Annotated in this window: 55 protein-coding genes (2 of these 55 cut by a window edge); 12 read left to right on the top strand and 43 right to left on the bottom strand. The window is 56.7% G+C overall.

The features are described from left to right. The 6 genes from VQ067_RS30715 to VQ067_RS30740 form a co-directional block, all read right to left on the bottom strand. Window positions 1-265, bottom strand: partial view of an HpcH/HpaI aldolase/citrate lyase family protein gene (locus tag VQ067_RS30715; RefSeq protein ID WP_019437804.1) — the 5' portion only. Its footprint begins 683 nt before the window's first position; the window shows 265 of its 948 coding nt (coding positions 1-265); its start codon is at window positions 263-265; the stop codon falls past the left edge of the window. Beyond that, window positions 265-1359, bottom strand: coding sequence for a cysteine protease StiP family protein (locus VQ067_RS30720; protein ID WP_010792509.1), 1095 nt, complete (start codon window positions 1357-1359; stop codon window positions 265-267). The genes VQ067_RS30715 and VQ067_RS30720 overlap by 1 nt, the downstream gene beginning before the upstream one ends. Further along, a complete protein-coding gene (locus VQ067_RS30725; protein WP_010792510.1) occupies window positions 1352-2110 on the bottom strand; it encodes an HAD family hydrolase in 759 nt (252 codons plus the stop codon). The genes VQ067_RS30720 and VQ067_RS30725 overlap by 8 nt, the downstream gene beginning before the upstream one ends. Continuing rightward, window positions 2100-3227, bottom strand: a complete 1128-nt coding sequence (locus VQ067_RS30730) for a phosphoribosyltransferase domain-containing protein (protein ID WP_010792511.1) — start codon at window positions 3225-3227, stop codon at window positions 2100-2102. The genes VQ067_RS30725 and VQ067_RS30730 overlap by 11 nt, the downstream gene beginning before the upstream one ends. Before the next feature lie 69 nt (window positions 3228-3296). After that, a complete protein-coding gene (locus VQ067_RS30735; RefSeq protein WP_340080964.1) occupies window positions 3297-4436 on the bottom strand; it encodes a trypsin-like peptidase domain-containing protein in 1140 nt (379 codons plus the stop codon). 75 nt (window positions 4437-4511) lie between these two features. Continuing rightward, window positions 4512-5510 carry an ATP-grasp domain-containing protein gene (locus tag VQ067_RS30740; protein WP_025991908.1) on the bottom strand — a complete coding sequence of 333 codons (999 nt, stop codon included), beginning with the start codon at window positions 5508-5510 and terminating at the stop codon, window positions 4512-4514. Window positions 5511-5741: 231 nt separating this feature from the next. Here VQ067_RS30740 and VQ067_RS30745 point away from each other — a divergent pair, with 231 nt between their 5' ends. Next, on the top strand, window positions 5742-6125 hold the full coding sequence (locus tag VQ067_RS30745; protein ID WP_019437811.1) for a DUF4231 domain-containing protein: 384 nt from the start codon (window positions 5742-5744) through the stop codon (window positions 6123-6125). On the opposite strand, the gene VQ067_RS30750 is transcribed toward VQ067_RS30745, so the two are convergent. The 5 genes from VQ067_RS30750 to VQ067_RS30770 all read right to left on the bottom strand — a co-directional run bounded on the left by VQ067_RS30750 (window position 6122) and on the right by VQ067_RS30770 (window position 10821). After that, window positions 6122-6694, bottom strand: a complete 573-nt coding sequence (locus tag VQ067_RS30750; protein ID WP_019437812.1) for a hypothetical protein — start codon at window positions 6692-6694, stop codon at window positions 6122-6124. The two genes, VQ067_RS30745 and VQ067_RS30750, sit on opposite strands and share 4 nt — an antisense overlap. A 103-nt stretch (window positions 6695-6797) precedes the next feature. After that, window positions 6798-7112: a hypothetical protein gene (locus VQ067_RS30755; RefSeq protein WP_019437813.1), complete on the bottom strand. Its 315-nt coding sequence runs from the start codon at window positions 7110-7112 to the stop codon at window positions 6798-6800. Between the two features lie 72 nt (window positions 7113-7184). Then, window positions 7185-7580 carry a hypothetical protein gene (locus VQ067_RS30760; protein WP_170831725.1) on the bottom strand — a complete coding sequence of 132 codons (396 nt, stop codon included), beginning with the start codon at window positions 7578-7580 and terminating at the stop codon, window positions 7185-7187. A gap of 105 nt (window positions 7581-7685) precedes the next feature. Then, a complete protein-coding gene (locus VQ067_RS30765) occupies window positions 7686-8252 on the bottom strand; it encodes a M15 family metallopeptidase (RefSeq protein ID WP_019486686.1) in 567 nt (188 codons plus the stop codon). 148 nt (window positions 8253-8400) lie between these two features. After that, a complete protein-coding gene (locus VQ067_RS30770; RefSeq protein ID WP_230690418.1) occupies window positions 8401-10821 on the bottom strand; it encodes a hypothetical protein in 2421 nt (806 codons plus the stop codon). 200 nt (window positions 10822-11021) lie between these two features. On the opposite strand from VQ067_RS30770, the gene VQ067_RS30775 reads away from it, so the two are divergent. Next, window positions 11022-11648 (top strand): cyclic nucleotide-binding domain-containing protein, encoded by a 627-nt coding sequence (locus VQ067_RS30775; RefSeq protein ID WP_019437818.1) that lies wholly within the window; start codon window positions 11022-11024, stop codon window positions 11646-11648. 44 nt (window positions 11649-11692) lie between these two features. Here the strand turns inward: VQ067_RS30775 and VQ067_RS30780 are convergent, their stop codons facing one another. The 6 genes from VQ067_RS30780 to VQ067_RS30800 all read right to left on the bottom strand — a co-directional run bounded on the left by VQ067_RS30780 (window position 11693) and on the right by VQ067_RS30800 (window position 16114). Beyond that, entirely contained in the window at window positions 11693-11899 is a 207-nt protein-coding gene (locus VQ067_RS30780) for a hypothetical protein (protein WP_023111123.1), read from the bottom strand. A 119-nt stretch (window positions 11900-12018) separates the two neighbouring features. Continuing rightward, complete coding sequence (locus VQ067_RS30785) at window positions 12019-13131, bottom strand: endonuclease/exonuclease/phosphatase family protein (protein ID WP_019437820.1); 1113 nt, start codon at window positions 13129-13131, stop codon at window positions 12019-12021. A 24-nt stretch (window positions 13132-13155) separates the two neighbouring features. Beyond that, window positions 13156-13779, bottom strand: coding sequence for a DUF922 domain-containing protein (locus VQ067_RS33555; protein WP_019437821.1), 624 nt, complete (start codon window positions 13777-13779; stop codon window positions 13156-13158). Beyond that, complete coding sequence (locus VQ067_RS30790; protein WP_025991906.1) at window positions 13766-15418, bottom strand: sel1 repeat family protein; 1653 nt, start codon at window positions 15416-15418, stop codon at window positions 13766-13768. Before VQ067_RS30790 ends, VQ067_RS33555 begins: the two co-directional genes overlap by 14 nt. Window positions 15419-15525: 107 nt before the next feature. Then, a complete protein-coding gene (locus tag VQ067_RS30795; protein ID WP_019486682.1) occupies window positions 15526-15756 on the bottom strand; it encodes a hypothetical protein in 231 nt (76 codons plus the stop codon). A gap of 31 nt (window positions 15757-15787) precedes the next feature. Beyond that, the gene (locus tag VQ067_RS30800; protein ID WP_019486681.1) at window positions 15788-16114 is read right to left on the bottom strand and encodes a hypothetical protein; all 327 of its coding nucleotides are present in this window, start codon (window positions 16112-16114) and stop codon (window positions 15788-15790) included. A gap of 184 nt (window positions 16115-16298) precedes the next feature. Here VQ067_RS30800 and VQ067_RS30805 point away from each other — a divergent pair, with 184 nt between their 5' ends. Genes VQ067_RS30805 through VQ067_RS30815 form a run of 3 tightly spaced genes read left to right on the top strand, consistent with a single transcriptional unit; the run spans window position 16299 to window position 18967 of the window. Beyond that, on the top strand, window positions 16299-17270 hold the full coding sequence (locus tag VQ067_RS30805; RefSeq protein WP_058199397.1) for a DNA replication terminus site-binding protein: 972 nt from the start codon (window positions 16299-16301) through the stop codon (window positions 17268-17270). 14 nt (window positions 17271-17284) lie between these two features. Then, entirely contained in the window at window positions 17285-17830 is a 546-nt protein-coding gene (locus VQ067_RS30810) for a tetratricopeptide repeat protein (protein ID WP_170831727.1), read from the top strand. Window positions 17831-17833: 3 nt separating this feature from the next. Then, window positions 17834-18967 carry a hypothetical protein gene (locus VQ067_RS30815; RefSeq protein WP_010794319.1) on the top strand — a complete coding sequence of 378 codons (1134 nt, stop codon included), beginning with the start codon at window positions 17834-17836 and terminating at the stop codon, window positions 18965-18967. Between the two features lie 450 nt (window positions 18968-19417). On the opposite strand, the gene VQ067_RS30820 is transcribed toward VQ067_RS30815, so the two are convergent. Continuing rightward, entirely contained in the window at window positions 19418-19786 is a 369-nt protein-coding gene (locus VQ067_RS30820) for a PilZ domain-containing protein (protein ID WP_010794320.1), read from the bottom strand. Between the two features lie 124 nt (window positions 19787-19910). Between VQ067_RS30820 and VQ067_RS30825 the strand changes: the two genes are divergently transcribed. The 6 genes from VQ067_RS30825 (at window position 19911) to VQ067_RS30850 (ending at window position 23136) form a co-directional block, all read left to right on the top strand. Then, on the top strand, window positions 19911-20945 hold the full coding sequence (locus tag VQ067_RS30825) for a hypothetical protein (protein WP_020190417.1): 1035 nt from the start codon (window positions 19911-19913) through the stop codon (window positions 20943-20945). Next, a complete protein-coding gene (locus VQ067_RS30830) occupies window positions 20942-21205 on the top strand; it encodes a hypothetical protein (protein ID WP_010792533.1) in 264 nt (87 codons plus the stop codon). Before VQ067_RS30825 ends, VQ067_RS30830 begins: the two co-directional genes overlap by 4 nt. A gap of 75 nt (window positions 21206-21280) precedes the next feature. Next, window positions 21281-21724: a hypothetical protein gene (locus VQ067_RS30835; RefSeq protein ID WP_010792534.1), complete on the top strand. Its 444-nt coding sequence runs from the start codon at window positions 21281-21283 to the stop codon at window positions 21722-21724. Continuing rightward, window positions 21694-22404, top strand: a complete 711-nt coding sequence (locus tag VQ067_RS30840; protein ID WP_010792535.1) for a Crp/Fnr family transcriptional regulator — start codon at window positions 21694-21696, stop codon at window positions 22402-22404. Before VQ067_RS30835 ends, VQ067_RS30840 begins: the two co-directional genes overlap by 31 nt. Next, window positions 22394-22615 (top strand): hypothetical protein, encoded by a 222-nt coding sequence (locus tag VQ067_RS30845; RefSeq protein ID WP_019437830.1) that lies wholly within the window; start codon window positions 22394-22396, stop codon window positions 22613-22615. The genes VQ067_RS30840 and VQ067_RS30845 overlap by 11 nt, the downstream gene beginning before the upstream one ends. Further along, complete coding sequence (locus VQ067_RS30850; RefSeq protein ID WP_340080965.1) at window positions 22612-23136, top strand: hypothetical protein; 525 nt, start codon at window positions 22612-22614, stop codon at window positions 23134-23136. The genes VQ067_RS30845 and VQ067_RS30850 overlap by 4 nt, the downstream gene beginning before the upstream one ends. A gap of 9 nt (window positions 23137-23145) precedes the next feature. Here VQ067_RS30850 and VQ067_RS30855 read toward each other — a convergent pair whose 3' ends face one another. After that, window positions 23146-26490, bottom strand: a complete 3345-nt coding sequence (locus VQ067_RS30855; protein WP_071537076.1) for a UvrD-helicase domain-containing protein — start codon at window positions 26488-26490, stop codon at window positions 23146-23148. A 682-nt stretch (window positions 26491-27172) separates the two neighbouring features. Next, window positions 27173-29863 carry a PD-(D/E)XK nuclease family protein gene (locus VQ067_RS30860; RefSeq protein WP_021018421.1) on the bottom strand — a complete coding sequence of 897 codons (2691 nt, stop codon included), beginning with the start codon at window positions 29861-29863 and terminating at the stop codon, window positions 27173-27175. A gap of 165 nt (window positions 29864-30028) precedes the next feature. Between VQ067_RS30860 and VQ067_RS30865 the strand changes: the two genes are divergently transcribed. After that, entirely contained in the window at window positions 30029-30769 is a 741-nt protein-coding gene (locus VQ067_RS30865) for an EAL domain-containing protein (protein WP_225317821.1), read from the top strand. A gap of 343 nt (window positions 30770-31112) precedes the next feature. On the opposite strand, the gene VQ067_RS30870 is transcribed toward VQ067_RS30865, so the two are convergent. From VQ067_RS30870 to VQ067_RS30980, 23 genes are all read right to left on the bottom strand, one after another. Beyond that, the gene (locus VQ067_RS30870) at window positions 31113-31694 is read right to left on the bottom strand and encodes a hypothetical protein (protein ID WP_340080966.1); all 582 of its coding nucleotides are present in this window, start codon (window positions 31692-31694) and stop codon (window positions 31113-31115) included. A 623-nt stretch (window positions 31695-32317) separates the two neighbouring features. Beyond that, window positions 32318-33334 (bottom strand): ATPase, T2SS/T4P/T4SS family, encoded by a 1017-nt coding sequence (locus VQ067_RS30875; protein WP_010792542.1) that lies wholly within the window; start codon window positions 33332-33334, stop codon window positions 32318-32320. An 8-nt stretch (window positions 33335-33342) separates the two neighbouring features. Next, entirely contained in the window at window positions 33343-34503 is a 1161-nt protein-coding gene (locus VQ067_RS30880) for a transcriptional regulator (RefSeq protein WP_021018425.1), read from the bottom strand. Continuing rightward, a complete protein-coding gene (locus VQ067_RS30885; RefSeq protein ID WP_010792544.1) occupies window positions 34481-34798 on the bottom strand; it encodes a hypothetical protein in 318 nt (105 codons plus the stop codon). Before VQ067_RS30885 ends, VQ067_RS30880 begins: the two co-directional genes overlap by 23 nt. Window positions 34799-34800: 2 nt before the next feature. Then, window positions 34801-35913, bottom strand: coding sequence for a hypothetical protein (locus VQ067_RS30890; RefSeq protein ID WP_043315467.1), 1113 nt, complete (start codon window positions 35911-35913; stop codon window positions 34801-34803). Window positions 35914-36047: 134 nt separating this feature from the next. Then, entirely contained in the window at window positions 36048-36809 is a 762-nt protein-coding gene (locus VQ067_RS30895; protein ID WP_010792546.1) for a hypothetical protein, read from the bottom strand. Further along, on the bottom strand, window positions 36806-37441 hold the full coding sequence (locus VQ067_RS30900; protein WP_010792547.1) for a 2OG-Fe(II) oxygenase: 636 nt from the start codon (window positions 37439-37441) through the stop codon (window positions 36806-36808). Before VQ067_RS30900 ends, VQ067_RS30895 begins: the two co-directional genes overlap by 4 nt. 13 nt (window positions 37442-37454) lie before the next feature. Further along, window positions 37455-38636, bottom strand: a complete 1182-nt coding sequence (locus VQ067_RS30905) for an SPASM domain-containing protein (protein ID WP_010792548.1) — start codon at window positions 38634-38636, stop codon at window positions 37455-37457. Further along, entirely contained in the window at window positions 38633-40276 is a 1644-nt protein-coding gene (locus tag VQ067_RS30910) for a radical SAM protein (protein WP_010792549.1), read from the bottom strand. The genes VQ067_RS30905 and VQ067_RS30910 overlap by 4 nt, the downstream gene beginning before the upstream one ends. Next, window positions 40269-43736: a PEP-utilizing enzyme gene (locus tag VQ067_RS30915; protein ID WP_043315470.1), complete on the bottom strand. Its 3468-nt coding sequence runs from the start codon at window positions 43734-43736 to the stop codon at window positions 40269-40271. Before VQ067_RS30915 ends, VQ067_RS30910 begins: the two co-directional genes overlap by 8 nt. Beyond that, the gene (locus VQ067_RS30920; RefSeq protein ID WP_010792551.1) at window positions 43727-45562 is read right to left on the bottom strand and encodes a radical SAM protein; all 1836 of its coding nucleotides are present in this window, start codon (window positions 45560-45562) and stop codon (window positions 43727-43729) included. Before VQ067_RS30920 ends, VQ067_RS30915 begins: the two co-directional genes overlap by 10 nt. Before the next feature lie 46 nt (window positions 45563-45608). Next, complete coding sequence (locus tag VQ067_RS30925) at window positions 45609-47333, bottom strand: radical SAM protein (RefSeq protein ID WP_340080967.1); 1725 nt, start codon at window positions 47331-47333, stop codon at window positions 45609-45611. Beyond that, window positions 47326-48390 carry a radical SAM/SPASM domain-containing protein gene (locus VQ067_RS30930; RefSeq protein ID WP_010792553.1) on the bottom strand — a complete coding sequence of 355 codons (1065 nt, stop codon included), beginning with the start codon at window positions 48388-48390 and terminating at the stop codon, window positions 47326-47328. The genes VQ067_RS30925 and VQ067_RS30930 overlap by 8 nt, the downstream gene beginning before the upstream one ends. A 41-nt stretch (window positions 48391-48431) precedes the next feature. Continuing rightward, on the bottom strand, window positions 48432-49676 hold the full coding sequence (locus tag VQ067_RS30935; RefSeq protein ID WP_010792554.1) for a hypothetical protein: 1245 nt from the start codon (window positions 49674-49676) through the stop codon (window positions 48432-48434). 11 nt (window positions 49677-49687) lie between these two features. After that, entirely contained in the window at window positions 49688-50062 is a 375-nt protein-coding gene (locus VQ067_RS30940) for a hypothetical protein (RefSeq protein WP_010792555.1), read from the bottom strand. Window positions 50063-50099: 37 nt separating this feature from the next. After that, window positions 50100-51218, bottom strand: a complete 1119-nt coding sequence (locus tag VQ067_RS30945; protein ID WP_010792556.1) for a radical SAM protein — start codon at window positions 51216-51218, stop codon at window positions 50100-50102. Then, window positions 51215-52357, bottom strand: a complete 1143-nt coding sequence (locus VQ067_RS30950) for a radical SAM/SPASM domain-containing protein (RefSeq protein WP_010792557.1) — start codon at window positions 52355-52357, stop codon at window positions 51215-51217. The genes VQ067_RS30945 and VQ067_RS30950 overlap by 4 nt, the downstream gene beginning before the upstream one ends. Then, complete coding sequence (locus VQ067_RS30955; RefSeq protein WP_034000311.1) at window positions 52357-53439, bottom strand: radical SAM protein; 1083 nt, start codon at window positions 53437-53439, stop codon at window positions 52357-52359. Before VQ067_RS30955 ends, VQ067_RS30950 begins: the two co-directional genes overlap by 1 nt. A 113-nt stretch (window positions 53440-53552) precedes the next feature. Beyond that, the gene (locus VQ067_RS30960; protein WP_019484910.1) at window positions 53553-54572 is read right to left on the bottom strand and encodes a type II secretion system protein; all 1020 of its coding nucleotides are present in this window, start codon (window positions 54570-54572) and stop codon (window positions 53553-53555) included. Further along, window positions 54553-55068 (bottom strand): type II secretion system protein, encoded by a 516-nt coding sequence (locus VQ067_RS30965; RefSeq protein WP_010792560.1) that lies wholly within the window; start codon window positions 55066-55068, stop codon window positions 54553-54555. The genes VQ067_RS30960 and VQ067_RS30965 overlap by 20 nt, the downstream gene beginning before the upstream one ends. An 8-nt stretch (window positions 55069-55076) precedes the next feature. Next, the gene (locus VQ067_RS30970) at window positions 55077-56240 is read right to left on the bottom strand and encodes a type II secretion system F family protein (RefSeq protein ID WP_010792561.1); all 1164 of its coding nucleotides are present in this window, start codon (window positions 56238-56240) and stop codon (window positions 55077-55079) included. A 10-nt stretch (window positions 56241-56250) separates the two neighbouring features. Continuing rightward, window positions 56251-56712, bottom strand: a complete 462-nt coding sequence (locus VQ067_RS30975; protein WP_019439016.1) for a type II secretion system protein — start codon at window positions 56710-56712, stop codon at window positions 56251-56253. 89 nt (window positions 56713-56801) lie between these two features. Continuing rightward, a protein-coding gene (locus VQ067_RS30980) for a type II secretion system protein (protein WP_019439017.1) crosses the window boundary here: on the bottom strand, window positions 56802-56817 show its 3' portion. 446 nt of this gene lie beyond the right edge of the window; only the last 16 of its 462 coding nucleotides appear in the window; its start codon lies beyond the right edge, outside the window; the stop codon is at window positions 56802-56804.

Below are 56817 nucleotides of genomic sequence, written 5' to 3' on the forward strand. Positions count from 1 at the left end.
CTGCTGCCATCTCTGCATCGCGAGGACGGACGAATAGCAACGGCCCCTGTTCCGGGCGGCCGCCACGGGCGTCGATGCCCATGAGGAGCGCCTGCAGATTTGCGAGCGCACTTTCGACGTCGATCGCCGCAACTGCGTCTTCCAGGCATACCACCAGTGAGCGAAGCTCAGGAATCTTCATCCCGAACACCACATCCAGGATGTCATCGCGGGTTGCCGGCATGTACAGAGTCGCCCCGAGAGCGAATGGAGAAATCGCCTTCATCAGTTCGTACTCCGGATGATGGTTACCGCACGGTACGGCCCCAGTGCCTCGCCGGCCTCCTCCACCGTTACCCCAGCGCGCTCAGTGAGATGCAGCAGGAGTTGCACGTCGCCGTCGTTACGATCCCGGACCAGCACGTGATCGGGCACTCGGCGCAGGACTGCTCGGGTTGCCTCGGCAATACCCGGTTTTACGCGGTTCAGGTTGCTGATGCCGAAGCGGGTAGCGAGGGAGGTGACCACGTTTTCAGCTGCGGCCTGGAGCTTCAGGCGCTGCTCGTGCGTCCAGGGCGATGCAGTTTGAACACTGTTCAGCGCTTGGCGCTCAGCCTCGATCTTGTCGATGAACTCACGTGTAACGTCGTGTTCATGCAGGTGGTCGTAAACCACGCAACCATGAAGCCCTCCTTGAGTCGGCCAGATGGATCGAGATACCAAGCCTGAAACGGTTGCGCCCAGGATTCCGGACGGGATTACCCAGTCCTCTGCGGAGGCAGCGAGCCATGCGCGGCCGCAGGGGTCGGCAAGTACAACGAGACGTGGTTCTTCCGGGAAACGCTTGTCGGCTCCCAGCGTCCGCTTGAGCTCGCCAGAAATTGCTCCCTTGCCGGTCCAGCCATCCACGAAGACGATGTTCTCCGCACCGTGCAACTGGATGATCGCTTGGAGGGCCACCGTATCGATCCCGCGATCACGGATAATGCTTACGCCATAATGGTGGGCGTCACGGCCCATCTCGACCAGTGCCCGACGGAGCAGGACGCCAAGTGGAAGACCGGCGCGCACGAAGGAAACCAGGGCGATGCTGGAGCCGGTGTAGGCGGCATTCAACGCCAAAGCCAGAGATTGAACATCTTCAGCCATGCGCGCCCCGTTCTGCACAAGCGCACGGGCGTACAGGGACTTGTGCACGTCGGTAGGCGCGTGTTCTTGGCTGATCATCTCCGAATAGTGCTTCTGATTGCTTTGAATCAGGCGCTCCTTCTCCTCGACATCGGTGACATTCATTTCCACCGACTGCAGAAGGAAATGGACGTCTTCCGGCGCGTAGCTACCGCTGCCGACGGTGTTCAGGGTTGCGAGGAGATTACTCATTGATCATCTCCTCCACGGCCTTGGCCAATTGGCTGCGAGCGGGTGTAGCCCACATGTGGCAAAGGTCCATGAATCCCAGGTCAGTGATGCTGTCGCCGAAGCCGAGGACCGGGCGTTCGCCGTTGATTTTGGCGTCACGGCGCAGCCATTCTTGAACGGCCAGGCGCTTAGCCAGCCCCTTGGGCAGGAAAGCGAGGTTGTTGCCGTTGGCATGGATGTGCATGCCTTCCAGCATGCCTCGAGCCTGAACCTCGTTCAGGACCTTGGAGAGGACAGCGTCATCGGATTCATTGTGTTTGGTCACCACGTAGTGGCGCAGGCCCTCTTCTTCCACAACCCAACCGCGGAGCGAATAACCCATGTCCTTCCCGATCTGCAGGGTTGCTTCGCTCAACGCCGGCAGTCGATCCTGGAAGGTCCAAAGGGACTCGGCCATCTGTCCATGCCAGTCCTGATCCAGTGTGCCATCAGGCCGGAGCATTACACCCCCATGCGAGCAGATAGCCCCCTCGGTGAAGGGGAGCTTAACGCGGCTGTAAGCCTCTACGCTGCGCGCGGTGACAGGCACTACATCGGCCGAAGCCAGCAGCCAGTTGACGAAGGAGTGCTGGACCGGATTCATGTACCCATTGGGTTGGCCGTGTACATCCAGCGTCGCGGTAGTGCGCGGCGTACCTTCGACCATCTTGCGAGCGGTCTGGAACAAGGTGTCGTCGAGGTCGACGAATACCAGGGGACGATTACTGCTCATCGAAAATCACCTCCGCACTCAGGGCCGTAACCAGCTCTGCAGGGACTGCCTGCGCGGGGGTTTCGGTGCAGATCAGAACTCGGTCAAACTGCCCCGGCTTCACGTTGTAGAGGAAGTTCGGGATGCCAAGACCGTAGTTGTCAGAGAACGACAGGGCATGCTGAATGGAGTGGCCCAAGGCGATTGGAGAGCGACTGGTGGAACTGAAGTGAACATCAGCGCCTGCACGCTCCAGCCGCTCGGCCAGCAGGAAGGGACGCCAGACGAACTCACTGGTACCCAACACGATGATCTTTTCGCCGGGTTGGACCTGGATCTCGGGAGCAAGCGTGTCTTCCACATGACGGACGCCCAGGCGGCCCCAGTCTTTATCTGCCGAAAGTGGCCACTCCCCGATGGATACGGCCCCTACGTCTGGCATTTCGGGCAGCGGCGCTGCCTGGTCTTCATGGAACTGATAGGAGCCCTGCATCAGCGACACCGCTGTCGCCTGCTCGCCGATGGCATGGCGCACAGCGCCAGCAGACCAGTCCGTGAGGACGCACGTGACGACACGCTCGATCTTGCTCAGGCCTGCATCTACCAGGGCGCGATGCAAGTTGACGAAGGTCTTCCCGGTGGAAGCCTCATCGTCCACCAGTACCAGCGATCGAGCCTGGAGCATCATTTCCCGGATTTCTGGGTCGACGGGCATGTGGATCAGGTGGGCGCTGGCGTGACTGTGTTCTTCCTCGAAACGAGCGAAGAGCTCGGTGCCGAGGGGATGGCGAGTGCTGATGAGGTACATGCTGTCAGGGCGAGTTGCGCTGAAGGCGCGGTGCACCCCGGCACCGAGGCCTACGGCAGTTTCGGCCATGCCAATGACCAGCACTGGTCCAGGGAGATCAGGCGGGATTTCAGCAGCCAGGCTCTCGAAGCTGGCAGCCATGACCGATGGGCGCACTGGTATATGGCGGCCCAGCACTTTGGAAACGAATAGGAATGCCCGCTTGGGATTCCGGCGCTCTGCAAAACCGAACAGGTTAGCGGGAGGGAGGACGGCGTCGTCGACTTTGACCTCAAGAAGCCCCCGCTTGAGTTGGGCGCGTAGGGACGTTGGTACTACGTTGTTTTCCATGATTGCTTCCTTGATTGGCGCGAGGGGTGACCCTAACGCCTTGTCCCTTGCTTTCAACCCGAATAGGGCTTACGGATTCCGCGCCTCGATTTTCCAAAGCGATTGTTGGGCTTCACGGGCCATCTGGGATGTCGTGAAGGTCATTCCTGTCGGGGCACGATTGGGCTCTACACCACAGGCGTCGAGAAACGCCAGGGCAAGTCCAGCCTTGACTGCGAAGTTCATGTTCTGCGCATCAGGAACAGTGGAGGTCACCATCCCCACAACCGATCCAGAACCATCGAACAGAGGGCTTCCGCTTGATCCCGGCTGAATCGGAGCAGTGAACTGGAGCAGGCTGGCGTCATTGTGTAGGCCAAAGAGTGCAGATACGCCCCCCTGAGTAACGTGTATTCCTCCACCGGCCAGCCCAGCGAGTGGGTACCCGAGGGCAACTACTGTTTCCCCCAGGTCACAGCCAATCCCATCGCGGAAAGCCACTGGTTTGAAGGCAGGTGCGCCTTGCACCCGGAGGAGCGCCAGATCATTCCGCTGGTCAACAACTATGGCCTCGGCACGATGCCGCCCCTCGAACGAAGCGATGTGGATCTCTTGCATGCCCTCGATCACATGCGCACACGTGAGGATATGTGTGGACGTCACAGCAAAGCCGGTACCGGTCGCGCCGGCTGCCGATCGGTTCTGATCTGAGGAACCGGAGCGGCGATGAGGATGGGCATCGTCGATATTCATCCCGATCCGACGTCCAAGCGCTGAGAGGCCGTATGCCGACCCTTCCGCGAGAGCTCGGAATTTCCACTGTTGGTTGCGGCAGTAGAACTCGCCGACGATGATGGCTGATTCGCCATTGTCGGACAGGTCCAAGCTGACTTCGATTTGAGAGTCAACTTGCAGGCGAAGGGACCGGAGTTCGCTGACTGGTCCCATTGCCGAGAAGGTGTAAACCACCAGGAGCAGACGGTCGGCGCCGGTCGGCAGTTGGGCGAGATTCAAGCTGCAGCTGACTTTCTCCTGCGCGCCACTCCACTGCATCCAGGGCTGGGAGACCTGGAACAGTGCTGCCTCCCCCTGGGGGTGGCGTTTATCGTCTAGTGGAAGCAGAGCAACAGCTGCGTATTCCCCGAATGCCGAGGAATTTCCGCACTCCAGCGTCCAGGAGCATTGCGCAGCTCCCAAAGCGGTGTTTGCGCCAGGCGCCAGCACCATCATCCCTGCTTCGCTCCTTCAGTCCCGTACCTTATAAAAAGCGGCAAAATAGTATCAAACTTGAGGCTTGATTACATATCAGGTCGCCACTGGCACCGCAACGGTAATGGCTTTCACCCTGATATTCGGTATCCACTGGCTCACCGGCTCGGGCAGTCCGAGCCTTCTGCTGGCGAAGATACCCGGCAGGTTGATTCCCGTATGCCGGGTGTAACCGATGCCGCCCGAGTACCGCGGATTTATCTCGAGGAGATGCGGGACACCATCAGCATCATCCCGCGTCTGGACGTTGACCAGTCCATCGCACTGGAAGTGAGTAGCGGCTTTCAGAGCGAGTTCGACCGCTACCGAGTCGTTCTCGAAGGTTTGGTGAAGGCCCTGCTTCCGGCGCCCAACGTATGCCACCGGGCGGCCGGACTCGCAAACCATGTCGATCGAGCACTCGCTCCCCGCCATGTACGGCATCACCAGCATGGCGGGACGATCCCCGCCGGCGCGATAGGCTTGCAGGTAAGTTTCGAACTGGACTTCCCGAGAGTCGGGGTTGGCGAAGCAACGGAACGGGTCCGCTTCAGACTTGAATCGCCAGAATCCTTGGCCGTAAATGCCCACAGCTGGCTTCACACAAACGTCTCCGTGAGCGCGAAGGGTTTCGTAGGCGTCGATGAGTTCCTGGGCGTTAGTTGCCGTAATCGCGGGGACACAGGCAAGTCCGGCGAGCTCTGCTTCAGCAGTGAATTTGCTCTTGTCGTCCACCAGCTCGAACGTGCTCATGTTCGAACCACCGGTAACCAGCACCAGCCCTGCAGCTTCGAATCGGCGACGCTGGGCCTCGAAAACACTCCCCACTCGGCCGGCCAGGATAACTTTGATCTTATGGGTCAAGGCAGTCTCGATTACCCAGTCGATTCGTTCTTGGTTGTCCTTCGGCTCAAGGAAGCTCACGTCGGCGAGACCGGTGATTTCAGGCCTTTCTTGGCGATGGGAGGCAAAAATCTTTACCTCCGGTGGTAGGGCCTCACGCGCTCCTAGAAGAATGTCGCGCTGGCTGGATTGTCCCTCAAGAAACCAGATCAAGATGTGTGTCCTCATGTAGGCCGCGCCCGGGCAGAACGAGCGGACAGTTGTGGTTGGTGGAAGGGACGATAACGGGGGCTCGGTGCGTATCAACCGGGCGGGGCATTCTACTGGAGGGTATCGGCAAGAGCTGGCCAAAAGACAAGTCACTTTGCCACTAGATATCGCAAACGCTGGCTACACTCTGGGCAAGTCCACCGTAAAGGTCGCTCTGAAATGGATGCAGAACGGATGACTCAGGTCGTGGCGGTCCTCGAGAAACAGGAATCTCGGTACCGGTGTTCAGCTATACGATGGAAGATCGGATACAGACTGCTGCTGATCCTTTCAGCAGTCCTCTCCGCATCCGCTGCCATCATTGCAAAGCTGTCATTCATCCCTGAAGGGCTAGGATCTGACTTGTCAGCCATTCTTGCGGGTGGAGCAGCCATAATGACGACGGTCATGGCTGCCCTGGATTTTGAGACCAATTTCCGCCTGAACAGGCGCTCTCGGCATCAGATGCAGATATTGGTAATCGAAGCGATGAAGGAAGGGGCTGATCCTGAAGCCCTCCTCTCTTCCGCCCAGAAAGTCATTGATGAGCGTACCAAGGAGCTGGACAAGCTGGACTAGCTACTCACCTGGCCCACGGTAAATGCCCAGCGGCGCTTGAAATCCTCCAGCTTCCGCAGATTTTCCTCTTCACTCCACTGCGTCGACCAGACGATCTCCTTACCCAATTCTTCGCGCTCCGGCCGAGGGTAGATCATGTGCCCGTCACTCTGCCGCTCATAGCGCCAGCCATCTGGAATGTAGCTGTAGTGATCCCGATAGTCCGCAGGTTTCGTCCTGTTGTGCTCCTTGTTCTCATTCGACTCGTGCACAGGTATCAGGAAAACGGTAGTGACCAGCTGGATATCCAGGGTGCTTTGCTGATCAACGCTGAAGTGATCTGCAAGGTTCAGAGCGCCAAGCTCTTGCGGATTGAGAGAGGTGAGGTACCCGTAGTAGTCGTTGTGACACGGCCCCTTAGTGAGGATCTTGCCTCCGTGAACGTACAGGAGTTGCGTCTCAGACTCTTGGAGCCAGATAACCTCCCGCTGAAATTCAACCCTCTGACGCTCGCCGCCAATGTTGACGTGGTCAACGAAGGTCTCGGTTGTTCTCTTGGCAATTGGTGAACAAGTGCGGATCGGGCTCATAGACACCTCTTCGAAAGGTTTTGCGCCAGCTTACCGGGAGGTCTGGATTGTTCCAGTCGAAGAGGGCGTAAGAGTTTCGGGTGATGGCCCGACTTTGCTCTAGCTATTTGAGCCGGTCGAAGAAATTTCCACCTCTGCGGGTGTAACCGCCGAGGTTAGTGAAACGATGCGCTGCAGAACCGGCCTGCCGTCGGCAAACCTGCTGATTTCCGTCATAGCCGACGGTTAGAACCTCGTCGCCGGCGGCGCTGGACAGGACTACCGTGGCAGCAAGAGGTTCACGCTCAATTTCGTTTCCTTCAATATGCTGGGCCAACGCGCGGAACCAATCCGCCAATTTCTTTCGCTCTGCCTGGTTCTGCTGCACCTTGTTGTTGTGCAGCCTGGGCATGGAAGGGAAAGGAATGATGTCGGTCATGGTGTCTCCTTCTCGCCCACCAGGTGTGCAGGCGCGCGGCCGTATAAATTCGCGGTTTCGGTTCTCTATTGACTAGCAGGTGGCCTGGGTTGGGTAGTGCTCCTCACAGTCCACACCGAAAAGCTCGAAGGCGTGCTCAAGCTCCCCATCGACAAGTGCTGGAATTGTCGCGTCACCGCGGAAGATGGCCGCGGCTAAACGGTGGTTCCCGTCGGTCACCATCCAATTCGGCCCCCAATAACCCAGAGACGGACAGCCGACATCGATCAGGATCGGGTCTTTGGCGGGGTTCTCCACGAGAAACGCGATGCGCGCTGCATGATCATCAGAGTCAGGAGTGCCTACAAGTCGGCGCTCGATCAAGGCTTGTCGAACGTCCTTTTGACGAACAGTTACACCCCATGGAGCATCGGACTTGAACGGATTGCAGTGACGTTTCACTGCGACAACGGGAAGATTCGAAGGCATTTCTTGGCCCATATGAGGGATGAGAGGCAGGCCTCGTTTACCGCTTCCGGCGAGGCCCGCTGGTTCATAGGCCAAGATTCTAACGACTGGTGCCTCAACTGAAAGTCAGATCAGCCCATCCTTTTTCCATTGGGCGAGCAAGCCTCTGGACACCTCGAAATGCATCCCATCTTCTGTAGGGAATGCAGCTCCCCAATACCAGCCGGCCGCGTTGAAGTAGTTGGCCAGGATCAGGAGCCCACGCTGAACCTTGTTGTCTCCCTGCTTCTCCGTATCCCCATCGATGAACATGTCCAGGGCTGTTCCCCACGAGTGGTTCGAGATCCCCGGACCAATTTTTCCCTTGATCCTGGTGTAGCGAGAACAAAGCATGCCGTTGTTCCTGAGCAAGGGATATAGGTCTGGCACCTCCCGCTCCACCCGCTCGAAGATGGACTTCAATGAGTCCAAGGCCGGCAGAAGTCCTGTTGCTCTAAACGGCCCTACCTTCCGTGAAGCAACCCTCTTCTGGAATTCTGGGTCATTCGGGCTCATGCATTTCCCCTTGGGGTCATACTTCCCATCGAGGACGGGATGCCCGAAGTATTTGAGCATGTCCGAGTTTTTCGCGGAGACCAGCCCGATGTTGTAGGTGCCAGGCTTGGGGAGATCGATAAGGTCGGAGTATTTCATAGGCGTTCATCCTCTGTGGTCTGGTTGTGCAAGCCGCTGGTGCGAATAGCCTGAAAACTGCGCGCAGCGGACTGCCGAGACCACCTGACGGAAGCTCGCCAGCTGCTCAAGGGGAACTTACCCCTTTGAGTTGAAACATAGCTTTCGCCTAGCGTTTGTCGACTATGACGTTGCTCAACGCAGGCGACACCCCAACTGCGGATTCTGGGGCGCTGGAGTCGACAGAGGGGACCAGCCAGTAGCAACGAGTCCGTGCCCTGGTGATACCTGTGTGCACCAAACGTTGAATCTCTTGATCCAGTAGCGCGTCGTAGTGGTTCGTTCCGCTTTCGGCCCACCTTCCCGCCAGGTTGAATAGTTGATTGCGAAAGTCGGATCGAGGTCGAGTGGTGAAGTTACCCGCGAGGATGACCGTTTCTGCCACCGCAGGCCGAGCACGTTGGAAAGGTCGGATCTTGATCTTGCCCTTATATCTCGCTCCATCGATCTGGCCCACCAGGTAGGCCACTGCGGCTTCTGCCATCTGGTACGACGCAATTGAGTCCACCAAGACCAACACATCCCCTCCTCCTTCTACGGCCTCCTGCAGTAGCCGGATCAGGACATGAGAGTCGAAGCTATGAATTTCCACAGGTGACTGTTTGGTTGGGGCGATGAGGGCAGTTGACTGCCTTCCGACGTCCACCTGATTCCGCACCACGCTGAACGCTGCATCGATGAGGTGCTGGTGCCCTCTGAAGCCATCCTGGAGGATTACGCGCGTAGGGTTTGAAACCCTGAATTCAGTGTCGAAATGGCGAAGCCCTTGGCTTGAACTCCCCTGGGTTGCGAATGAAGCCTGGACGGGATCGCCGGCGAGAGTGAATGTTGAGGGCAGAAGATCGGAATCTCTGTGCGAGATCGCTCGACGTTTGAACTCCGAAAGGATGCCCCGTAGGAAGTCTGCAGTGGGGGCGCTCGTATCCTGTGCATCGTCAAGCAGGAGATGTCGGAATCGGTTCAACGCGGCCGCAGGAAGCCGCTTCAAGTTCGCCCCGTGCCGCTCAGAGAAAAGGTCCAGGAGTCGATTGATTGTCATTAGGGGCGGGTCGTTCGCGAGCAGGTCGCCTTCAAAACCCAACCAGAAGTGCCCAAGACCTTCGAAGAACAGCGCATCCGGGTCGTTCTGAAGGAAGTTGAGTTTACCTACGGCCTGGGGGACACCCATCCCGAGGTTCTCCACCAGCGTTGCTACTTGGTAGAACGCTTCCACCAGTGGAACATGTGCTGGTTCGCCGCGGAGTCTGTATCCGAAGTCGGGAGCAGTAGTGGGCAAGGCTTTTAGCGTCGCAACCATCTGCTTGGCGTCCTGATAGCTGTCCAGATGGATCACGGGCTTGTCGAGGTAGGCCTGGAGTAGCGTTTTCTTGATCTCACACTCCTTGTATACCTCGAGCTTGATTCCCGGCCCACGGGTCAGATAACGATCCTCGGTGCGATCGAAACCAAGCAGAACAAAAGCATCTAGCCGCGGGACGAAGCCATGAAGACTGAATTCGCAACCGCGTACCACCACCTTGTGACGACCGGGCTTTATCCCGTCCAAGGGCCAAGCACCAGCTTCCTTCCATAACGTCTCGACTTTCTCGCAAAGGTCTTGATCGTGCTGGCTCAACTTCCACCCTATCGCTGCACGCTTAACCACGTCGGGGTGATCAACTTCCAACGGCTCCAAGAGCATGGACTGGCGAAACAACCCCACAACCAGTTCGGCGTATCGGGGATTACTGCGATAGAGCTTGCTATGCGTGGTCCGAAGGAGAGAGGTCTGGGCCGATGACAGCCTGGTGTCGAATGGCCTGATTTCGAAGACATCGGAATTTACCCTCACTTCGAATGGCCGTACGTTCTCCCAACCTACAAGGGAGTTCACAAGTTCCAGGGCTGCAGCTGCTGGAGTAGTGATGCATCCCTGAATATCTGCTTCCGAGCATTCGATGCTCCATCGCCGAAACAGCCAATGGAGTCGTTTAGCGAATTCCTCTTTCAACTCTTTGCAATCCACAACAACCCTGATCGAGGAAAGTGGCTGCATCAGGTACTTGTGCAGATAGAGCGCCCGCATCGCCAAGGTGAACGATTTCCCGGTACCGCCCTGGCCGGACACCAACAGAGCACGAGAACTGGTAGCGATGGCTTTCCACTGCCCGGGTGTCGGCTGCAGATCAGCCGGCAGGAGGGATGCAGCATCTCGCTGCATTGTCTCCAAAAGGCCTGCGGAAACGACCAGCCTGTCGTCATCTATGAGTACCTGGTCAATTCGCGGAGCAGTAATGGAACGCTCTCTTAGGTCGCGAATCTCAAGCGGTCCGGTGGTAGTGCTCACCGCGTGGGATTGGCTTTGGGATTTGGCTTTCTGTTCACTGCCATACGCTTCACCTGCTCGATAGCCCTCAACCCAAGAGGAGTCGTGCCGAGCGTTGAGGAGGTCCATGCCAAGAGCCAGAACCCCACCCAGTGTCTTTTTCCATCCGGGCAATGCGTCGACCGGTGTGAGATCGTCTGTGTTGTGTGAATACTGGGACGGCAAGGGATCATCCTCGAAGCTGTAGTGCTAATCGCCCAAGGGGCGGGTCGAGAAAATGGTGCCGTTCCAACTTGATGGACTCCACTCAAACCGACCTGGTGAAATCCTGAATGTGAGGCCGGAATTACAGAGGACCGACTTGACTAACGCTTCCCATTGAAGGGCTCTATCGTGTGTGTCTGATTGAGCCAACGGAGACGGACATGTTGTCCACCCCCTCGTCCCTGAACAGCCATGCTCGACTCTTTGTGTCGAAGTCGCAGTCTCGAAGCTTCAAGGCTAAGTCCTATATCCTCCAACCCGGCCACCCCGAAGCGGGTTCTCACCTTTTGGTCAAAGGCAGTGCGCAATTGGTGATCGAGAACGATGGTCGCGAGATGATCTTGGGACTACTCAAACCAGGCGACTACTTTGGTGACCTGCCTTTCCCGATTGCGGTTGATGGCCATCTAGTGAGCGTACAGGCCCGCTCACAATGCCAAGTCGCCTTCATGTCCGGTGCCGATTTCCAGCAGATGGTCCTCACTACACCTGAGATGCTGATGGACGTTTGTGGTCAGCTGAATGAGAGGCTGAGCGCGGCAACTCGAAAAGTGGGGGATCTTGCTTTCCTCGATATAACCGGCCGCATCGTCAGCGTGATCCAAGACCTGGTGCATGCGAGCTTTGCAGTAAAGGCCAGCGAGGGGACTGTGATTCCAATCACCCGACAGGATCTCGGTCGGTTGGCGAGCTGCTCTCGTGAAACGGCGGGGCGAGTGCTGAAGCTGCTCGAGGAACAGGGCCTGATCATCTGCTCAGGCCGCAATATCACTGTACTGAAGGCATAAGGCCATACCTGTGGATGAGGGCAGGATTACCTTCGATGCGCTGCTCAGGTGATACGGCCCGATTGGATGGCGGAGAAGAGATCATTGCGATATTGGTCCGTCTCGATCACTTCATCTTGGCCAGTCCGACGCAACTCCCACTGGCCCCGCTCCTGAACCCAATTAAGGGTAAACCGGTGCTGATTGTTGAAGCGAACCTGAATGCTTCCATCAGGTTGCTCGTGGTCACTCCAAGGGGCAAGCATGGGCATGTTTTGGCTCCTGTTCCGGAAAAGGGCAGCTTCCGCTGCCCAAGTCATTTTGATGTTCCTGGCTACCATCCCCTGGATTCGCTTGTGGCACCATGCCCATTCGCGAACTTCAGGGCTCATCAATGGCAGTTCCCAGCCAACCGGTATCCTGCGGCTTCTGCTTCCTGGGCACCACTGAACTCGACTCGGTTTTTAGGCGACACTTTGTCGTAGCTTGGGCAGCCAGGCAGGTGGAAGATGTGGGAATTTGCATTCCCTCGGACAGCGCCGGCACCAGCGCTGACGTTGGAGGCGATAGTTGCAGATCCCTTCTGAGATTGGGCTGCTGCGAATATCTGCTTCGTTGCATCCCCCGCTACTCGGTTCCTAGCAGCATCCGGCCGCACCATCACAACTCCCTGGGGAAGCTTCGCGTTGCCGAGTGTGACGAAGACAGGAGCGTGATCGCTCACGTGCTTTCGGCTTTTCTCATTGCTCCAACCGATCATCCGGGGATAGTCCATGATCCCTGCAGCTGTCAGCTTCAGGTGGAGCTTCCTGGAAACCCAGATATTGTCGTACAAGTTGGCGTAGAGCCCATCGCGTGCGGAAAGCGTCGTTGCCCCCTTTGTGATTAGGGGGGCTGCATGCTGCGATAGCCCGGAGAATGCTGCATCGTTGGGAGGCGTATTGAAATCACCTACCAGCATCACAGGTGTGTCTGGATAGATGCTTTCCAGCCAGGTCCAGTAGCTCTCGAGCTCCCGAATCTCCGGCTCACGGTCTTGTGGGCCTTTCCCGTAGAGCACATGGATGCTGGCGACGGCAAAAATGGCCCCGTCTCTTTTCGACTTGAATCGGGCAGAAAATGGCTCCCGAATGAATCGATCTTTGCGATCCATGTAGACCACCGCGCCGTCTTCATAGGCCACCGCACTGTCTCGCATCAGGAAACCGTACAGCTCTTTGTATGATCGAGAGCCAACCGCATGGCTGGCCAGCGACGACCACTGCTCCCCAGTTCGTCTCTCGAGTTCGGCCTCCAATCTCGAAAGCCCCTCCTCGTTCATGACCTCTTGGACGGCGACCAGGTCTGCCTTTCCTGCTACCTCGGCGAGAGCCGGGAAGCTCTTTTCTCCACCTTGTCCCAACCTCATGGTGTTCCAGGACATGAGGGTCAGATCAGCTGCCGAGGTCAGCGAGCTGGCCAGAACCGCGGCGGCCACAAGCGCGCCTATGAAAAATCCTTTCAACCGTTTACTCCTTCTGTAGGGACGTCAACGTACACGGAGGTCAAGGAGTGCCCCCTGAGTCGCGCCATGGTTTGTTTGCTGATCGAGTTGGGAGTCGTACTCCCCGAGTTTCTTGATGAGCGCCTGTCCGGCCTGGCTCACGACAACGCTTAACCTTTCGCACGGCAGTTCCGTGCGTACTCCGCTCAACCGTGAAAGGAGTGTCTGGGCCGTACGCTTTCCATTTGCGGCATGAAGTAACTCGTGAGCGCGAAGCGCGATGTAGAACCTGTTCCACTCTCGAATTACGCCCGGCGAACGCGGAACATCGTCCCGTAATGCGGGTAGGGAGATCGTGATATTGACGGTGACACGGGGGTTGGAGATCGCGCACCCACCGCTGGCGAGCGGGACGTAGTCATAGCTCGAATCCAAGTTCCAAACCGTAGCCCCAGCGTAGAAAGTGTCACCATTTCTGGTTGGGGCGTTCTCACTGATGGACGCCTGGATTTCCTGGACACTCCTCCCCGTCACCCAGTAGTGCTCGACTTTGAAATTGACCACGGGGTCGCCGGTGGGGTCAGCCAGTACGGTTGCAGGGGCTAGGCCTACCGCCATTACCAATAGCATGGCTGAGGGGCCCCTGCGGAAACTATCAAACTCCGCCATAGGTGAGGGTGACACCCACCTTCTTGGCTTGGTTCTCGATGTCCCGGAGTTCCTGTTTTAGCTTGTGGCGGTTTCCCAGCTTCTGCCCTTGCATGAAGGTCGCCAGGTTGAACGCGAAATTGAGTGCTTCCTTGTGACCGATCTGCCATGCCTGACGGAGGTATTCGAGAGAGGGCTGTAGCCTTTCTGCCTTCAGTTCCCGTTCGGCCAGATACACATTTGCGTCCGGATCGCCAAGCTGTGCAGCTTGAGCAAGCAAGGCCCAGGGGTCGATCCCTTGGATGTTCATCTGCTGGACGAACACGGCAAGGTCCGACATTGCCAGCGGATAACCGGCTTCGGCGGCCGCGCCAAAGCAACGCAAGGCCGTAGCTTGTTCCCCGGAGGACACCGCACCGTGCGCAAGAGCATATGCGCTCAAGGGATGCGCGGTATCGATACGTCGATACAGCTGAAGAGCTTTTTCTCGGCTCTCCTCATGCCCCGTTGCTTCGTATCCTCGTGCCAACGCAATCCCTGCATCCAATGCACCCTGATCGAAGGCGTGCTCAAGAGCAGATATGGCAGATTTACGCTTTTCAGTTTCTTTCGGGAGCGCCTGGCCGAATGAGAGCTTCACCCCTGCCGCCCAGATGAGAAGTTCTTCTCCTCCAGAAGGCATGGCTTTTCGCTTTTCGTTCCAGAGGTGGCCGAGAATTGCCAGACGATTGGATTCGTCATCATGCGCCAGCAGATGACCAGTTGTTGGCTCAACCGCCATATTGCCGAGGAGCCCTATGGGGATGATCCGGTTAAAGGCCACGCCGTTGATTCGCTGGCCGAGTGCCCATGAACTGGCAATGCCGCCCTCAAGGCGAAGTAGCGACAGAGCTGCCTTGACCAGGGCAACCTCGTTGTCAGCGCGCCGCACCTCGGAATCAGTCAGGTGACAGAGAACTGCTCCCCACCCTCCTTCCAGGCCCACGTTTCGGCTTGAAATGCCAAAGCGGTTGATCGCTTTGCTCCCCCTCTTCAGACCCTCCCCGAGCGGGACGAGATGGAGGCCTGAGCTGCTCAAGATAATGTTCTGTCCATGAAGGTCAGTCTCATTGAACACGCAGGCAGCGACGGGCACTGCTTTCTTCTGAAGATGCACTGCGATTTGGAGATAGTTCTGCTCATCGGGAGAATCGACTTCTGCGGCGGGGTGTACCCAGATCGCCAGATCAATCTCCGGTCGATCCGCAGCGAGGATTTCCTCATTGAGCATTACGCCGCAGTGCGGAAGCCGCAGGGCCTGAGCCACGGGATACATACTGGTAATGGCTTGCTCAGCCTGGGTTAGGAAAATTTCGACCTCTCCGGGGCGCCCGAGCATCTCGCCGGCAAGGCTCGCCCAGACCGAATGGTCCAGTCGAATCATGGGATCACGTCCAATGAGAAGAACACGCAAAGGCGTTTTCTCATCCGCAAGACCGGTCTTCAGAATAACTTCCGCCACCAGAGCGGCAGGAGCGACGAGAGAGGCGGTATCTCCGACAGTAAGCTTCACCGTGGAAACCACGTTTTCAGCCTTAGTGCGGGCGGTTATCTCTCGTATCCATGCTTGGGTGAGGTCGCCCAGGTTCTTACTGGACTGCAACGCTTTTTGAAGAACCACCGAGGAGAGCTCCATTCATCGAATGGAGAGCATGGTAACGACTTCGGTGAAGGTTCCAACTGAAAGGACGGTGCGGAGATCCCCCGGGGGACAGCGATGGCTAATCCTTACTCGGCCAGGGCTCCAACGTCGAAGTTGTTCGCCGCGTAAGTCATGTTGCAAGACCAGACCTTCTTGCCCTCGTGATAGAAATAAGCCGTATCGCCTTTGATGACCATTCTGGCCTCTGGCCAGATGATGGAATGCCCGTTCGAAGCTGCGGCCAATAGGCTCGACTCGCGACACCGCGCCAAGTACACCCCGTCTTTCAAGGTCTTGAACGTATTCCTCTTTGCCATTCCTTGTCTCCGTGGCGTGCCGATTGATCAACTATCCCTCGTTATGAAACGGGCCAGCAGCCCCAGGACTCCTGTCTTTCGGCTCGACAGCTACGTTGATCGCAAACACTTCCACATGATGCGGGCCAAAGTGGCGGTGGATGATTGTTTCCCTTTGGACCCCTTTCCAAGGCAGTGTCAGCCGGTTCTCGGTATCACCCCGTTTAGGATATCCCCGCGCCAGCTCGATACAGTCGTAGGAGCGCCCTACCAGCCGCTTTTCCCAGTATGGGGTGACCAGTCTGTATTCCTTGGGCTTGCGGCCAGCCTTGATTTCATCGAAATACTCCCCTTTCAGGTGGAGGATCAGCTTTCGCATGGACGTATTCCTAGCTCTAGTGCCTGCGGGATGATGGTTTTCTTCATTCCCCTCAAAATAACGCTTGGTCCTCAATTTCCCACCTGGTTCCCGCAAGCTTTGATACTACAGAGATAGCCACGATGCCTTCACTTCCCTTTCTCGGCCGTTAAAGTGTCGATATCAAACTAAACGGTGTATGCGAATGAGCTTCCCCCGGACCATCGAAGAAGAATGCAGGGAGCTGATACCAACCCTGGACAAGTCACTCAAGGAACTGGCCTTCTTGCTGGAGAAATCGAAAGCACATATCCGGATCGACGCCCTTTTCCAGGTGCCTCTCAGGAAGTCTCCTACGGTTGACAAGAATGCTGGGATCGAAATCGCCACGCCAGATGGCGAGACGGGCATTTCCCTTGCCATTGAAACCCTGACAACCATTTGGCTGGGTGAGGGGCAAAGTGCCAAGGAAACTCTTCGCTCTCCTGGTGCCATAGGTCTGCCCGCATTGGCTTTGGATCGAATCCGCGAAACCAATAGGCTTCGAATGCATCTGTTCGACCTGATCGAGAAGGCCAAGCCTGCTGAGCGGAAGCGGATCTGGAAAGCGAAAGATCACTACGGCATATCCAGCCTGCAGGCTATGCGGGTAACCCCGATTCTGCATGACCCCCAGCTGATTCGCTTCTACTGGGATACGGGCTCGATAACGAAGCGATGGTTGGTGCGAGACCTGATCAAGGTATGTGAAGACGAGCTTCATGCCACCTTTGGCCACCGGCCATCTCGCGACGAGGTAGTTCAAGGCTCGGTGGAAAGCAGCGTGCTGCTTTCGCTTGAACAGCTTGAGAAATTGCCTCTTGATGAACAGGTAGCGGTTCATCGACTCGGTACTCCCCATATACGGGCAAGGGTGACCGATGGTGACATTGAGCCGTACATCTGCTCTGCGCCGGTGCCGTTCGTTTATGACGTTTCCTGTGCCCGGCCGCTCATAAAGCCTCTAAAGAACTACTGCCCAATGGAAGAAAAAAAGAAGCGCTCGATACGAGCGCTTTTGGAACCAGAGCCTCGCGTACCGGGAATGAGCGTTCACCAGTACGACGTGAAGCACAGGGCTTTTGGGGCGTTTGAATCACGTAGCCGTGGGCGCAACAAGCGAGCAGCGCAAGAATGATAGGGAACACGAATTTGAGCCGTGCAGTAGACACCAAGAGCCGAGAAACCCTCCTGCGGCTTGCCAGCCTCACCAGAGATCTCTCATCCAATGATGATCGCTGCCGAGGGAATGCGTACCGCGACTTGCTGGAGCTTGCCGAGGAGGGAAGCAGCGATGCGATGTTCCAGGTTGCCCGGTGCTTGAATCAGGGGATTGGCGTGGAAGTCGATCAGGTCAAGAGCGATCACTGGCTCAGATTGGCGTGTGTGACCAACCCCCCCTCGAAGGTCGCCCTCTACTCATTTGGCATGCAGAACCTTCTTCGCAAACGACCCGATGCGGACCCCATGCTCGGTCTCAATCTCATCGAGCGTGCTGCCACTGCGGGATACGTGACGGCGATCCTCGAGCTGGTAAAGCTCCTGGAGAACGGTACCGCTGACATCGTTCCTGATCTCCGCAGGGCATACCGCCTGCTAGCAGGCGCGATCACTGACCATTCCGATATGAAGCTGCACGAAGCCTATCTCAGCTTTGTCGAGCGCAACCAACCACTCTCTACGCTTCTGGACTCCTGATTCATGTACCAAATTCAGTGCAAACGCCTTGTCGACCAACTGGCCTTCGGCCTGTCGTTGTCCCAGGCAGAAGCCATAGTTGCCCGGGCCTATGGACGCGAGAGTTACAGCAGCACCTCTGACACCTTCGGTCCAGAAATCCCTGGGCTCCAGGCGATTCGCACTCCCGCGGAGATTCTTCAGCTTGAACGACCTCAACAAATGGTCGAGTTCATGCGCATGGTCTTGAACCTCACCCTGCCTGGCCCTGAGCCCGTTCACCAGCAGATCCCGCCGAAGAACTTGGTGGCAACCATGTACAACTTTGGCAACTTCGACGCCCTGGTGACGTATGTGAAGAACGATCCGATCGATCCAAACGATGACAAGCCCGAAACTCTTCTGAAGTTCAAGAACCGTTACGGCTACATGGCGAACTCTCAGGTGATCATGGGTCGGGGATATCATGGGCATACCTTGGTAGCCCAACCCGATGCCAAGTTGGCCAGCCGCTACATCGATCAAGAGGCGATCCTGAACAAGCTGAATGGGCTGCAGGTGATCATCGTTCGAGATCGGGTGGACGGTGACAGCTACATCAATCACTACAGCCGCAACCACCTGGTGATGCGACACGCTGCATCTGAAGACCTGAGTTCGCTGATACTCGGCTCTCGTGCAAAGGATGCCTGTCTCACTGTCTCGATCGTTCCTGCAGAACGGTATTCGCTTGAAGCGATCATTGCGCCTCATGTCGCAGCGTTGACGAAGAACTCACCGGCCGGCCGCTCTATTATCCTGGACGGCTTGAATATCGATGAGGATTCAGCGAGCTTCCAGGCAGGCCTGCGTTTAGCAAGCAGCCAGGGCATCAACGTTGTGCTCATGGCCCCGGTCCTCAAGGCATCGCAGTGGGACCATTTCGAAACCCGACTGATCTTCGGGTTCGATCTGCAAATGGCTCAGACTGCGAATGCTGAGATGAACCGGGCTATCGTCCAGGCGGCGCCTTACGTAGGGCTCAAAGGGGACAGAATGCAGTTCCTCTACTACTCGGCTGCATCCGGGGCGCGCTATGGGGCTATCCCGCTGATTCCCGAAGAGGAGAAGCGGGCCCCGCTTCTCAAGCGAATCTTCGGCAGTCCAGCCCGAGCTTAGCCCCTAACGCCCTCCCTGAGGGCGTTTTCAGTTTCGCATGCGAAACTCGGCTCATGGAACTTTTTCAGGCCACGACGGTCGTAGGTCATGCCCGGGCATAGTGAATCGCCTACGAAATGGTGTGTTTAGTCGGTTGCGTCCGATGCCATCTGTTGATCTCGAATGCTCAGTCTGAGACAGAACCTCAATTTCTGCTAAATTGATTCTGAAATGAAGGCTATTGGCCTTCTCACAGGCTTCCGCTTCGGTGAAAATGTGGGCGCAGGGGCAATTGTGTCGCTTAACGCCACGCCTTGTCCCTCCTGCCTGGGCAGAGATACTGAATTTTGCTTTTTGGGGAAACGCATTAGGTCCCTATCCTAAGACACCCCCCCCCTCAACATCGTCTGTGGTGCGCGCGTTTCCCCGACTTATAAATGCCCGACTCCATGAGTCGGGCATTTTATTCTTCTAGGCCACTGGTCGGTACCGATCCTGCAGCTGCAGCAGGAATCCTTTTTCGCGACGGTCCGCCTCGGGCTCGCTTAGGGCTACCCCAACTCGGAACTGGTGGGTGATCGGGTCCTTAGAGCAGTTGGCCACGGTGCCTTCGAAATCCATCACCCCGCCATCCTTTTCCGTCAGCCGCAACAGCACCTGATCACCGATCCCGATTTTCTTGTCCGTCAGAACCAGCGCGCCGGCGTAGGAGATGTCGCGCACCCGGCAATCTCCCCACCCCGCAAGGAAACCGAGCACCCCCTTGGTCTTGATCTGTTGCTTTTGCAGTGAGTTCTCTGGAATCGCGTACCGCGTATAACGACGATTGGCTGCCGTCATTCAAACGTCCTCATTTCGTACTTCTTGGGTGCATCAGCGACCGAAAATCCCGAGGGCAATTTGGCTGGTAGCTGTACAGGAACTCCATAGTATCAATGGCTTCCAACGTTTCGAGCCAAAAGCAATGCCCGCGATTTCCTCTTTCCTCTCGTGGCCCAGGGCCTGGTCTTACCGCTCTCACATCATCCCTTGGCAGCTCCATGCCCCACTCTTCCTGGTCATGTTTGCTGTTGTTTCAGTGCTGAACTCGATTCCCAGTGACGGGAGCTGGCGTGATCTGACGCTGAATCAGGTGCTGGAAGATTTCGGAGTTTTCATCTTCTTCATGGCGTTGTGGTCAGGAATCTACTGCCATTTCCGCAGGACTGTCGATTTGACTTGGCTTCTGATCATTTTCGTGGTTGCGATCGGCCAAGAGGAGTTCAACCTTTGGAACAAGCTGTGGCAACAGCTTTGTCTTCTATTTGGGCATGAGATTTCTTCCAGCGAGCGCCAGCGCGGAGACGTGTTCATGATGGCTCTCGTGTTCGGCTCATTGCTGGTCAGGTTTGCATTAGGGGGATTCAAATCCTTCTTTAGAATCCATATCACCTTTTTCATCTGCGTTTTCGTCACTTTCCAGGGTTGGATTCATTTCATCTTCCCCTACTACATCCAGCAACACTTGCTGAACGAACGGTTGACATACCAGAAAGAACTCACCGCTACCTACGAAGGCCGTTTCCGCTTTCAATGCGATCACCTCCCCATCACCTGTTTCGAGTGGGTGGGAGATGCAGTTCCGATCACCTCGATCGCTAAACACGTATCGACTGAGTCCATCACCCAGGTGCTGCAGTCTGTGGGCAATGCAACAACGAGCCTGACAGGCTGGCTCAGTGTGGTTGACCGAGGTGACGTAGAGGTTTTCCGAGGGGTTGATGCCAACCAGAAAGTGCTGGTCACGCTGTACAAGAATCACGAGCTGTACCGCGTTGTCGTCGACGACGAATACCCAACAGAGGCCCACAATGTGATTAGCTCAGCCTTACTCTCTTTCGCCACGCCTTTTGCGCTGGTCTGGTTTTTCGGCGGACTGTGGGTGGTTTTCATGCACCAGGCCCGGGTGTACCGGATAAAGTACGGCAAGCAATTCAGAGCAATGGAGAATCACCAGTGAAGCTGTTGGAGTCCTGGAAAAAGGCTGCGATCGAAGCGGCGCTCGACCGGCACAAGAAAACCCTCACCACTGTGCTCGAACTGGATGATCGAGCTCTACTCGATAGCTATGACCTGGTGTTGGGGATGCTGGCTGGGCCCAAAAGCATCCAGGTCAGGCGAAACCCGCGGGTACTGGATGTGCTGCGCATCCGTGGAAGCCAACGCTCCTTCGAAAAGGCCGTCTATCACGCGCGCAAGGCGCTGACCTACCAACAATAATTTTCACGAAACCCTGAAATAGGGGCAGTCAGTTTCCACTATTAGGGAAACTGACTGCCTCGAGGGGCTCGTTGAATGCTTGTGGAAGCAAAAACCCATGTTGCCTGGGACCTGGCCTCGCCCCGAGCGAAGCGAAGCCAATTTCGCGCCGACAGCTTCTACGTCGTTATCGACGGCTTGCACATCCAGACCGTTCGACAAGCTGCAACTCTGATCAAGAATGCCCTCCTCTCCATTGAGGGCGTACAGGTCAGGGGACCCCTGGCGCTGAAAACTGAGCGCCGGCGCTATGTCTTCCTTCGAGAAATGGTGAGTAAGGGCCAGAAGGGGCTCCGCATTCCTGAAGCGAAGCGACTCAGAAATGTCCTTCTGGTGATGAACCCCACGTCCATCGCTGTAGCGTCTCTGATCGCCTTACCCGTTCCATCAGGGGTGAACCTGCGGATAGAGACGTACCAAGCGCAATACGAACTGAAGGACCCTGCCAAATGCCAAACAGCACAGCCAAGCGACAAGTGACTGTGTCGGTACTCTCCACGCCAGAACCCAGCTGGTTCAAGAGTTCCTCGCTGACCGCGGGTAGCTGGGCTAGCTGGTTAATGATGGCGCACCAATACGGCCGAGTGGTCGACCACCCAGCCGGCATTGAAATCGACGCAAATCACGGTGACTTCTACATCCTCCTCAACGGGACGATGGTTGTTTCGACCGTCCCGCCGGACCCGAACTTGAAACCGCTATTCATTGACACGCTGCGGCGCGGCGACATCATCGTTCCTTCCCGACATACCGACCTGAAATTCACCTATGTGGTCCGAGGCAGCGCTTCGCTCCTGAAAGTATCGAAGGACAAGTTCAACGCCTTCATGAACGACATGAAGAACAGCGAGGTCGTGCTGATGGCGGCCGAGCTGAACCTTCTGACCAAGCACGCAACCGCGGCCTCGACGGTGCAAATGAAGGACCAGGACAAGATCTGGCGTGTAGTTGTGAATCTGGCTTCCCACCCCGATGTCGCGCACCGGCCGGGGGGTGTAGAGGTGAAGGCCACGAGGGAAGAAATCCGCCGCCTCGCGGGCGTGGAACGCCGCTCAGCTTCTCGTGCCTTCCACCTGTTCCAGGAAAAAGGACTGGTTGTCTTCAGCGGCTACAAACGGTTCTTCTTTGCACATGGCAAGGAGGGCCTCAATGCCGACTGAAGCCAATATTGCGGTAAGCAAAATCGCTGCATACGCCGAGTCACCGGACGATTACATCAGGGCTGGCGGTAAAGCCTACAACGCAAAAGCTACCCGCTACGGTAATCGCGCTCATGAGACTATCGGCAAGTCACCGAGCAAGCTCGTTTTCCTCATAGGTGCCGGCCTGTTCATCGCTGCTCTGATCTACTTCGAGGTTTTGCCTCGATGAACCTTATCGTAGTCATTGCTGTACTGTTAGCCGCATTTTTCCTCTACCTCGCCGTCAAGGGAAAATCCAAGGACGATATTTTTCGGGCTTTCGGTCTTGATCCGGCAGCTTACGAGTTGATCAGCTCCGATCTTGGGAAAGGGCATGCAAGGAAGAGAATTCGCTGGCGTGGTGTCGGTGGGGAGCCTGACGCAATCTTCCGCCATAAGCGTAGCGGTAGGATCATCGTCGGCGAGTTCAAGAGTCGGCGATGGGCCAGGCGTGTCCGGCCGAGGGAGTATTTTCAGATCGTGCTCTACATCGGTATCGCCCGGGCCGAATTCACCTCCAACAATGTGCTTGGAATCCTCGCTTTCAACGACAAGATTCTGGAGATCGAGCACCACCCCGAGTTGTTCTCCAACCTGATTCAACTCCGAGCTGAGGTTCTTGCCTCGATGAAAAAGAAGAAGGCGCTTAATTCGCGCCCTCTCCTTTCCAGATGCCGGTTCTCGCTACCATTCAAACTGGAGCGCTTCTGACCTCAGGTCTCAGGCCACCTCAACCAGGCGGTCTACTGCCGGCAGGAAGAGCGCCAGCTTCACTGGCAGGGTGACACCGGCATCCTGGACCGCCTGCTTGTATTCCCGCATTTTGGGCGCATAGCGATTCACTTCCCGGCTGAGGAACTGCTCAACAGGCATTCCTTCCGGGCAGTCCGGTGTTTTCCAGTCAATGATCCAGTACACCCCATCATCAACGAAGGGACGGTCCAGGTATCGATGCACCCACCGCGAGTTTCGGTAGGAGCTGACCTGGACTTCTTGGCCACCACTCTCCCGCTTTTTGAGAATCCACCGACCATGGGTGCTGCTGATAGTCCGCTCCACCAGATGGTGGATTCGCGCAACACCAGCAGGGACTTCAGCGGCGGGATAACCTTCACGACGCAGAAGTGCGGCGATCGCCTGTTTCTTGGTTTGCAACCGCTCGATGCTCCAGGCCTCGATCCCTTCTTTGGAAATCAACTCGACGACTCGGTGATAAACAACCCCGATGGTCTTCGCTCGGTAGTCATTACCCTCCTCTTCCCTCAACTCGTCTGCCAGTTCGTTCTCGGTCGGGATCTGATCGTTACTCGCCGCTGGGATGAAGATGCCGCGCGGTAGTTCGACGGTGAACGATGCGCTCAGTCGCGCCTTCGAGGGAACCTCTACTGACACGTCAGCAGTAATCGGTACCCCCGGTTCGGCCTCGTAGAAGTCCTCCTCAAGCTCAGGCCAGAGGCAGCTCAGCAGCGAACCGGAAGCTACTCGGATCGGCTTGTCCTCGTCGAATTTGTCGACAGCCGCCAGCAGGTAGCAATCGCATTTGGCGCGGGTAGTACCCACGTACGCCAGGCGCGACACCTCATCCAAGATGTCCTTCTTGACTTGTCGACCGATGAACTTGAAAAGCCGGCTCTCTGGAGAGGATTCGTCTTGGTCACCAACATTCGGGGCCAGGGCAAAGGTGCCGGCCAGGTTGCGCCAGTAGAACAGCGGTGTGTCGTCGGTTGCACCGGTTCGATTAAGGCCTGGCAGGATGACGCTATCGTATTCGAGGCCCTTGGCGTTGTGGATTGTCATGACCTGGACAACCCCTGCTTTGGGTGATGCATAGAGGTTATCCAGGGCACGGAAGAACGCTTGCGGGTCCTGCAGGGCCCCGTTGCTCGTGTGCTGAGCGAGCACGCGGAAGACGGTCTCCACATCAGCCATTTCGACGGAATCAACGGTAGCAGGGCCGCCCAGGGCAACCCAGGCGGCTTTAGCGGCCCAAACCAACTCAGTGCCGCGCGCGGAGCGTTCGATACGCTCCATTACCTTGTTCAGGCGTTCAACACGCACTTGGCCATCTGGGCTCAGAGTGGCAATCAGCTGATCATCATTCAGGGCACCACGGATCACCTTGCCGCCCTGAGCAATGATCCGGCAATCGTCCCATGATAGGCCTACGAACGCCGAACGGAGCATTGCCAACCACGAGGTACGATCAGCTGCGTGCCAGAGGGCGCGGATCAACGCGATTACTTCAGACACTGGGGCGGATTCGGCAATTGGATCGATATTCTGGCCAGCTGTAGGAATTCCCGCTTCCTTCAGGGCTGGCAGGATGTGCTTCAGGTGAGACCGCCCACGTACCAGGATAGCAATGGTCTGCTCCGGGTTCTTGGCCAGGGCCTCCTTGATGATATTCACCACCTCCTGAGCTTCACCAATGGGGCCAGTGGTGATGGGCCGAATATGCACGCCCCCGTCCACGGTTCGAAACGGAATCGACGGCACGAAAGGAAAGTCCGACTTGGCGAACACTTTTCCGTAGGCTCGGTTATTCCACTCCACCACACCCGGCGCAGAGCGGAAATTGACAGTGAGGCGGTGAATCTCCAGAGACTTCGGACCGAACACCTTGCTCATCACCATGTTGATGAACAGCTCCACGGTTGCTGCTCGGAACAGGTAGATGGATTGGAAACCATCACCACAGAAAAATACCGATCGCGAGTCATCGTCTTCCCAGTGTGCGACCAGGCGCTGCAGGAGCTCGAACTGAGAGGGCGAAGTATCCTGAAACTCGTCCACCATCAGGTGGTTGATACGGTCCTCGTCCAACAGAGCGTCGCCGACTTCGTCACCGAGGCCCAAGGACTGGATTGCGCGCTGAGCTACTTCCTGGAAGTCGATCGTGGCGGTGCCATCGAAGGTGAGGGTTAGGTTCGCGAGCAGGTAGCGCAGAATCACTGTGAAGTGCTGGCACATCGCGGCGCTGCCCTGAGGGTACTGCAGGTCTGGAAGAGTCTTGAGCGTGACCAAGGCTTCGCTGTAGAGCTCCACCTTTGGATCGTCCTTCAGCCCCTTGAGCAGGGCGTTCATGTCCTTGGTGAGCGGCTCGCCTGCGGGGAAGCCATTCTTCACGTTTACGGACTTGCGAAGAGTGTTTTCGCTTGTAAGAGCAAACCCGGCAAAGCCGCGCAGATAGTCCAGGGAGGTCTGGTTGATGGCCAAAGCGGGACGCTGGGCTGCCCACCCGAAGCCATCGTATACCCCGGAAGCGTGCTGCAGGATGTCCATCGCCTGGGTCAACGGAGAACCGCCCAGTACCGTGATTGCCTCGGCGGCATGCTTGGCAACCATTTCAGCGATCGCCAGCTCCATGCCTGGGAGGTCCAGGGTCATGATCTCGCCGGCCCACTGATCGCGCTTGGAGAGCAGCGCCGAGAACATCGGCACCAGCAGTTCGAAACGGTTGCGGGCGAAGGTGAGCACTGCTTCCAGCGCGTCACGGAGCTCTTCAGGGATATCATCCGAGTTCACGCTGCCAAGGGTGTCAAGAATCGCGCTGCGGTAGATCAACGCAGGGTCCTCGACGGTTTTACCGCCACCCAGTCCACTCATGATCGGTGTTTTGCCGGCCAGGTAGGCGCAGAAGGCATCGAACGTCATGATGCGCAGGCGAGACGGGTTCAAGATCAGGTTCCAACCCAGCAGCCGATCACGTTCGAGAACCAGGCGGCCGAGCTGATACAGCGGCTTCTCGTGAGCTTGGACCGGTTCCACTCCTGTGGCAGCCAGGGCCAGGGCACTGGTCACGCGCTCCAGAATCTCGCCGGCGGCCTTGGTAGTGAACGTAATAGCCAGAATCTCTTCCGGGCGCTCTACTACCGTGAGGCAGGCCAGCATGCGGAAGAGAAGCTGAGTGGTTTTTCCTGATCCTGCGGGGGCGAGGAGTGCCAGCGAGCGACGGGGGTCAATGGAGTCCGCCCGGGCTTGGCCGTCATGAGGATTAGCAGCTGCTATGGCTGCAAAGATCGGCTCAAGGTGAGGGATGGCAGGTAGGGATTGGAAAGCGGTCATCAGTGCGGCTCCGTTCGATTGATGGAACCAGATTAACGGCCGCTTTGTGTGCCACCACCCCTTACGGCTGAAGCCAGAAAGCCACCTCAGGATACTGCGGTAGCGCTCTATACGGAGTCTTTCGCCGTACACAGAAGCCACCATGGGAAAGGCCGTTGATGCCTATGTAGGAGTTGGCCTGTAACAGAATCCTGATGTTTCGACCTGAACCGTCGTACTCGTCGTCCTGGATTATTACCTCTGGCGGGAATTCCAGGAATCGTCCTGCCGCCCAGGCCCAGGCCGTAACCTCAGGGTCAGTAGCCTGGATCACTGCACGGTAGAGAGGGCTGTCCGGCTCCTGCGCCAGAAACTCAGGATCTTTGAGCATTCGGTTGAAGCTTGCGTAGAGGTTCCCAGACATCCAGTGCCGGTAGCGTTTTGGGACCACTGCCAGGTGCCCAGCCTCATGTAGGAGCCCTGATGCAGGGCAGCGCGGATCTACCTGGAGGCCGCCATCCTTGATCCTGACGTGATCAATAAACCCGGCAGCCCCAGGGACGACTTCCACTGAAAGGCCAATGTTGCGAAGAAAGGAAAGAGCCCTTTCCGCAAACTGACAGAGCATTTCTGGTGGTGAGGTTTGTTCCACGATTTGGTTCTCAAAGGAGGTTCCCCTGGCCCTATGGGCCAGGGGACGGGATCAACGGGTGAGGATACCGAGATACTCGTATCCCATGGGAAGCGGTGCGCCATTCTGCAGCCAGGCCTCCCCGTCGGTGAAGCCCTGACTCATTTTGTCCAACGCATTCGTCCACGCCTCGCACTGGCCATCCCAAGCGCCCTCGGTATCCACGCCACTATGCTTGCCGGTCCTTGGTGCCAGCTCACCCGTGAAATTGGATCGGGTATGGAACCCCAGGCTCTTGCTGTTGACCTGTGCCAGCGCGATACCGTCGATTCGCTTTCCGCCATTCTGTTGGAAATCAATCTTGGTCGCGTAGATGGGCAGTTGAGGCTCCGTAAGAGTGTCAGCGTTCAGGCTGGTCATCCTCATCGAAGCTCCAGACTTGTAGTCAATCACCACGTCCCTGAACTCAGATTCATCCTCGGTCAGAAAAATGCGGTCGCGCCGGTCGACCTTGACGGTAATGTTGACCAGTCCAACTGCAATGTCATGTGGCTCCTCGAAGCCGAGGACCTCGAAGTCGTGTGTGCGCTTCGACTCCAGATAGAGCCAGTCATTTATCAGCGATTCCAGCCGCAGTCGCTCAAGCGCGATAACACGCTTTCCGTAGCGCCAGACCAGTTTGTTCAGCAACTGCTCCGATGCTTTCGAAACCGTGTCGCGGATCTTGTCAAACAGTTGGCCGTGACTCATGGCCTTCAACGCTTTCGAGGTCCGAACGTCAGTCCAGAACAGTTCGAGGACCAGGTGCACCATGGTTCCCTGAATGCGTGGGTCGAGACCGATGACAGGCTCCGGGAACATTTCGGCGCGCAGTCGATTTCGAGCGAAGGACAGGAAGGGCGCTTCTGCATAGTCCTTGAAGATTCTCACCCCGCCTTTGATCCAGGCGAGCTCATCCGCGGATACGGGGGCGACCGTTTCAGGGACCACTTGGCTGCGATCGAGGATACCCAACAGTTGGTCGACAAACAGCCCATGAGAATGTACGGAAGGAGCTGCTGCTGGCCAGGAACCGAACAGTTCGCTACAGGAAACCGAGGCGCCTTTGTCGTTATGACCGGGGCAGGAAACTGTTACATCAGCACTCGTGCTCAGCAGTGCTGCGACCACCTTCTCTGCCCGAGCCAAGGCGCCCTCACTGGAGGCGCCTGGAATCCCAGCCGCCACCTGGAGCTCCAGCGGTAGGAAGGGGGAAGGCTCCACTCGGGCGGGCAACACGGTACTCGATGCCCCCAGTACCCACACTGCGTCGAAGTGCAAGCCGATTGCATCCTCATACCCCAGGATCGAAACCGGGGCCACGTGCGAGATACGCGGTTGGAACTGACGGGTATCGATGATTTCCCGCAGCCACATGTACGCCCGAGGATATTCCACACGACCAAGCTGTGTGTCGAGGGTGCGGAACAGGGTCAGTGCCTCGTCCCAGGCCTTCATTGTCTGGAAGTTGGCCGAGTCGAGTTCTTTGCCTCCCGGCCAGCCCATCCCTACCAGCGCCTGGCTGAACTGCTCCGCCCATTCCGACGGATAACGCTTCGCCGCTCCGTTGAGATGGGCAGCAAGATAGCCTGCGAAGCGTTCCCTGAAGTCAGGGACTGCATCACCTTTGTATACGCCGATTGCTCGCAGGAAGTCCTCTCCACCCATGGAAAGGCCCATGTTGTCGCGCAGCCAGATATCCAGCAATGCACGCGCGCGGCCTTCAGAAGTTTCACCGCCGATCCACGGCGAGCGCAGAACACGACTGAAGGCCTCGGAGTCCGCCTCTTGAGGAGTGATGGACAGAAGGTCCATAGCGGCACGGACCAGAGGGCGACTGCCCAAGGTCGCGCCACTGGAGATATCCCATGGAGTCCGCATATCAGCATCAGACTCGCCTGGAATCAGCGTTGCCGGGCTGCAGTGCAGCGAAAGTGCCTCAATCAGCGGGGCTTGGAAATTCCGAATATCGGGTACCAGGATCGCAAGTTGGGGCGCCGCGAGCGGAGTGTCAACGTAAGGTGAGAGGTGATTATTCACCCATTCTGCAACGAGCGTGAACTCATCACCCTGGTTCGTTGCACGGATCAGCTGAGGTGTAGAGCGGTCACCGGCGACGTCCACTTCTTCCACTTCGACACCACGAGCAGCAATTGCCTGGAAGAGCACTTTCTCTGCAGGGTTCATGTCGAGGATACCGACAATGACAATTTTGCTTGGAAGCTCAACCAGACCTTCTTGAACCGCTTTCAGCAGCAAGCCTGGGAGCTGAGCTCGGAAGACTACGCCCTGGGAGGAACACTCCCGACGAAGCATTTCTTGCAGTTGCCAGAAGACTTCCAGCTCGCGCTTGAACCGGAACCGTTCTTGATCCATCGGGATCTGGTATTTGAGGGCTTCGGAGTACGCGCTACCAATACGGCGAGAGGTCGCAGTAGAGGAAATCAGCGTTGCTGGCATCAGGCCGGAGCTATCTGCGAGGCCCTTCACCACTGCCAGTTCCTGTACCGGATACAGTAGTTGCTCTGCCGGCATCAGTTCGAGCCACGCATTTTCGATCCACGACGTGACGGTTTGAATTCGCCCTTTGTTAAACCAGGCTTTTTTGCCGGACATGGACTGCAGCAATGCCGACTGTAGCCTCAGATGGCGGGCAACCCGCTCGGTAGATGTCAGCACCAGGGTGCCTTCGTTCAGGTCGCTCAACTCTTTCAGGAATTTCATCTGTTCTGGTCTCCACAGTAGATGGAGCCAGATTAACGTCCGTCTGCTGTGCCACCACCCGTCGGGCGAACCAGTTTCGCATGCAGATTTTCACACCCGACCACCGGATTTGGGGCAGTCGATTTCCACTATTGGGGAAAGAGCCGAAGCGATTCCCCTTCCATGATGATCAGCCGTCCCCGAAGTATTGCTGTAGGAGCTTGTGCAGGGCCTGGCCTGGAACTCGCTCTGGTTGTCCAACCAGTCATGCACCTTGGCAGCCGCCATCCCTCAGCCATTGCCTATGAGTGTTTGCTCCGTGTGGTCGAAGGGACCCAGTTAGCTGCCCCCGCGCGCTTGATTGCAAGCGCGGAGGCTGATGGCTCGATTGTCGACCTTGATAGGTGGGTGGTCTCTCAAGCGGCTCGGATCGCTGGAGCGTTTCCGAATGTGCACCTCTGGGTGAACGCCTCGCAGATCTCCGTCAGCGATATCCGATTCATTGAGCACGCAATATCGGAGTTTGACCGACACGGAGTCACATCCCGAATGACGTTCGAGATCACTGAATCCGCTGATGGAGATGCCTGCAAAATCGTTAAAGGTTTGGAGCGTCTCAACCTCAAGGCGATGCCTGTGATGCTGGATGACATGAGGGATGGATTCGCGAAGAGGCAACTCTTGATGAACCGCGCTGTGACCGGTTGCAAGCTGTCACGTCGGACCACACGAGACATCGCTGAGAGCCCTGCAGTCCGGGGTGAGGTAGAGAAGCTTGTGCGTGACTGCAGGGCGGCAGGGAAACGTGTGGTGCTCGAGGGGATCGAGGACGCAGCTGAGCTTGAAATTGCCAGGGCTCTGGAGATCGAATTTTGCCAAGGCTTCTACTTTGGCCGCCCGGCACTTCCAGAATACCTTTTCGGTTGAACATCCCGTACTTTAGGAGTTTACCTAACCGGCCGAGCCCGTCCCTCTCGGTCCTGGAAGGCAGACCGGGGATAGCCGATCTGGCTTACTTTCAGCTCTCAACCACGTCTTTGGAAGCGGAGGCTTTGTAAGAACAGGCAATGGTCAAGAGTACAGTCAAGGTGAGTCCCGCGAATTGCCAGTTACCTAAAGACTCATCACCTAGCAGAACAGGAACCATCTGTCCTACGGAAAGCATTCCGAATGCGAATACTCCCAGGTGATATGCAGTTTTTCTCATGTTGTTGCTCCTGTTCAGTTTTGAGCCTTGATCAAATCTTTGCTTTTTGGGTGCTGATCCACTTCAGGCCGGCATCATTGCTGCTTTGACTGCTGCAGCGAAATCCTCCAGCCCCTCGACCAGCGCCCAGCGCTCGACCAATGAGCGCACTGTAGGTTCACCACCCGCAGCTAACTCAAGGCCAGCGGTTTTCGCTGCTCGGAGTTGGGAATCACTGAGCTTTGTACCGCTTGCTGCCTCGAATACCCCCAAAATGCTGTCCGCGTCGCTGTGGAAGGATGATGCAAGATTCAGGACGCGGGGCTCGCCAGCATCCAGCTGGATTAGTTCGCCAGCTTTGAACAATTGCCAATACTCATCTTGGGAGCGCAACGGGGCGTTGGCCATCTGATCGAGCGCGTCAAGCAAGGGCTTGACCTGCTCAGTCTCGATGCCAAGAACTGCATTTTGCAGATCGCGCACATTCGCTCCTTCGGGCAGATCCTGGAGTATTGAAATCAAGGTCTGCCTCAGGCCCCCTTCAACCTTTACACCTGCCGAGCGTTCCAACAGCTGAACTATGAATTCGGTTCCGGAAGAAGCTGTGTTCAATGATTTAGTTACCAGTAAATGCCCCTGCAACAAAGCTAATGCTTGCACAAACAAGTAGCACTGCCATTACGTAAACAAAAGGCCGTATGTTGCGGTGGAGAAATCTTACTGCCAGAAAGTAGCACGCAACCCCAGCTGGTAGTCCAATATACCCTAGGGAGTACAGCCATTCGCTGTGCATTATATGTGCGCGAAGCAATACGCCAAAGCCGCCTAATAGCATGCTGTAGCACAGCAGAGAATATATATTCTGTATCACAAAGCTCAAAAAGCTGATCCTTCCTTTGCTAGGTGCTTCGTTTTGATTGTTCATTTAACTCTAACTCCTTCGTCTTCCCTGCGTTTTTGTTGCCGATTTCCGTCCGACAAAACGACTTCTATTGTGCTTAAGGCAGGGGGCATCGCTTCTTGCGCCAATCGCTCCTGAGATTTCTTCACTTGGATTCTGCGATCGATCATAGATGGGAATTGCGAGGCTACCAGCATGAGAATTGCCACTGGTGTGAAGATTGACAGCACGACCCAACCACCTCCCATAGCGCCGCGTTTCTTTGGTGTACTTGGCTTGGTAGTAGCACTCATAGCTGCCCTTGAAAATTCCGAAGTGATTCAGGATAACGGTCATTGATGTGGTTTGTAGGCCAACAAGCTCGGCGTCCCTGCCTTGTAGTTATGACTCAGAGCTCGTTGATCCTTCCACGACGATCTGTGAATTCGCGTACTTCTTCTCGCGACACCTTATTGGCTGTTACCCACGCCATGGCTGTTTCCGCCATGTTCCGCCGCCCTTGGCGCTTCATCTCGTTCGCCAGCATAGGCAGCTTCTCCGGACCACCCTGCAGGATCTGACGCACAGCTCCAGTTACCTCGATCGACTCATAGATGGGAAGTGGAGCACGCTGCCCGTCCGAGAAGCGGAGCATGTGCTGCCAGAAGATTCCGCGCAGTGTCTGTGGGACAAGTCTTTCATACCGGGGATCAACCAGTGCCAGCATCCGGGTGTACGCATCGGGTGCGCTATCAGCGTGGATCGTCGCGAATACGGAGTGACCTGTCGATGCAGCGAGCAGAGCGGCGTTGGCCGTTTCAGGATCTCGGATCTCGCTGACCATGATGGTTTTTCTGTTCTGCCGGACACAGTCCCGGATGGCCTGCTCAAAGCTTTCTACGTGCTCTCCGACCTCTCGCTGAATGACGCCACCGCCTTCGAAGATGTACTCGATGGGGTCCTCACAGGTACCGAGCAACCCTCTTTCGAGAGGGTCCATATTCTCCAGCGCTGAGAACATGGTTGTGGATTTACCCGAACCCATCACGCCTGCGAATAGCGTCAAGCCAGCACCTTTCATGAGGGACTTAACGACGTTGTAATCGAGCTTCAGGTCCTTTTGGAAATTCAGCTTGCCCTGGAGTAGGCGGCGCATCGCGATTACCCAACCATCCATTGAGTTGGCCAGGTTGCAGCGGTAACGGTAACCATTAAAGGGGATCGTGAAGTCAGCAGATTTGCGCTTATTCCCCTTCCCTTTTTCCGCTAGCATTTTTTCATAGAAATCCTTCCAGATCGGCAGGATCTCCGGGCTGTGGACCTGGCCAAAGTTGTCGACCATCTCCATGGTGCGCTCGCTGAGTGTGATGTTCGTCGCTTCCTTGGCAAACGCTTCGGCGTCGAACTCCTTGGGTTTAAGCAGCATGGAATCTCCTAATACAGCGTGACGGGACCGCTCAACAGCGGCTCGATACCGTTGCGAGCAATAGCGTGCGCAACGAAGCGCTTCGCACCGAAGCATTCATCGTTGGGCTTATTGGGTTTGGCGAACTCCAACAGACATGCGTTCCGGAACTCGCAGTGCCGGCATTCGGGATTGTTGTTCCGCGTGCTCTGTCGCCGCATGTACAAGATCCTCTCCCGAGAGCAGAGGATGTCTCGGAACGTTGTCTCCGGCTCCAGAATGTTGCCGAAGGAGTGCATGTACTCCTTCCACCCATCCCGATAGTTGGGCAGTACAAACTTTCCATCAGGGAGTAGAAACAGGGTCTGCCCTGCCATGTTGCTAAGGTCGCTGCCGGCGGCGCGATTGACTGCAAAATGAGCCTCACCAATGCTTGGCATCTTCAGCCCCTGGACCTTGCCCCTGTACCAGTGGTTGAGCATCTCGATCATGAAGTCGTTGAAGGCAGTCATGGTTGGGGCGAAGCGATCGTATTGGCCAGGCCTGTCGTTCTGCTCGTTCAGCATGAAGGGCAACCAACCAGTCTCCTCGACTCCAAGTTCAGCAAGCAGATCCAGTGTCCGGGATGCGCCTTGTTCCAGCAGAGCAGAGTTGACCACGCTGATCGTGGCCACTTTCAAGCCGCGGCCTACTGCTTCACGTACCTTGGCCTCCCACTTACGCACGTAGTTGCTGGAGCGCATGTCTCCGTCGTAGGAGGTCTGAACATAGCCATTACAATGCTCATGCCAGATTGGCGCCCAAACATCGAGGTCTACACCAAGCATCGAGGTGAGCATCACATGCCGGACTTCATAGCCGGCCGATGCCGGCAGTTCCTCATCCATGATTCTTGAGTAGGCGAGAAAGTATTCAGGGCCCGCCGCGGTGGGCTCACCGCCGTAGTTGTAGGCGATGATCGTCCTGCGGGGCGGCTGCTGCTCCTCGAAGTAGGTGTGAATCTTCCTGCAAACCATCCTGAAGTCGTCGAGCGACATCAGAGTCTTGTCGCTGCGCTGTTCCTTGCTCAGGTAGCAGTGCTTGCAGTTGTAAGGGCAGTACAACGACGGCATCAAGGTGAAAACGAAATACCCGTTCTCAATTGTGTCCGTGAGGCCTTCAAATGGCTCACTTTGCGTTACGGGCAGCACGGATGGCCTCCTCGTTTACTACCAGGCGGTCACCGGCAGATTGCTCAAGCAGTTGTGCAATGCTCGGTGTCGGTTTGTGGCCAGGTTCCATGTTGATCTGCAACTGATGTGGGTTACGTTCGAGCGCCTGGTCCAGCGCTATCTCCTCAGGAGTGCGCTCACCTGAACCCGCTCCCGTTTTCTTTTCCAGGCTCACGAGTGTGTCAACGCTCAGCAAACGCTTCCCATACGAGAACAGCAGCTTTGCGAGAATCGGAAAGATCGAGAGAAAACTGGGCCCTTTGTCAGTGGTCATGGTCAGCCCACCGCAATGATGTTCTGAGGCAGCTGGTTTGCGCCCTGCAATACGGACTTCGGTCGCACTCCCTCTTCCTCTACCAGGAAGCGAACCCTCTTGATGAAGGTCTTGAAGCCCGGGCACTCGTCCTGCTGATTCCACTGCTCGTGAAGAACGCCGCAGTTGGCCTGGCAAAGCATCCTCTCATCGCAAGCCCGGCAGGCAGCGGGAAGTCGCCTAGCATTGGCCACTTCTTTCAGGTAGCTCGGCGAGGTGAGGACGTCATGAATGGTATTGACGAATTCCACGGCCTTGGAACCGTCACCTTGAATCACCTCGCGCGTTTCAAAGATGTTCCCATGGCTGGTGTAATCGTTCGTACCGCCTTTCTCGATGCAGCTGATAGTCCGCCCATCGGAGTCGATATCAAGCGCACCATGGACAATCGGGCAAACCACGTCATCTAAACTCTCGCCGCGGTAGACAGCCTCCAACCAGGACTCACATGGGTTGATCCAGAGGTCGGTTATGTTTTCGCGATGCTTTAGGTACCAGTCAAGCGCCTCGATATAGAACTGAGCGGTCTCACGGTGCTTTGGTTGGATGAGCTTCGCATTGAGGTCGCCGTCACCTGACGGGATGAAGAACCCGAAGTGCATCTTGGTGAACCCAAGGTCGACCAGCTCCTCGATCATCGCAGCTGCTCCGGCTTGAACGACCGGCCGTACAAGTGCCGTGGTGACAGAGAAATCTTTCGGCCCCGAAACCCCCGGCATCTTGGATTCCGCCATCAGGGTAACCACGTTGCGCCGCCAGATTTCTTCCTGCTTACGCTTGTTGAATCTCGTTGACCGTTCGTAGCTGGTGGACACCTTATCGAACAGACGGGCCACCTCAAGGGCTTCTTGAGTCACCAAATTGGTGACAATAGAAAAGTCGACTGCCTGGGGGATGCCTCGCAGCAGAGCCTTGGCTTTCGGGAGCGCGGATTCGAAGAACCGAACCCCTAGCATTGAAGGCTCCCCGCCAATCACATGGATGTCCACGTGGTTGTAGCGCTGGGAGAAGTTGTGATCGGCTTGCATGTGCTCGACGATGCCCTTCACAACATGCAGGAATTCTTCTTCCGTCATGTCGGGGCTCTTGTCCTTTTTGTCCGAAAGGATGTAGCAGTGGGAGCAGCGCAGCTGGCAACGTCGAGTCACGTTTATTTGAAATAGAAAGCTGTTTCGCCCGGTTGCCCCGGACGATGAAATGCCTGGCTGCATTAGGTAATCCTCAGGGCGAGCGCTGTCCGTAGATCGTTGTGGCGGCCCTTCTCGGAAACGTCTGTAACGCTGACTCGAGCCTGCCCAACTCTTGAACAAGTTGATGCTTCTGGATGTAAAAATCGGGATGGGTGTGAGGTAAGGACCACTAGCCCAGTGCTTACGAATTCAAGCTCCCGATGATTGAACTGAATCGAGGGCAACCGAGCGGTGATGACCTTCCAGAATGGGTGAAGACCGGCCTGCTGCCTGATATCGGGTCTCAAAGGAAAGAGTAGATGCTTCCCTGGGGCACCGCGGCAAAACCCACGGTCACTCTGCAGCGCTGTGTCCTTGATAATTGAGACTCTACCCGTCTGCTTGCAGCCCTCACAGAGCGCGCCGATTGCTGATGCAATGCTTGCGACCTCGAAGCCCTTGCCGAAGCGTGATCCGAGTACCTCCGCCATTTCATCAGTCCAGGTGCTGAAGATGGCCAGGTTGTTTGCTGAGTAGTGAGGATTAGGCCACGATTCGATGTCGAGATTATCGGGGCTTATCAGTACCTCAAAACCGCATTCGGCCAGATGTAATGCCAGGGCTAGGCTGACCAGAACATCGTTCCCGACCACCAGGACCTCTGGGTGCAATGAGCCGTAGATGCCATCGAAACAGGCATCAATTACTCGCAGCAATCTCCCGCGCCAACTCAACTCCACAGGCGAAGTGATCAGGGCATCGTGGAATCTGAAACGGCGGAGTGATAGCTGATTTCTGCTCATCGGAGAGCTTCTCCGTAGCGTTTCCGTACAGTGCTCCGCATTACGTTCTCGCGATATCCGAACTGCCCAATGAGGGTGTACCTGGGCTTATCGGTGTTGATTGCGGTGACCTGGTGAACCCACCGCGGATTGGTGTTGATGCACCAAACAAGCGTCCCGTGATTCGGGGAAACCGAGGAGTGAACATGGATGTCCTTGGTGATGAACCCCATGTCGTCGATATCGCCTTCACCGAGTTGAAGCAGGCCCCCGTCCTCGGGGGTCCACAGCTCGTCGCTGAGATAGACCATGCAGATCAAGTGCATGGGGTCGTATGCGTCGTGATGCCATCCCATAGAGTCACCACGTCGTCCACGCTGCAGCATGACATTCACTCTGCTCCAATCCCCCATGTGTGCCCGGAAGTGCTCAAGGTCTGGGCTGCTGCCGAGATTCTCCATGAACGAGAGATACTCTGGCGGCACGTTCAAATTCTTCGAGGGGTCGTCGGACTCCCACTCTGCAATGTCAGGACTTCCAGGTTTGTCAGGAAGGAAAGTGTCCTGCTTGACCAAGCGAAGCAGCGCATCAGCTTGGTCCTTGGGAATCGAGCCTACACAGTGTCCAGTGCGGAACAAGTCATTCAGTACCACGGAAATTCCTCGGCTATGCAGAGGCCAGACTTGCCTTGAATAGGCCGTCTAGCTTGTGGTTGTGATGTCGGGTTTCGATGCGGTGGAGCCAGCCTCTAACCTCCTCCAGTCCGTGTTCCTGAATGCCGGCATCGATGCGTCTGAAAAGCGCCTTCCAACTCGCACAGTGCGCAGAGCGGCCATACATGCCGTTCCCTTGTTGGATCGATTCGAACATGCAGCCGCCCTGGCACTCCTTAACAAATGGACAGGCCTGGCAGTCGGCAGAGAGCCGCCCTGAACGGGCCGCCAGAGCTTCTAACAGTCCCGTATCGATCACACCGTCCAATGCATTGCCCACCCGAGATAACCCCGCGTCCGCCATTTCTTGGCACACGTGTAGGTCGCCATTCGGCTCCAAGCTGAGAGACCGCTGAGTGCAGTCCGCCTGGAATGCGCAGGCATGTGGCATCTGGTGGTTACCACCGGCTAAGGACGCCACGCGCGCGGTGGTGAGGTGGAAAAAGGGCTCCACGATAATCGGGTAGCGCATAAACCAGTCGTCGAAGGTCTCTAGGAGTGCCTTCATCGTCCGTTCTGCCCCTTGAAGGGCTTGGCCAGGCGTTCCTCCCTGAAACAGCGGACGAAGTGTCAGCATGCGGCCTTCTCGTGCGGCGAGCCGAGTCTGTTGCCTAGCAGAGTTCAAGCCTGACTGATCCAGGACGAAGACCGCGCCCGGGGTGCTCCGCTGGTTTCGAAGGTAATGGTCTGCCTCTTTCCAGATCAGCCGGTAGTTGTCCGCCGAGCCTTTCACTGTGCGCGCCTGGCTGAAATCGTCAACCGAGGTGCCAAGGCGGCCTTCGAACAGGTCGTATAGTCGACTAACTTTCTCCGGAGTGCCGATCAGGTTGCTCTGGGCACCATCCTGCATCTCTATTCCGTGTTGGGCGCACGCTTTCCGCAAATACCGAACGCACTCCTTCAACTCTTGGTAAGGAACGGTGAGGATTTCGCCCCCTATGTACTGGGCCGATAGGAACGTCGGCGCAGCCCCGATCTGGGGGAGTGCTCGGTTGAGGATGAAGTCAATTGACTTCATGAAAGCGGCAGGCGACATCCGCGACGAGGCATTCTCCATCCAGCTGCTGCAGTAGCTGCAGTCCGCGTTACATGACTTCGTCATCCGGATGTGCAAGGTGAAGGGCTGATGAATCATGCGGCGAGCTCCATGGCAGCCATTGCCTCCCGGCACATCAGCACCACTTCATCGAGATGCGCGCCCCCCAACAGCGCCCGAACTGGGCTCCCTGCGGCTAGGTCAGCGATGATGTTTTCAACCAGGCGCGCGAGCTTCCATTGCTGCCGGTACCGGATTTCGCTGATCACGCGCACTGGATCGAAAGTCAGGTACTGGTAATTGCCAAACAGGATGTGACGGAAAAGCTCCTCACCACCCTCCTCTGCAGCGTCTGCATACCAATTTTTCGGCGTGTCGATCTGCGCGCCGATCGCATCATAGAAGAACAAGCGTTCGGCCCAAGACTTCCCGAACAGGGCGCCTGGCATCATTTCTACGAGCCGGGGTCGGTCGAACTCATTGAAGAAGCTGTCGTAGGCGCCGGCGAAAGAATCCTCGATCAGGGGGACTTCCCGGCCGCGCTCAATGTTCGCGGTTGCAACCCGGAGCCGAAGCGCCCCTTCCCGCTTCCTGGCTTCCATCACTGCCAGGTACTTGGAGCGGTCGGTTTCAGCGCCAGCATTGGCCTTGGCCTGCAGCCATACCCGCTTTAGGCCAGGACAGTCTCCGTCGGCGATGATGCTGCGCAGGTTATGGTGAAGGTTCTTGTGCCACGCCCATCCACCGGAGCACACGACGGCAAACTCACAAGTGCCACACTCCTCGTAGGGCATGCTGTGGCGCACCAGCATCTCTGGGGCATTGTTGAAGATTGCCTTTTCCGCGAACCGCAGGTCCTGCACTGAGAGTGGTTCAGTTGGCTGTATCGCCTCGTCACCGGTGTAGCTGGAGTTGAAGGTCACCTCGCCGTTCTGTTCTACCTCGAGGTCGTAGCTGTCATTACCCGGGTAGTGGAAATGGGTCGCGGTAACAGACGCCGTCTCCATTTCCACCAACGGGCTGATGGTCACCCCGTCGGGCACCAACTCGCTCAGAGCAAGGATGTAGTCGGACACTTCGCCGTAGGTACAAGTCTTGTGAAAGTAACTCTTGCCGCTGCCTGCCGGGTAGAGCATGTCGCAGGTGATATCGGTGATTCCGCGGCTGACGAACTCTTCGACGATGAACTTAGGCCCGCGCTCAATTACGGCCTTGCTCATGGTGATGCAGAGGGTTTTGCGCTTGATGCCGGTGATGGCCTCTAGCGTTCTGAAGTATCTGGGGAGAAGCTTGTCGTCCTTCAGGAACCGATTGGTGTCAGGTTCCCATGGTACAAACACATCCAACCCGTAGCCATATCGGTGGCCCATCTCGTTGAGAAGGCTGATGTACCCTGGGTCCTTGAAAATCAGGTTGGTACACCAAATAAGGGCGGCCTCGGCGTTGTAGTCGCGCTCCCATCCGGCCATGACCTCCAGGGTCCAGGGCAGATTTCTTTCCCAGTAGGCCAGCGGCATCATAGTCAGCTCGCCGCCGAGCAATTCGATGTTGATCTTGGTGACTTTCCGGTCTGCCTTGAACAGAGCTTCGATGCTATCGAAGGTCTTCCGGTAGAGGCCCTCGTCCATCATGGCCTTATCCCGGAGCAGCTCTGGCTTCACGTAGCAGTGGGTACAGCCGAGGTTGCAGAGGCGAGTTGGTGCAATACAGACGTTGAGCATGTCCAGGGCGTTATGCACGGCACACCTCTCCAGAGGCAGAAATGAACACCAGTGCCGAGTCCTTTTGATCCCCAATGTCGGCGCCGACCACGTGCGGCACTCGAAGACGCCTGGCGTGCTGCATGAGATGAGACAGCGCAGAACCTTCGCGAACGACAAGCGCGCCTGCGCGCGCTATCAGCGGGAGATAGCTCATTTCCGCTCGGTCAATCAGCAGTGCGTCCCCTGGTTGGAACTCATCTTTGCTGGCCAGCCGCAGGCAGATGCCTTTAGCTGGTACTCCCCATACGAAGGCGTTTAGCCCTAGATCTCGGTCTTGACCTGCCAGTAGGTTGGCCAGCGGGAGAGGCCTGCTTTGCATTGCTACTGTTTCTAGCGCTGCCGCCCTGGAGTCAGTATCGGTACCAACTGAAACGTCTAGGGCTGACATGAGGGAGTTGACTGCCCCACGTTGCTCGATCTCGGCGAGCAATGGGCGCAAGCGCTTCAGTTCGTACATGACCTGCACCGCACTTTCATCCTTCAGCCAAGCCATTGGAGAGTCGGTAGCCTGTATAACGCCGCCGAGAAGATCGTCTCCGTCCAGACTCGACTTACCCTGGATAGCGAAGCCATTCAGCGAAAGGCATCCCATGCGCTCAAGCAGATCGGCCCGGGCGTCCGCCTCTGCCTCTTCCAATGCCGCGCCAAGTACAGTCGAGGATAGTGGCCGCGAAAAACCCTTGATGCGCGCCTTGATACGGAGTTCAGCTGCCAGAGTCGCCAACCGGTTGAATCGCCCGTACACGTCCCGAATTCGACCAAGGTCGTGGGTGACCGCTGCAATCAGCTGTTCGGTGTCGGCAGAGAGGTCGGGGAGCCATAAAGTGCGCTGCGCCAGTCGTTCCCGATGCTCTGTTTCGAAAGCTTCAATGATCGCCGCGGAGGGAAATGCAATGGTCGGGGACATCCGGGTGTAGTCAACTGCCGAGGAAATGTCCTGATAGAGCGACAACAATCCGCCAATGAAAGACTTGGCTTGAACCAGCCGGTACCTGCCTACGGTCAGTTGCTCCCCCTTGATTGCGCAAGCGGCGAGTACGGCAGCTTCCAGCTTGCCGGTGTGTGCTACTGGAGCAACGACGAAGCGGCGAGTGTTTTTGGATATACGGTGCTTGAGGCCTATTCTTCCGAGTTGGTCAGTGCTGACCTGCAGGATGGTCAGCTTCCCCGATACCGAGCGGGCCCACTCAATACTCGTGGCGCCCATAACTCGCTGCAGGCGCAGCAGCACCCGGCAGACAGCCCGGTCTCTTGGGTCGAGCCTGTTTACATCCCATATCGGTACTGCAAAACGCGACGTTGCCGCGGTGCCTGCCGTAACCTGGTCAGCATGGCCTCCTTCGCAAATGATCATGTGGTCATCGGCTTCGGTACCGAACATAGCCACCCCGAATGTTTGGCCTTGAATCCGGGGCTGAACGAAACACATACCCTCCTCTCCAGAGCGCTCTATCTCGGCAATGACCTGAGCGGCCGAGGCCCAGACCTGGTGCTCGCCGTCGGCGTATAGGGAGTCGTAGATTCCAATAGTCGTCGCCTCACAGCTCTCCGACCGTGCAGCAGAGCGAACAATAGTTGGCTTCATGCGTGCCCAGCGTGGGAGATGTCTACCCGTCGAATTGACCAGGGCAGGGGTGATGACGACGCCAGGCAGGACGTGGAAGCCATGCTCCGCAGCTTCGGCCAGTAAGCGAATCTTCTCTGGTAGGTCGGTAGGATGTACGCCCAATGGGACAGTGAACCGTCTTTTCCGATAGCGCCGGTGCGCCGTCCAGCAGAGAGCACTTAGAAGACCTGCCGTCAGTTGCACAGCGACAACCCAGTCCGTAGGCACGTCGGCTCGTACCCACTCTTCAAGGGTCCAGCTAGAAACCTGGAAGACGCCGAGTGCTGCAACCGCAACCAGCCCCTTAGCGGCCACCGTTGGAGTTGCGCAGAAGGCGATGGTCAACACTAGGGCCAGTAAGGCGCTGAACAGGAGATAGCCCTTTATGCCATCTCCCAGAAGGGAAACGGCCTTGAAGCCCGCCTCGCCAAGTTCATTGCGGGCCTTGGCCGAGAATTCGCGCCAACCGTCGTACAGGTCGGGATTCGACAGTCGCTCTCGGCTAAATAGCTCCGGCTCAGTGTTGATGCCCAGCCAGCCGGCCCCCTTTTCCGACAGGTATTCGCCGGCCAACAGTGAGTGGTAACTGCTGCGCCGGTCATAGCCCAGTCCGGCGTAAGTGGCAGTAGGGTCCAGCTTGGCCAACTCCTCGGCCATCTGGCCTCTGGCGACCTTTTCCATGTCGATGTGGACTGTCCCGCGGATGCGTTCGCGGGTAGTTGCCCAGTCTGCAGCTGGCTGGAAGTCCAGAAACACGACACGAGGCTTGCGTTCTAAGTAGGAAAACGTCTCCGAGTTGCCGAATAGTCGTTCGTCATTCTTGAAATGCCGGTAGTACGGTGGCTTTACCAGAAGCTCATCCTCAGTCGGAAGGATGAACTGAGGATCGAGGCCTCGGGACCTGAGGAGAGTTAGGATTACCCAGGTATTACCGGTGAAGTAACCTTCCGCCGCAGAGATCAGGATAGGCCGATCGCCGATGGTGGCGACGATGTTATCCAGACCGGCGAGGAAGGTTGGAAGATCCGAAATCATGTCGCCATGAAGCCAGCCGTCATGTTCAAACTGGTCCCGGGTTGTGTCACTTATGATCTGCAAGCCAGGTGTTGCGGCAATCACCTTTGGGAATTGGCTTGGCAGGATGGCCCGAGGGTCTTCCTCATTTGCAAGGTGCTTCCAGCCGTATGGATGCAGAGATTTAGTGCCACCGACCAGAAATCGAACCTCAATACCGAGTCGGGCCTTCAGAGCCTCTGAGATAGCAGCGGCCGAGCTTCCATACTGGTCGATAAGCACCACTGGCACCGACGATTCACGAATCAGCGCCAGCAATTTAGCTGGGCTTTTGCCGAGCTCTTTCGCCGACACTCCATTTCCGAAATCCTGGAAGAACGGTTCAGGCATTGGGTCAATTCGAACCGCGCGGATGGTGCGCTTGGCCAAACTGTCGATGAACTCTGCCGGGTCCATAGCCGTTGGCATCTGCGCCTGCTCATCCAGAGCAACTTCCCGAAACGGAATCTCGGTTATGCGTTCAGCCGGCGAACCTGAGTCGATGAAATTCGCATCCAACTGACTCGCCCGCTGATCATTGAGCACCAGCGCCAGCACGGCCAACCCAGCGGCGAATCCCAACGCCAGGCTTTTCACCTTGCCATGCTTGCCCGAACAGAATCGGAGGTACCCAAAGACGCCAGCGGCGATCAGTAGTGCAATTACCGTTGACGGTCCGCCGAGGAGCATTGCGCCACCGGCGATAACGACGGGGAAGGCTTGCGCGTTGCAGGACAGTCCCAGGGCACATGCGCCCAGAATCCAAGTCAGACGCATGTCATCCTCTCTTTTGTGATCTGCCAGTCCCTGATTGCCGCGTGCGCCTTTCGCGAAAAAGACACGGCCTGCAGGTGGATGCGTGACAGGTACTCGTAAGCATCCGGGGTCAGGAAATGGTCACGGCGCTGGTCCAAAGAGTCGGCAATGTCTGCAGGCACGGCGCAAGTCATCCCCCACATGATCAGGTCCTCGAACTTGAAGGACACTTCAAGCCCGCTGTTCCACCGTGGGAAACCGCCTACAACTTCAATTGGTAGGTCCATCCACCTGGCCAACTGCACGGCATCCAGGATGAAGCCAGACAGGTGGTGATCGGGCCGACGGCGAACAAAGTCCCAGATGAGGGCATCATCGATCCCAAGGGAGTGATAATTGCCGGCCAGCGAATGCGCGATGATGGAAGCTTCCTCGCCGAAGCGACTTAGTCCACCCTCGAAGACGACTTGTTTGCCCAGGCGATCGTAGAACCACAGCCGCTGCCGGACGGTGCAGCCGAAGAGCATTTCGGGTATCACCCGCACCACGACGGCAGATCTCACTGCATCAAAATAGCCTTCGTAGTCGTCGACATAATTGGTTTCGAAGAAGGCTGTGGCCTCGCCGGCAGCCGCCCGTGCGATAGCTCTGATCCTTCTCTCGCGGCGGGCATTGCCGTATCGCGTCACACCCACTTGATCGAAGCTGGTCTGAGCCTGCTTTTCCCATAGCTGGAAGAACCCTGGGCAACTGAACTCCCCTTCCGGAGCAGCCATGTACTTTCCGAGCACTTCAGGTGAGAGCTGCTTGTGAGGGTACCAACCGGAGTTGCAGGCCTGCAGGTAGGCACACCCTCGGCAGAAGTCATGCTCGTAGGACAGTTTTGCATCGAGCTCGCTGTTGTTCCCCCAAACCACCTTCAGCGCGGCATTCCGATCCCAAACATTCAGGTTGATGTATGGGCGCACCGCCTCAGTACCGGTTTGGTTCGGGTTCAGCGATAGCTCCCCGCGGTGATCCCAGTGGTACTCGTAGGCGTCGTTGAGTGTGTTCTGAGAACGGGAAAGTGTGCGGAGAGACTTCCTCATGTCGTCCAGATGGTCGACAGTCAGGCCGTAGGGAGCGCCAAGTTCAGTCAAATCCTCAATGAAACGGGCCACGTCACGGTAGTACGGCTGCGCTCGATCAAAGTAGGACCGGCCTGATCCCCACGGGAAGATCATGTCGCAGGTCACGTCGCTGATCCCGCGCTTCACGAAGGTGTCGATGATGTACTGCGGACCAAGGTCTATGAGGCCCTGCCCCATCACCAACACCAGGTTGAGCATGTTGCACTCGCCCAGCGCTTCGATTCGTTCAAGGTATTTGGGGAAGATGGCCATGTTTTTGCCGAACCGGCCACTCTCTGGTCCCTCGAAGGGGATCGCAATGTCCATTGCGGGATGCCCCTTGAACTGCCTAAGCAAATCCAGGTAGCGGTCATCCTTCCACATGAGATTCGAGCAGAAGGTGAACTCGGTAGGCGTGCCGGCAGCATTCAGGTCGGAAATACGGTCCAGAACCCAAGGTAAGTTCCGCTCCCAGAATTCGAAGGGCATCAGCGTCGCCTCCCCCCCCAGCACGTCTAAATGCAGATAGGTGACGGACTGGTCGAGATGGAATGCCTCGACGATAACCTCCACTTCGCGACGGAAGGTTGCCTCGTCTATGTATTCCTTGCGCCTGAGCAGGTCTGGTTGGATATAACAGTGCTTGCAGGCCAGGTTGCAATTGAGATTGGTCGAGATGGTGGTACTCATCATCTCGATCGACCGATTGCGTGGAAGGGCGTAGGGCAGAATGTTCATGCCCTAATAGTGGAAACCGAGTGCCCCTAATTTGGAAAAAGGGATGCTAAATCGGGTTCCGCATTTTGGTGGATCTCAGCGAGGCCTCGCGCTGGAGTTGCATCGATACGAGTTTGATCTCTGGCTCAGGGTGCTCACCTGCAGGGGGCCCCGCCGGCGAGGGATGGGAGAGCACCCAGCGCAGCAGTTGAGTATTGTGGCCGGCCAGAATGAGGTCCTTGTCCTTCACTTGCAGACCCTGGGCTAATAGAGAGGTTTCCTCCACGATTGCGGCCAACTGGTCATCTGGCGAGGTTCTCACCCACTCCCAGACCATCGCGGGGTCCAGCTGCAGAGCCGGGGTGTCCCCGTATACCAGGTGCTCAATCACCAGGCGTTTCAGATCGTTGGAAAGAATTCCAAAATCGTCACAGCTTAGGTTTATCGTTGCTCCTACAGCCTGGTACGCCCAGATTCGCTCCATGAGCGGTCTGCCGATTTGGGCTCCAGGGTTCAGAGCAACCCGAGCATTCTCCACCTGCTTTAGCCAGGCGTAAAAAGCCAAGCCTTGGCCGGCGATCTCGTCATGGACCTGTTTGGATGTGACGCTATCCGTCGGTGACTTGAGGATGGCACGCATAGCTTCATGGTGAGTGTTCATCCGTGTATCGAACTCCCCGAATCGATCCTTCACTTTCGACCAGAGGCGCTTGTAGCCAGGGCACTCAGCTGAGTCCCATGCTCGTACATCCTCCGGTTCGGCAATTCGATAGTGGTACCAGCCGCCCGCGCAGTAGGAGTGGAACTCACATTGGAAGCAGTAGTCGTGGTAGCGGGAGAGTTTGTTATCCAGCTCCGAGGTGTTGTCCGCAAGAACCTTGAACGCCCAATCCGGATCGTCGATGTAGATCCTGGTGTCACCGAGGGCGGCCTCCCAAGTGGTCTGTGAGGCATTGAAGCTGGTGAGGCCGTCTGGCTCAACCGCCAGGTCATAGCGGAAGTTGCCGATGCACTGATAGCTGGTGCCTCGGAACATGGCGCTCGTCATCTCGTCTGCCGGCGTGAAGGTGATGCCTTTAGGCGCTATCTCGAAGAGCCTGCACAGGTAGTCACTCATCTGGGCGAAGCTGATCATGTTCGGCTGCCAGAACGCCTTGCCTGAGCCGTAAGGGCTGATCATCTTGATGCTGAAGTCGGTGACACCCAGCGGCAGGAACTGTTCCAACAGATAGTCCGGCCCCAATTCGACCGTGGTCTTGGTGAGGATGACGTCGAGGATCTTTTGCCGCACCTTCAGGGCGCTGACAGTCTCGCGCCAGGCGGGCATCAGCTTATCTCGCTTACCGAAGCGGTTGGTTTCCGGCTCCCACGAGGTGTAAACGCACATTTCCGGCCAATCGCCGTACTGGTTGAACAGGTCGATGTAGTCGGCTCGCCTGCGCTGGTCAGAGAAAATGAGGTTGGATAGGACGTTGACCGAGCCCGGTGTCTTGAGTTGTGCGTTGAAGTCCCGGCATTGCTCTAGGGCGAACGGCAAATTTCGACGCCAGAACTCGACTGGCATCTTGGTGATCTCGCCGCCGATGATTTCCCACTCGACCTCCTCCAAACCGCGGTCCAGGGCTACGAGGTCTCGGACACGGTCGAAAATCCCCCTGAAAACCCCTTCCTCCATCTCGACGGGATTGGCCAACTCCGACGGATCGATGTAGCAGTGAGTGCACCGCCGATTGCACCATCGGGTAGCGGTGATGCTGATGTTGGCCTGATTCAACCGGGATTGTTTATGCACAGCGCATCTTCTCCAGTAGCAGGTCCCACATTCCCTTCCCACCCGCGCACTCCCCAGAGCCATCGGTGACTGGCACATGGGCGGGTCCGCCGGAGCAGTAGCTGAAATGAGGGCAGGACCTGCAAGGCAGGAGACGGCGCCGTTCGGCAATAACGCGGGCCAGGCGCCGGGGTGATGAGAGCAATTCGTCAAGAGGTGCGTCTTGGAGGTTTCCAAGGAACGTCCCTTCGAGATCGGAATAGAGGGGGTTTGTCGTTACAGATCCGTCCGGGTTCAGGGTCAGAAATCGATCTTCTGACAGGACGTTGAATTGGTTGTTGGCCTCGCCGGCTACCTGCTCCAGTGCGCCGATGGTAATCCCGGCGTCCCTAAGCTGCCGGCCATGGGTGGCTTCCAGCGTGTGAAGGAAGGTCCAAACGGCTGCATAGCTTGCGGTGAGCGGGAGCTCCGGCGCCGAGGATGCTTGGTAGATTGGCTCTGCCAGGAAGGTCCGGAAGTCAACAGAGATGTCGAACTCCCAGACCTTAGCCTTCGTGGAGAGCATAAGCTCCGCCAACGCGGTCGGGCCGCGCTTTATGGTCTCGGAATTGAGTTCGACGTTGACGGTACACACCACACCCGCATCCCAGAAGCGGTTCAGGCCAGTGAGGAAACGCCGGGTATACAGATCTTCAGAGCCCGATAGGCTGAACTTGTGCCCTAGGGCGAAGGTTGTCTCAACCTGGCCGTTGAAAGCCGAATGAGAGAGATCAATGAGCCAATTGGGGACAGAAAAGCAGTTGGTCACCATGGTCTGGGAAGCGTGTGGGAGTAGGCCTCGGGCCTGGTCCACGTACAACTGCATGCGACTAGGGCCCACGATCGTTGGCTCTCCACCTTCCCAGATCAGGGTCACCGGCCGGTCTGCCCAGAAATCGGATGTCAGGAAGGCTGCAAGCGTGTAGGTGGGGAGTCGCTCACCGGCGGCCCGGTTGGCCTCGGTTAAATAGCAGCGCTTACAGTCAACGTTGCACTGGCGAGTTACGTTGATGAACCCAACTGCTTCAGATTTTGCCATCACTCCCCCCTATCCCCCATCCCATTGAGATGAGGGACCGATCAGCCGACAGCGATAAGGCCGCTGGCGGGTGCAGGTACCGGTTTGGGTGCTGGAGGCGGAGGCGGGCTCACATGGTTTCCAGCCTCAAGAACTGCTCGAATCATGGAAAGAAACTCACCAGTGGCCAGCGCTGCAATCTTCGGCTCAACGTCCATCGCCACGGCTATGCGCGACGCAACGGAACCAGGTTGAACAGTTCCGTGATCGAGGTTGATGCGCTCTTGCACCTGCAGGGTGGACTCGACGCCTGCCCATGCCTGGTCCATCTCATCGATACCGAATGCTGCAGCAAATGCAGCCCCTAAGGCATTGGCGAGTTTGGCCTGGCGGGTATTCACCGGAGGGGTAGCCTGCCCCTCAACCGCGGGCTCATCCGGTGGTAGGTACTTATCCAATACCGTGTGGACTCCGTGCTTCAGCTCGTACAGCATGCCGGCAGCGTTGGACAGGCTAAGCCCCGTGGACTTACTCACCATCCGAATGAGATTGGGCAACGGTGTTCGTAGGTCGAGCTCTTCCTCCAGGATGCGCGCTCGGGAGTCACGGAACTGCGCTTGCTTGAGGTGAATTGCCTTGGCCACCTTTTCGAGGATCTCATTGAAAGCATCCTCAGTCCCAAAGTGCTCCATGATGACGTCGTGAATTACGACTTTCACGTACTCCATAACCACTTCAGGCATGCCTTCGGTGAATAAAGTATTCATCATCTCGTCGGTCGAGATGGATGCCGGAATGTGCCCTGCCGCCACACCGAAAAGGTATTCGAGGTAGCCATCGATTGGCGCGACACGGATGTTCGATTGAGGCGAGGCAAGCCACATCCTCCCGTAGGTACGGAGTACCTCGCAGTAGCGTTCCACTTTCTCGTCGACGACGGTGGTGTGCCCTGGCGGGAGCAGGTTGATGTTGAAGCCCGAGGATTCAGCGTGCATCAGCAATTCGTCGGGCGATACGGTGCAATCGTAAGGGATGTCGATCGACACCGAATTGAGACTGCCGGCAGCCAAGATCAAGCTGAAAGTGAAGTCGTCGCTGGGAAGGTCCGGTGAGTCTGGGTGACTCTGCGCACGCAAGCCCAAGTGACAGGCATCGCGAGGGATGCGCTTGAGAGTCGTGTCGCACTCTACGTTGAAGTACGATACATCCCGCTTGATCTCGTGTTCGGGCGAAGTCTGAAGATGGCTGGACTGTGCAAGGAAGATCCCTTCAAGGTCCGAAACTCTCATTCCAACTTGAACTGTCATGGAACCCCCAATCAGCGCCAGCCACGCGAGCCATGGCACGCGCCGTGGCAGGCACCATGACAAGCGTTATGGCAGTAACCCCAGTCGCCGATCCGGGTGGAGTCCATATCTTTTGCTGTGGCTGTGGCCGCCAGCAGCATGTTGTCGATACCGCCCACCATGTTGCCCACGACGATTTCGCTCAACACCTTCTGGTGTTGTTCAACCATAGGCTTGATCGGGTTCATCTCCAGGATGGCGCGCAGACGGGCGATTTCCTTATCTGCAGCGAGATCTTCAGTCGACTGCTCCACAGTGAACGACTTGTGAGTTTCGGCGTAAGCGCTGGCGGTCAAGGCGCTGACCGCGATTGCGACCATGACTCGATTGCCGGTGAACTGCTTCATCTTCCCCTCCATTTCTGCTTGCCCAAAGGGCCGATTCTTACCCAGCGATTGCTATCAACCCGGGGTTATCTCTGGTTGCGATGTGGTCATTCAGTAGCCTGAACGTCATGTATCCCCCTGCACACTCCTGGCTCTCGTCCATTCGGGGCGTGGCCATACAACCTGAGCTACAAATAGGCTTGAACTGGCAGGTAGAGCAGTCCATTTGACGCTCCTCTCGGGCAGTCTCAAGCTGGGTGTGCTCCACCACAGTCACGCCAACTGCGTTCCTGTTATCCCGCTCCGAGGTCAACGCAGTACAGGCGGAGTAATAGCCGTTCTGGTCGAACGTGTGAAAGCGAGTATCACAAGCGCCGGAGAGACACCCGTAACCTCCTCTCTCACCGCGGCGCAGCCTTTCCACGCTGGCGATAAGCCCATCCAGCGGAGAGATGTTCAGTTCCTGCCGACCTTCCCGCTGCTGAGTCATGAAGCGGCTGTAGGCCATGGCAAAGCGACCAATCCACATGCTGTATTCGCGGTTCGTGACTCCGAGCCAATCCCAGTTGGTTATCGCATATCCAGTTCTGGTCAGCCTCTCAAAGTGGGCCAGGGAAATTCCGCGCTCGAGAAGGAAGTCAATGAGGTCAGTTGGGTTCCTGAACCTGTTGATCAGTGGTTTGGTCACCGTGATGACCATGTACGGTGTCAGCTGAAGGCTTTGGAGTGCCTGAATGTTGGCCCAGAACTTATTTTCGAACTGCTCGTTCGATTCGGGACGTCCAGCCCTTATAAGGCGTATCTCCGGGTCCCAGGACACCCCGACAATGCCATCAAAGAACTCGTGATAGATCTCAGCCCAACGTAGGTCGAAGGTCATCAAGTTCGTCTGAAGCGAGAAACGCACGTCGAACTCGGACAGTTCAGTCTTCAAAAACACAACTGACTTGCGCATGAACTCCTGACCAACCAGCGTTGGCTCCCCCCCGTGGAGTTGGAACAGCAGGACCTGGCCTGGTCGAGCAAAAGAACGGACCTTCGCCGGAATCTGCTCGATATTGTTCCAGTCCATCCGCTTCGGATTGTTGGGGATGAAACAGTGTTGGCAGTGGAGATTGCATGCCTCGATGAGCCGCACATAGATCATGTGATCGAAGTCGGGTGCACCCTTGCTCATGCGATGCGCTCCAGCCCGATGGTGTACGGGTCAAAGGGCAGCGCGCCTGCCGCGGACAGGTAGCCGGTAGCAAATCGGCGTCCCTCTTCGTTGGCAACGAACTCTTTGACTTTCGCTAGGTGTGATCGATAGCCGGCACACTCCCCTGCACCGGTATGAACCTGGTGATCAGTGATTGGGCAGCCGCTCTTGCACCATGAACGGAACTCGCACTTACGGCAGTGATTCTCGATGTGGTCGATGTGCTGAACCTTGATCCAGCCCAATCGCTCAGGGCTGGACTGGAAGGCATCGATGCCATCCTGGACCTTTGGCCAAAGGTCCGTCTCGTACTCCATCCGATCCGGGCAGGTGTTGAGCGCCCCGTCAGGATTAATCACTAGAAAGTCGCGCTGGCAGGTTCCGCCCCAGCGCTCGCCGGGTTGGTTGTGCAATACCCCACCAATGGCCGCTGCCACGGCATTGTTCGTTACGCAGGAACCGGTCCGTCGCAAGTCCTCTATCGACACATCGAACAGGTCGCTCAGAAAATCGCTGTGTTCCTTGTTGCTTGGGCGGTCTCCGTCGGCCCCGTAGGGGTTGTACCGCTCGATGTTGAAATGGGTGAACCCGTGTTCTTTGAACCACCCATAGATCTCCGCTACTCGACCAAGCTCATTGCGCGTCGGCACCATGATTGGGCCCACGTGAAGACTATGGGAGCGGGCCAGGTGGACCTTCTCCAGCCAAAGATCGATGTACTTGTTATTGGAGCCCTGTATGGTGCGGCCGCTGAAGTCGATAGAGGAGCCGACGAAGCCATCACACCGCTCCTGCAAGAATGGGATGTGTGAACTGCGCAGTGGAATGAGCGAGGTCTGGATGGCTTCCTGAATTTCAATACCGGAGAGGCCGCGCCGCACCTTGTCCGAGAGATCCATGAGTACCCCGGCACTCATACTTAGCGGCTCGCCTCCGTGGTACAGGATGGAGACTCGGTCGTGCCCCTCCCGTTCGGCCAGGTTGCGGATCAGATCCAAGCTGTCCTGGAGGGTAGCCTCCGACATACGGGACTTATTGGCCCGCACATCCTCTGGGAGGTAGCAGAAGTCGCAACCTACGTTGCAGAAGTTTGTTGGCTTGAGATAGACCTGAAGCATCAGTTCGCCCACCCGTATGCGGAGAGTCGCGCGCGGGCGCTCTCGGGAGTGATGCCGAGCTTGTAGAGAATACGGTCAGCCTCACCAGTCACAACCGACTGCTTGAGTCGATTGAAAACCATCTTCCAGCTCTGGCAATAGCCGAACTTGCCCCCCATCCCTCTTTCGAAGAGCACGGCATCGCGGGCACAGCCGCCCTCGCATTCGGTGAAATGCGGGCATGTCTTGCAGTCTGGCGGAAGGTTGACTGCTCGCCCCATGATTTCTCGGGAGGCAGGTGATGCGGCCAGCGCGGGAGCGATGTCGGCACCAGAGTAGAACTTGACCTCAACTGGTTTCGCTTCCTGCACCTCACCGGTAAGGATGTTACCGAAGCGAAAGCGCTTGTCGCCGAAATCGCTGAATTCGCTACAGTTGTACACCGAGCCATCAGGATCGATGGTCAGGAACCGACCTCCACAGGACTTCGTCCAGGGGCACAGCATGCTCTTGTAGCCAGCCACCTTCTGCAGCATCAAGTCCAGCGGCGTAATGCGGAATACCGGGACTTCATCAATCCAGCGATCGTAGAGATCTACAAGCATCTGTCCATAAGTCGTTGGGGCAATGAGCATACCCGCCTCCCTGGCACGACCGGCGGGGTAGGCGTAGTTGAACCGGATGTCGAATCCTGCTGAGCCATATGAGAGGGCTCGCTCATACATGTCCATCGCGGCCGTAGCCGCCCCTTCATCGTAAACTCCGATTACGAGCGGTCGAAAGTCGTCGGCGATTACCTGGTCCATTGCTCGCCAGAACAGACGGTCATACGTCTCAGCGGAGCCTTTTACCGTGCGGTATTTCTTGTAAGGGTCGAAACTTGTAGATACCCGGCCCTCAAAGATTTCCGAGAACACTCGCTTCCATCGTTCAGACTTGTACCCCAGAAGGTTGGTTTGGATTGCAAAGTGCACACCACCATGCTGGGCCAATGCGTACTCAGCGCAGGCTTCGAAGAAATCAGGGCCCATGAGCATCGGCTCACCGCCATGCCAGATCCAGTCGATGTTTGGCGTGAACGACGGCTGCAGGCGATCGAACATCCGCTTGAAATCATCAAGCGACCAACTGTCCGCGCCGTCAGGAGGCGCAGAGCAGTAGGTGCAGTCCGCGTTGCAGTTTTTGGTTGGCTTAGCAATAACGACTGAATATGGCATTAGGGGTAATAGCAGTAGACGTCGACAAGCGACTGAAGGTTGTTCCGCTCTACCTCAGAGCCAATGATATTGGTCGAAACGATCCAGTAGCTGCCGTAGTCGAGGAGCCGGTACTCGAAGCCGAAGGCTCCGTGGTTTACCTCTCCCTCCTGCCAGCCACCACGCATTGTTCCTGGGCGCAGAGATGCCCTTGCAGATCCTCCGCCCGGGCACGCAGGCTTTATAACTCCGTCGCTGTGTCGGACAAGGTAGGTTCCCTTCTGCACGAAATTCGGCAGCAGATCGATGAGGTTGGCGTTCCCCCGTTGACGAAGGGTTACGTTTTCAACCGAAAGGTTGGTCCCATTCTCGATGGCCACCTCGCCGCCATAGGGCGTGCTGAGGATCAAGCGCCCAGCATCCGTTCTTACTCGAGCATCCGCACCACCGTTGTTCAGATACATGTTCGAAACTTCATTGATCGAATTTCCCCCAAGCAACAACGGGGTGCGCATCCGATTCATCTCAGGGTCACCGGTGTAGACTCGAGAAAGCTTAGAGTTCAGTGCGGGCTCACTGCCTGGAATCCCGATCGTTGAACGAATGGTGTATGTCGCTGCATTGCTGATTACTGTCCCAGGCAGGTTGTTCGCGACTACACCATCCCAGTCTTGAGCAATGCTTTGGGTGATCGAGAACGTGTTTGCATTGCAAGCTGGGGTAACTGCCTGGTTGTACTTGTTGGTTGCGCTGATGCCGGCAAGTGTTGGTGGTGAGGTGCTCTCAAGCACGCTCTTGGCATTTGCACAGCTGCTTGCTTGGCCTGGCCACGAGCCATTCTGCATGCGGTATGAGCGCGCAGCGTCCAGAAAAGACTGAGTTTCCTGCGCAGTCAGGATTGCACGCTTCTGGTTGAGCTGCTCCATGTACCTGGGTGTGGCATAGACAGCAATCATCGCCATCACGGCCAGCACAATCGCCAATTCAATCAGCGTGAAGCCTCCCATCGAGGCCTGGAAATTAGCGCGTCGTTTCTTCATGGAGGATTCGCTTCTGATAAGACACCCAGGCGGAAGAGGAGCTCTGCGCCGGCCTGGTTGTGATGATAATCCGGGTGTTTGCCCCGACGTTTTCAGTGGTATATCCACCGTAGTTGTCTTCCTTGAAAGGCAGATCTACGGCGACGTAGCAGCGCTGTGAGTCGAATTTGACGAGGATGTTTGAGCCAAGCGGGTTGGTAGCTGGCAAGCGGTAATCGGCAGTCAACAGGTTCTGAAGATCCGCTGTTTTCGACCAGTTGGTAAGAGATCCATAAGTATGGGTGACCTTTAGGTTCGCCCCGACGGTCGAGGACACGGCTTTTGTCCTTGCGATCTCGCAGACAGGAATCAGGTTCCTGGCCTGCTCAATCGAGGAATTGATTTTTCCCTGCTGATACTTCTCCATTGCGCCTGGAAGGAGCGCAACCGTCATGACTGCGACGATTGCCAAGCAGACGGCCAGCTCGATGAGGGTGAAGCCGCGGGAACGAACCATAGCCACAGTCACCGCATGGCCGACGCAAGGTTAATGATGGGCAGGTAAAAGCCGATTGCGAACATCATGATGGTCAGGAGCATCATCGAAAATCCGATGACCGATGACATCTGGGCCACCTTCTCCGAGTGCCGAAGGTAGTAGGCCTTTAGAGCATCAGCCATATTGCTCAGCACGTTGTCGCGCCCAGCTGGTGACTGGTTGTCGAAACCCTGGAGGTTCTGAGTAATCAGTGGTGGCCACTCGGGGTTGTCGAAAACATCGGATAGCTCACGGCCTTCGACGAGGCGCGCGTGAGCTTCTTGATAGAGAGAATGTGCACGGCCCCGAGAGCGTTGCATCATGAACTTGAAACTTTGGGGATTGGTAAAGCCACTGCTGAGCAGTAGCTGATAAGTCTGAACAAACTCCAGGCCCATCCGCACCTTGTTCCGCTCATTGAGGAACGAGAAACCTGGCAGGTTCCTCACCATTTCCCATACCCGAGCCCGAAACACATAGATCCCGGCAGCGATTCCAAGCAGGACGTACAGGTACTCGGTGTAGACCGTGTGCAGAAGCAAGATCAGCTGGCTCAGGGAGTTGAGCTGGAGGTCGAGGCGCTGTACATGGATAAAGTCGTGGATAGTTCCCCCTGCCCATAGCGGAATGCCGATGATGAAGCCCAGACCAAAGCATGCGTTGATCATGGCTTTCTTCATAAGAGCAGAGAACTCTTTCTTCGCTGCCAGACGTTCTGCAATTGCTTTAGATGCCCTGTTCAGAGCATCAGGCAATCGCCCTGTCTTGTCCCCCGCTTCAGCCAGGAGGACTGCGGTTTCGTCGAATCGAAGAAGGGACAGGTACTCTTTGGGGGTTTGACAGGCGTCGATTTGAGCAAATGTGATCTTCAGTGCTTTGTAGTTCACTGATTCCTGAACCGCCTTGCCGAAGGTCTTCCCCGAAGAAATTTTCGAAGCAATGGCAGACAACATGAGGACCTGCTCGACAAGGGGAAACTTCTTGTCGAACAAGGCCGATTTGATACCCCCGAGGTGGTCTACAGCAACGCTATGGATGACCGACTCGGGGATGCCGGACATGGCAATGGCCTGCTCTTTGGTTTCTGCCTCAACACCGACGGAAACCACACCACCCGATTCACCTAGATACTTCAGTTGGTAGTAGGCCATGGCCAATCCCTTAGTTGCAGCGGTACGCCACGGTCACTTTGGTGTTACCGGTTGCGGTTGCGGAGTTCTTCACGATGTTGTTGCTCTGGTTCAGAGCGGATGCCAGGTCGGCAGCGGCGCTGGTGTCGGTGCTGTCGATGGTGTAGCTGATGGTCACCTGGTTGCTGGTGACAGCATCAACGGTCCAGGCTGTGTTCCAGACAGTCAGATCGGGCAGACCGCGTTCCTTCAGCTTGGCTGCAGTGATGGTGGTCGTGCTGCAGGTGTTGGTGCGGCTCACCTGCCGGGCGATTGCACCGGGGAAGTCTTTCTGCAACTGAGTGATCGCAGTGCTCAGCTTGGAGTCTTCACGCGCCTTGAGCATGCCCGGCAGGAAGAAGGCAGTCAGGATTGCGATGACCCCCAGCACAATGGCCAGTTCGATCAGGGTAAAACCCTTCTGGCGATTACCTTTGGTACTACGTTCGATCATGGATCGTTCCTTTTGTGTGAGTTTCAAGCTTGCTGTTGTGCAACCAAGACCACGTGCCGACTTGTCAAGCAGCAGTCAGGCTCGACCACTTAGTTGCAGCGGTAT

This window comes from Pseudomonas sp. KBN12P06040, assembly GCF_037574965.1.
GTDB lineage: Bacteria > Pseudomonadota > Gammaproteobacteria > Pseudomonadales > Pseudomonadaceae > Pseudomonas > Pseudomonas aeruginosa.

Bases quoted from the DNA above. Each gene is read 5' to 3' on its own strand.
- VQ067_RS30760 (WP_170831725.1), bottom strand. From the start codon at position 7,580: ATGCCTTCGAATCTTCCCGTTGTCGCAGTGAAACGTCACTGCAATCCG.
- VQ067_RS30825 (WP_020190417.1), top strand. From the start codon at position 19,911: ATGCCCGCGATTTCCTCTTTCCTCTCGTGGCCCAGGGCCTGGTCTTAC.
- VQ067_RS30890 (WP_043315467.1), bottom strand. From the start codon at position 35,913: ATGACGGAAGAAGAATTCCTGCATGTTGTGAAGGGCATCGTCGAGCAC.
- VQ067_RS30780 (WP_023111123.1), bottom strand. From the start codon at position 11,899: ATGCCCATGCTTGCCCCTTGGAGTGACCACGAGCAACCTGATGGAAGC.
- VQ067_RS30775 (WP_019437818.1), top strand. From the start codon at position 11,022: ATGTTGTCCACCCCCTCGTCCCTGAACAGCCATGCTCGACTCTTTGTG.
- VQ067_RS30800 (WP_019486681.1), bottom strand. From the start codon at position 16,114: ATGCGAAAGCTGATCCTCCACCTGAAAGGGGAGTATTTCGATGAAATC.
- VQ067_RS30815 (WP_010794319.1), top strand. From the start codon at position 17,834: ATGTACCAAATTCAGTGCAAACGCCTTGTCGACCAACTGGCCTTCGGC.
- VQ067_RS30970 (WP_010792561.1), bottom strand. From the start codon at position 56,240: ATGGCCTACTACCAACTGAAGTATCTAGGTGAATCGGGTGGTGTGGTT.
- VQ067_RS30975 (WP_019439016.1), bottom strand. From the start codon at position 56,712: ATGATCGAACGTAGTACCAAAGGTAATCGCCAGAAGGGTTTTACCCTG.
- VQ067_RS30735 (WP_340080964.1), bottom strand. From the start codon at position 4,436: ATGATGGTGCTGGCGCCTGGCGCAAACACCGCTTTGGGAGCTGCGCAA.
- VQ067_RS30895 (WP_010792546.1), bottom strand. From the start codon at position 36,809: ATGAGCAGAAATCAGCTATCACTCCGCCGTTTCAGATTCCACGATGCC.
- VQ067_RS30835 (WP_010792534.1), top strand. From the start codon at position 21,281: ATGCTTGTGGAAGCAAAAACCCATGTTGCCTGGGACCTGGCCTCGCCC.
- VQ067_RS30730 (WP_010792511.1), bottom strand. From the start codon at position 3,227: ATGGAAAACAACGTAGTACCAACGTCCCTACGCGCCCAACTCAAGCGG.
- VQ067_RS30875 (WP_010792542.1), bottom strand. From the start codon at position 33,334: ATGCTGCTTAAACCCAAGGAGTTCGACGCCGAAGCGTTTGCCAAGGAA.
- VQ067_RS30720 (WP_010792509.1), bottom strand. From the start codon at position 1,359: ATGAGTAATCTCCTCGCAACCCTGAACACCGTCGGCAGCGGTAGCTAC.
- VQ067_RS30820 (WP_010794320.1), bottom strand. From the start codon at position 19,786: ATGACGGCAGCCAATCGTCGTTATACGCGGTACGCGATTCCAGAGAAC.
- VQ067_RS30750 (WP_019437812.1), bottom strand. From the start codon at position 6,694: ATGAGCCCGATCCGCACTTGTTCACCAATTGCCAAGAGAACAACCGAG.
- VQ067_RS30865 (WP_225317821.1), top strand. From the start codon at position 30,029: ATGATCAGCCGTCCCCGAAGTATTGCTGTAGGAGCTTGTGCAGGGCCT.
- VQ067_RS30840 (WP_010792535.1), top strand. From the start codon at position 21,694: ATGCCAAACAGCACAGCCAAGCGACAAGTGACTGTGTCGGTACTCTCC.
- VQ067_RS30885 (WP_010792544.1), bottom strand. From the start codon at position 34,798: ATGACCACTGACAAAGGGCCCAGTTTTCTCTCGATCTTTCCGATTCTC.
- VQ067_RS30955 (WP_034000311.1), bottom strand. From the start codon at position 53,439: ATGTTCGATCGCCTGCAGCCGTCGTTCACGCCAAACATCGACTGGATC.
- VQ067_RS33555 (WP_019437821.1), bottom strand. From the start codon at position 13,779: ATGGCGGAGTTTGATAGTTTCCGCAGGGGCCCCTCAGCCATGCTATTG.
- VQ067_RS30965 (WP_010792560.1), bottom strand. From the start codon at position 55,068: ATGGTTCGTTCCCGCGGCTTCACCCTCATCGAGCTGGCCGTCTGCTTG.
- VQ067_RS30805 (WP_058199397.1), top strand. From the start codon at position 16,299: ATGAGCTTCCCCCGGACCATCGAAGAAGAATGCAGGGAGCTGATACCA.
- VQ067_RS30845 (WP_019437830.1), top strand. From the start codon at position 22,394: ATGCCGACTGAAGCCAATATTGCGGTAAGCAAAATCGCTGCATACGCC.
- VQ067_RS30755 (WP_019437813.1), bottom strand. From the start codon at position 7,112: ATGACCGACATCATTCCTTTCCCTTCCATGCCCAGGCTGCACAACAAC.
- VQ067_RS30860 (WP_021018421.1), bottom strand. From the start codon at position 29,863: ATGAAATTCCTGAAAGAGTTGAGCGACCTGAACGAAGGCACCCTGGTG.
- VQ067_RS30960 (WP_019484910.1), bottom strand. From the start codon at position 54,572: ATGAAGAAACGACGCGCTAATTTCCAGGCCTCGATGGGAGGCTTCACG.
- VQ067_RS30935 (WP_010792554.1), bottom strand. From the start codon at position 49,676: ATGACAGTTCAAGTTGGAATGAGAGTTTCGGACCTTGAAGGGATCTTC.
- VQ067_RS30850 (WP_340080965.1), top strand. From the start codon at position 22,612: ATGAACCTTATCGTAGTCATTGCTGTACTGTTAGCCGCATTTTTCCTC.
- VQ067_RS30765 (WP_019486686.1), bottom strand. From the start codon at position 8,252: ATGAAATACTCCGACCTTATCGATCTCCCCAAGCCTGGCACCTACAAC.
- VQ067_RS30920 (WP_010792551.1), bottom strand. From the start codon at position 45,562: ATGAACATTCTGCCCTACGCCCTTCCACGCAATCGGTCGATCGAGATG.
- VQ067_RS30745 (WP_019437811.1), top strand. From the start codon at position 5,742: ATGACTCAGGTCGTGGCGGTCCTCGAGAAACAGGAATCTCGGTACCGG.
- VQ067_RS30905 (WP_010792548.1), bottom strand. From the start codon at position 38,636: ATGATTCATCAGCCCTTCACCTTGCACATCCGGATGACGAAGTCATGT.
- VQ067_RS30950 (WP_010792557.1), bottom strand. From the start codon at position 52,357: ATGCTTCAGGTCTATCTCAAGCCAACAAACTTCTGCAACGTAGGTTGC.
- VQ067_RS30915 (WP_043315470.1), bottom strand. From the start codon at position 43,736: ATGCGTCTGACTTGGATTCTGGGCGCATGTGCCCTGGGACTGTCCTGC.
- VQ067_RS30795 (WP_019486682.1), bottom strand. From the start codon at position 15,756: ATGGCAAAGAGGAATACGTTCAAGACCTTGAAAGACGGGGTGTACTTG.
- VQ067_RS30940 (WP_010792555.1), bottom strand. From the start codon at position 50,062: ATGAAGCAGTTCACCGGCAATCGAGTCATGGTCGCAATCGCGGTCAGC.
- VQ067_RS30930 (WP_010792553.1), bottom strand. From the start codon at position 48,390: ATGGCAAAATCTGAAGCAGTTGGGTTCATCAACGTAACTCGCCAGTGC.
- VQ067_RS30855 (WP_071537076.1), bottom strand. From the start codon at position 26,490: ATGACCGCTTTCCAATCCCTACCTGCCATCCCTCACCTTGAGCCGATC.
- VQ067_RS30945 (WP_010792556.1), bottom strand. From the start codon at position 51,218: ATGAGCAAGGGTGCACCCGACTTCGATCACATGATCTATGTGCGGCTC.
- VQ067_RS30725 (WP_010792510.1), bottom strand. From the start codon at position 2,110: ATGAGCAGTAATCGTCCCCTGGTATTCGTCGACCTCGACGACACCTTG.